This window comes from Kitasatospora sp. NPDC001261, from assembly GCF_042896795.1.
In the GTDB taxonomy this organism is placed as follows: Bacteria; Actinomycetota; Actinomycetes; order Streptomycetales; family Streptomycetaceae; genus Kitasatospora.
In genome coordinates this window covers 1-54,793 of the sequence record NZ_JBIAXP010000045.1, presented here as the reverse complement: position 1 = coordinate 54,793, position 54,793 = coordinate 1, and the positions used below count along the sequence as shown (strand labels likewise).

The 54,793-nt window shown below is 74.5% G+C and carries 55 protein-coding genes and 1 riboswitch (1 of these 56 cut by a window edge); of the genes, 24 read left to right on the top strand and 31 right to left on the bottom strand.

Annotated elements, in window-relative coordinates; all coding sequences use genetic code 11:
• Positions 1-558 carry the 3' portion of an NADP-dependent succinic semialdehyde dehydrogenase gene (locus tag ACFY4B_RS40290; protein ID WP_049658983.1) on the top strand. It extends 831 nt beyond the left edge of the window, so the window shows 558 of its 1,389 coding nt (coding positions 832-1,389); its start codon lies beyond the left edge, outside the window; it ends in the stop codon at positions 556-558.
• 48 nt (positions 559-606) lie between these two features.
• Here the strand turns inward: ACFY4B_RS40290 and ACFY4B_RS40285 are convergent, their stop codons facing one another.
• Together ACFY4B_RS40285 and ACFY4B_RS40280 are read right to left on the bottom strand one after the other, a co-directional pair.
• A complete protein-coding gene (locus tag ACFY4B_RS40285) occupies positions 607-912 on the bottom strand; it encodes a hypothetical protein (protein ID WP_387976382.1) in 306 nt (101 codons plus the stop codon).
• Between the two features lie 57 nt (positions 913-969).
• Positions 970-1,965, bottom strand: coding sequence for a Ku protein (locus tag ACFY4B_RS40280; protein ID WP_387976380.1), 996 nt, complete (start codon positions 1,963-1,965; stop codon positions 970-972).
• Between the two features lie 146 nt (positions 1,966-2,111).
• On the opposite strand from ACFY4B_RS40280, the gene ACFY4B_RS40275 reads away from it, so the two are divergent.
• The 3 genes from ACFY4B_RS40275 to ACFY4B_RS40265 all read left to right on the top strand — a co-directional run bounded on the left by ACFY4B_RS40275 (position 2,112) and on the right by ACFY4B_RS40265 (position 5,508).
• Complete coding sequence (locus ACFY4B_RS40275; RefSeq protein ID WP_049658988.1) at positions 2,112-2,366, top strand: hypothetical protein; 255 nt, start codon at positions 2,112-2,114, stop codon at positions 2,364-2,366.
• A gap of 264 nt (positions 2,367-2,630) precedes the next feature.
• A complete protein-coding gene (locus tag ACFY4B_RS40270) occupies positions 2,631-4,076 on the top strand; it encodes an amino acid permease (protein ID WP_049658990.1) in 1,446 nt (481 codons plus the stop codon).
• 208 nt (positions 4,077-4,284) lie between these two features.
• Positions 4,285-5,508 carry a helix-turn-helix domain-containing protein gene (locus ACFY4B_RS40265; protein ID WP_387976377.1) on the top strand — a complete coding sequence of 408 codons (1,224 nt, stop codon included), beginning with the start codon at positions 4,285-4,287 and terminating at the stop codon, positions 5,506-5,508.
• Between the two features lie 156 nt (positions 5,509-5,664).
• On the opposite strand, the gene ACFY4B_RS40260 is transcribed toward ACFY4B_RS40265, so the two are convergent.
• Positions 5,665-6,453, bottom strand: a complete 789-nt coding sequence (locus tag ACFY4B_RS40260) for a S1 family peptidase (protein ID WP_387976374.1) — start codon at positions 6,451-6,453, stop codon at positions 5,665-5,667.
• A gap of 730 nt (positions 6,454-7,183) precedes the next feature.
• On the opposite strand from ACFY4B_RS40260, the gene ACFY4B_RS40255 reads away from it, so the two are divergent.
• The 3 genes from ACFY4B_RS40255 to ACFY4B_RS40245 all read left to right on the top strand — a co-directional run bounded on the left by ACFY4B_RS40255 (position 7,184) and on the right by ACFY4B_RS40245 (position 12,042).
• Positions 7,184-7,825: a transglycosylase SLT domain-containing protein gene (locus ACFY4B_RS40255; RefSeq protein ID WP_387976371.1), complete on the top strand. Its 642-nt coding sequence runs from the start codon at positions 7,184-7,186 to the stop codon at positions 7,823-7,825.
• A 221-nt stretch (positions 7,826-8,046) separates the two neighbouring features.
• Positions 8,047-9,051: a glycosyltransferase family 2 protein gene (locus ACFY4B_RS40250; RefSeq protein ID WP_387976368.1), complete on the top strand. Its 1,005-nt coding sequence runs from the start codon at positions 8,047-8,049 to the stop codon at positions 9,049-9,051.
• 99 nt (positions 9,052-9,150) lie between these two features.
• Positions 9,151-12,042: an FAD-binding and (Fe-S)-binding domain-containing protein gene (locus tag ACFY4B_RS40245; RefSeq protein ID WP_387976365.1), complete on the top strand. Its 2,892-nt coding sequence runs from the start codon at positions 9,151-9,153 to the stop codon at positions 12,040-12,042.
• Here the strand turns inward: ACFY4B_RS40245 and ACFY4B_RS40240 are convergent.
• Both ACFY4B_RS40240 and ACFY4B_RS40235 read right to left on the bottom strand, forming a co-directional pair.
• On the bottom strand, positions 12,033-12,545 hold the full coding sequence (locus tag ACFY4B_RS40240) for a hypothetical protein (RefSeq protein WP_387976363.1): 513 nt from the start codon (positions 12,543-12,545) through the stop codon (positions 12,033-12,035). The two genes, ACFY4B_RS40245 and ACFY4B_RS40240, sit on opposite strands and share 10 nt — an antisense overlap.
• Before the next feature lie 42 nt (positions 12,546-12,587).
• Positions 12,588-13,091 (bottom strand): DUF1453 domain-containing protein, encoded by a 504-nt coding sequence (locus ACFY4B_RS40235; protein ID WP_074005182.1) that lies wholly within the window; start codon positions 13,089-13,091, stop codon positions 12,588-12,590.
• A gap of 74 nt (positions 13,092-13,165) precedes the next feature.
• Between ACFY4B_RS40235 and ACFY4B_RS40230 the strand changes: the two genes are divergently transcribed.
• Positions 13,166-13,789, top strand: a complete 624-nt coding sequence (locus ACFY4B_RS40230) for a TetR/AcrR family transcriptional regulator (RefSeq protein WP_387976360.1) — start codon at positions 13,166-13,168, stop codon at positions 13,787-13,789.
• Positions 13,790-13,959: 170 nt separating this feature from the next.
• On the opposite strand, the gene ACFY4B_RS40225 is transcribed toward ACFY4B_RS40230, so the two are convergent.
• Positions 13,960-14,409, bottom strand: a complete 450-nt coding sequence (locus ACFY4B_RS40225; RefSeq protein WP_049657806.1) for a CBS domain-containing protein — start codon at positions 14,407-14,409, stop codon at positions 13,960-13,962.
• 82 nt (positions 14,410-14,491) lie between these two features.
• Positions 14,492-15,484 (bottom strand): slipin family protein, encoded by a 993-nt coding sequence (locus ACFY4B_RS40220; RefSeq protein WP_387976357.1) that lies wholly within the window; start codon positions 15,482-15,484, stop codon positions 14,492-14,494.
• Between the two features lie 155 nt (positions 15,485-15,639).
• Here ACFY4B_RS40220 and ACFY4B_RS40215 point away from each other — a divergent pair, with 155 nt between their 5' ends.
• Complete coding sequence (locus tag ACFY4B_RS40215) at positions 15,640-16,452, top strand: uracil-DNA glycosylase (protein ID WP_387976354.1); 813 nt, start codon at positions 15,640-15,642, stop codon at positions 16,450-16,452.
• 115 nt (positions 16,453-16,567) lie between these two features.
• Here the strand turns inward: ACFY4B_RS40215 and ACFY4B_RS40210 are convergent, their stop codons facing one another.
• Positions 16,568-17,446: a CHAD domain-containing protein gene (locus tag ACFY4B_RS40210; protein ID WP_387976351.1), complete on the bottom strand. Its 879-nt coding sequence runs from the start codon at positions 17,444-17,446 to the stop codon at positions 16,568-16,570.
• 167 nt (positions 17,447-17,613) lie between these two features.
• Here ACFY4B_RS40210 and ACFY4B_RS40205 point away from each other — a divergent pair, with 167 nt between their 5' ends.
• The 3 genes from ACFY4B_RS40205 to ACFY4B_RS40195 all read left to right on the top strand — a co-directional run bounded on the left by ACFY4B_RS40205 (position 17,614) and on the right by ACFY4B_RS40195 (position 20,007).
• The gene (locus ACFY4B_RS40205; RefSeq protein WP_387976348.1) at positions 17,614-18,288 is read left to right on the top strand and encodes a hypothetical protein; all 675 of its coding nucleotides are present in this window, start codon (positions 17,614-17,616) and stop codon (positions 18,286-18,288) included.
• 153 nt (positions 18,289-18,441) lie between these two features.
• Positions 18,442-19,245: a thioredoxin domain-containing protein gene (locus tag ACFY4B_RS40200; protein ID WP_049659252.1), complete on the top strand. Its 804-nt coding sequence runs from the start codon at positions 18,442-18,444 to the stop codon at positions 19,243-19,245.
• Between the two features lie 105 nt (positions 19,246-19,350).
• Positions 19,351-20,007, top strand: a complete 657-nt coding sequence (locus ACFY4B_RS40195; RefSeq protein WP_387976345.1) for a vitamin K epoxide reductase family protein — start codon at positions 19,351-19,353, stop codon at positions 20,005-20,007.
• Between the two features lie 7 nt (positions 20,008-20,014).
• Here ACFY4B_RS40195 and ACFY4B_RS40190 read toward each other — a convergent pair whose 3' ends face one another.
• The 4 genes from ACFY4B_RS40190 to ACFY4B_RS40175 all read right to left on the bottom strand — a co-directional run bounded on the left by ACFY4B_RS40190 (position 20,015) and on the right by ACFY4B_RS40175 (position 22,715).
• On the bottom strand, positions 20,015-20,515 hold the full coding sequence (locus ACFY4B_RS40190) for an NUDIX domain-containing protein (RefSeq protein ID WP_387976342.1): 501 nt from the start codon (positions 20,513-20,515) through the stop codon (positions 20,015-20,017).
• A gap of 106 nt (positions 20,516-20,621) precedes the next feature.
• Positions 20,622-21,710, bottom strand: coding sequence for a serine hydrolase domain-containing protein (locus tag ACFY4B_RS40185; RefSeq protein WP_387976339.1), 1,089 nt, complete (start codon positions 21,708-21,710; stop codon positions 20,622-20,624).
• 48 nt (positions 21,711-21,758) lie between these two features.
• The gene (locus ACFY4B_RS40180; protein ID WP_049660050.1) at positions 21,759-22,274 is read right to left on the bottom strand and encodes a GNAT family N-acetyltransferase; all 516 of its coding nucleotides are present in this window, start codon (positions 22,272-22,274) and stop codon (positions 21,759-21,761) included.
• Between the two features lie 24 nt (positions 22,275-22,298).
• Positions 22,299-22,715 (bottom strand): ankyrin repeat domain-containing protein, encoded by a 417-nt coding sequence (locus ACFY4B_RS40175; RefSeq protein ID WP_049660049.1) that lies wholly within the window; start codon positions 22,713-22,715, stop codon positions 22,299-22,301.
• A gap of 398 nt (positions 22,716-23,113) precedes the next feature.
• Between ACFY4B_RS40175 and ACFY4B_RS40170 the strand changes: the two genes are divergently transcribed.
• The 3 genes from ACFY4B_RS40170 (at position 23,114) to ACFY4B_RS40160 (ending at position 25,725) form a co-directional block, all read left to right on the top strand.
• The gene (locus ACFY4B_RS40170; RefSeq protein ID WP_049660046.1) at positions 23,114-23,308 is read left to right on the top strand and encodes a hypothetical protein; all 195 of its coding nucleotides are present in this window, start codon (positions 23,114-23,116) and stop codon (positions 23,306-23,308) included.
• Positions 23,309-23,422: 114 nt separating this feature from the next.
• Positions 23,423-25,039, top strand: coding sequence for a hypothetical protein (locus tag ACFY4B_RS40165; RefSeq protein WP_387976337.1), 1,617 nt, complete (start codon positions 23,423-23,425; stop codon positions 25,037-25,039).
• Positions 25,040-25,350: 311 nt separating this feature from the next.
• Entirely contained in the window at positions 25,351-25,725 is a 375-nt protein-coding gene (locus tag ACFY4B_RS40160) for an RNA polymerase-binding protein RbpA (RefSeq protein WP_049655293.1), read from the top strand.
• Between the two features lie 182 nt (positions 25,726-25,907).
• On the opposite strand, the gene fxsA is transcribed toward ACFY4B_RS40160, so the two are convergent.
• The 5 genes from fxsA to ACFY4B_RS40135 form a co-directional block, all read right to left on the bottom strand.
• On the bottom strand, positions 25,908-26,486 hold the full coding sequence (fxsA, locus tag ACFY4B_RS40155) for an FxsA family membrane protein (RefSeq protein ID WP_074005174.1): 579 nt from the start codon (positions 26,484-26,486) through the stop codon (positions 25,908-25,910).
• Between the two features lie 82 nt (positions 26,487-26,568).
• Positions 26,569-28,188, bottom strand: coding sequence for an apolipoprotein N-acyltransferase (gene lnt, locus ACFY4B_RS40150; protein WP_387976334.1), 1,620 nt, complete (start codon positions 28,186-28,188; stop codon positions 26,569-26,571).
• 95 nt (positions 28,189-28,283) lie between these two features.
• Positions 28,284-28,733: an N-acetyltransferase gene (locus tag ACFY4B_RS40145; protein WP_387976331.1), complete on the bottom strand. Its 450-nt coding sequence runs from the start codon at positions 28,731-28,733 to the stop codon at positions 28,284-28,286.
• Positions 28,734-28,775: 42 nt separating this feature from the next.
• Positions 28,776-30,383 (bottom strand): amidohydrolase, encoded by a 1,608-nt coding sequence (locus tag ACFY4B_RS40140; protein WP_380782019.1) that lies wholly within the window; start codon positions 30,381-30,383, stop codon positions 28,776-28,778.
• Between the two features lie 31 nt (positions 30,384-30,414).
• On the bottom strand, positions 30,415-30,855 hold the full coding sequence (locus tag ACFY4B_RS40135; RefSeq protein ID WP_045694655.1) for an Lrp/AsnC family transcriptional regulator: 441 nt from the start codon (positions 30,853-30,855) through the stop codon (positions 30,415-30,417).
• A gap of 229 nt (positions 30,856-31,084) precedes the next feature.
• Between ACFY4B_RS40135 and ACFY4B_RS40130 the strand changes: the two genes are divergently transcribed.
• Positions 31,085-31,606 carry a hypothetical protein gene (locus tag ACFY4B_RS40130; RefSeq protein ID WP_181970507.1) on the top strand — a complete coding sequence of 174 codons (522 nt, stop codon included), beginning with the start codon at positions 31,085-31,087 and terminating at the stop codon, positions 31,604-31,606.
• Positions 31,607-31,736: 130 nt separating this feature from the next.
• Here ACFY4B_RS40130 and ACFY4B_RS40125 read toward each other — a convergent pair whose 3' ends face one another.
• Entirely contained in the window at positions 31,737-32,900 is a 1,164-nt protein-coding gene (locus ACFY4B_RS40125; protein WP_387976329.1) for an acyl-CoA dehydrogenase family protein, read from the bottom strand.
• A 212-nt stretch (positions 32,901-33,112) separates the two neighbouring features.
• On the opposite strand from ACFY4B_RS40125, the gene ACFY4B_RS40120 reads away from it, so the two are divergent.
• Together ACFY4B_RS40120 and ACFY4B_RS40115 are read left to right on the top strand one after the other, a co-directional pair.
• Complete coding sequence (locus ACFY4B_RS40120; protein ID WP_387976327.1) at positions 33,113-33,769, top strand: uridine kinase; 657 nt, start codon at positions 33,113-33,115, stop codon at positions 33,767-33,769.
• A 389-nt stretch (positions 33,770-34,158) separates the two neighbouring features.
• Entirely contained in the window at positions 34,159-36,270 is a 2,112-nt protein-coding gene (locus ACFY4B_RS40115; protein WP_387976390.1) for an AAA family ATPase, read from the top strand.
• A gap of 20 nt (positions 36,271-36,290) precedes the next feature.
• On the opposite strand, the gene ACFY4B_RS40110 is transcribed toward ACFY4B_RS40115, so the two are convergent.
• The 11 genes from ACFY4B_RS40110 to ACFY4B_RS40060 all read right to left on the bottom strand — a co-directional run bounded on the left by ACFY4B_RS40110 (position 36,291) and on the right by ACFY4B_RS40060 (position 46,013).
• Positions 36,291-37,277 (bottom strand): NAD-dependent epimerase/dehydratase family protein, encoded by a 987-nt coding sequence (locus tag ACFY4B_RS40110; RefSeq protein WP_387976324.1) that lies wholly within the window; start codon positions 37,275-37,277, stop codon positions 36,291-36,293.
• 125 nt (positions 37,278-37,402) lie between these two features.
• Positions 37,403-38,449, bottom strand: a complete 1,047-nt coding sequence (locus ACFY4B_RS40105; RefSeq protein ID WP_049651345.1) for a hemolysin family protein — start codon at positions 38,447-38,449, stop codon at positions 37,403-37,405.
• Complete coding sequence (locus ACFY4B_RS40100) at positions 38,446-39,789, bottom strand: hemolysin family protein (RefSeq protein ID WP_049651344.1); 1,344 nt, start codon at positions 39,787-39,789, stop codon at positions 38,446-38,448. The genes ACFY4B_RS40105 and ACFY4B_RS40100 overlap by 4 nt, the downstream gene beginning before the upstream one ends.
• Positions 39,790-40,073: 284 nt before the next feature.
• Positions 40,074-40,514: a PH domain-containing protein gene (locus ACFY4B_RS40095; protein ID WP_049651343.1), complete on the bottom strand. Its 441-nt coding sequence runs from the start codon at positions 40,512-40,514 to the stop codon at positions 40,074-40,076.
• 108 nt (positions 40,515-40,622) lie between these two features.
• Positions 40,623-41,471 carry an ATP phosphoribosyltransferase gene (gene hisG / locus ACFY4B_RS40090; protein ID WP_049651342.1) on the bottom strand — a complete coding sequence of 283 codons (849 nt, stop codon included), beginning with the start codon at positions 41,469-41,471 and terminating at the stop codon, positions 40,623-40,625.
• A gap of 57 nt (positions 41,472-41,528) precedes the next feature.
• Positions 41,529-41,801 carry a phosphoribosyl-ATP diphosphatase gene (locus ACFY4B_RS40085; protein ID WP_049651341.1) on the bottom strand — a complete coding sequence of 91 codons (273 nt, stop codon included), beginning with the start codon at positions 41,799-41,801 and terminating at the stop codon, positions 41,529-41,531.
• A 112-nt stretch (positions 41,802-41,913) separates the two neighbouring features.
• Positions 41,914-42,387, bottom strand: a complete 474-nt coding sequence (gene ribH, locus ACFY4B_RS40080; RefSeq protein WP_049651340.1) for a 6,7-dimethyl-8-ribityllumazine synthase — start codon at positions 42,385-42,387, stop codon at positions 41,914-41,916.
• A 48-nt stretch (positions 42,388-42,435) separates the two neighbouring features.
• Entirely contained in the window at positions 42,436-43,707 is a 1,272-nt protein-coding gene (locus tag ACFY4B_RS40075; RefSeq protein ID WP_387976387.1) for a bifunctional 3,4-dihydroxy-2-butanone-4-phosphate synthase/GTP cyclohydrolase II, read from the bottom strand.
• A gap of 5 nt (positions 43,708-43,712) precedes the next feature.
• Complete coding sequence (locus ACFY4B_RS40070; protein WP_049651339.1) at positions 43,713-44,360, bottom strand: nicotinamide mononucleotide transporter family protein; 648 nt, start codon at positions 44,358-44,360, stop codon at positions 43,713-43,715.
• Entirely contained in the window at positions 44,357-45,112 is a 756-nt protein-coding gene (locus ACFY4B_RS40065; RefSeq protein ID WP_387976321.1) for a riboflavin synthase, read from the bottom strand. Before ACFY4B_RS40065 ends, ACFY4B_RS40070 begins: the two co-directional genes overlap by 4 nt.
• A 223-nt stretch (positions 45,113-45,335) precedes the next feature.
• Positions 45,336-45,463, bottom strand: a riboswitch (FMN riboswitch).
• A gap of 202 nt (positions 45,464-45,665) precedes the next feature.
• The gene (locus ACFY4B_RS40060; RefSeq protein ID WP_049651338.1) at positions 45,666-46,013 is read right to left on the bottom strand and encodes an antibiotic biosynthesis monooxygenase; all 348 of its coding nucleotides are present in this window, start codon (positions 46,011-46,013) and stop codon (positions 45,666-45,668) included.
• A gap of 195 nt (positions 46,014-46,208) precedes the next feature.
• Between ACFY4B_RS40060 and ACFY4B_RS40055 the strand changes: the two genes are divergently transcribed.
• Entirely contained in the window at positions 46,209-46,913 is a 705-nt protein-coding gene (locus tag ACFY4B_RS40055) for an MSMEG_1061 family FMN-dependent PPOX-type flavoprotein (RefSeq protein ID WP_079272680.1), read from the top strand.
• 178 nt (positions 46,914-47,091) lie between these two features.
• Here the strand turns inward: ACFY4B_RS40055 and ACFY4B_RS40050 are convergent, their stop codons facing one another.
• Entirely contained in the window at positions 47,092-47,280 is a 189-nt protein-coding gene (locus tag ACFY4B_RS40050) for a DUF1508 domain-containing protein (RefSeq protein ID WP_049651337.1), read from the bottom strand.
• 183 nt (positions 47,281-47,463) lie between these two features.
• Here ACFY4B_RS40050 and ACFY4B_RS40045 point away from each other — a divergent pair, with 183 nt between their 5' ends.
• From ACFY4B_RS40045 to ACFY4B_RS40030, 4 genes are all read left to right on the top strand, one after another.
• Complete coding sequence (locus ACFY4B_RS40045) at positions 47,464-47,877, top strand: HIT family protein (RefSeq protein WP_074005165.1); 414 nt, start codon at positions 47,464-47,466, stop codon at positions 47,875-47,877.
• 179 nt (positions 47,878-48,056) lie between these two features.
• Complete coding sequence (locus ACFY4B_RS40040) at positions 48,057-49,121, top strand: serine hydrolase domain-containing protein (protein WP_387976316.1); 1,065 nt, start codon at positions 48,057-48,059, stop codon at positions 49,119-49,121.
• A gap of 625 nt (positions 49,122-49,746) precedes the next feature.
• The gene (locus ACFY4B_RS40035) at positions 49,747-50,379 is read left to right on the top strand and encodes a hypothetical protein (RefSeq protein WP_387976314.1); all 633 of its coding nucleotides are present in this window, start codon (positions 49,747-49,749) and stop codon (positions 50,377-50,379) included.
• Positions 50,380-50,528: 149 nt separating this feature from the next.
• On the top strand, positions 50,529-51,719 hold the full coding sequence (locus tag ACFY4B_RS40030) for an alpha/beta hydrolase family protein (RefSeq protein ID WP_387976311.1): 1,191 nt from the start codon (positions 50,529-50,531) through the stop codon (positions 51,717-51,719).
• A gap of 106 nt (positions 51,720-51,825) precedes the next feature.
• On the opposite strand, the gene ACFY4B_RS40025 is transcribed toward ACFY4B_RS40030, so the two are convergent.
• A complete protein-coding gene (locus tag ACFY4B_RS40025) occupies positions 51,826-52,371 on the bottom strand; it encodes a helix-turn-helix domain-containing protein (RefSeq protein WP_117486978.1) in 546 nt (181 codons plus the stop codon).
• A gap of 122 nt (positions 52,372-52,493) precedes the next feature.
• Between ACFY4B_RS40025 and ACFY4B_RS40020 the strand changes: the two genes are divergently transcribed.
• A complete protein-coding gene (locus tag ACFY4B_RS40020) occupies positions 52,494-53,957 on the top strand; it encodes an MFS transporter (RefSeq protein WP_387976307.1) in 1,464 nt (487 codons plus the stop codon).
• Positions 53,958-54,793: the final 836 nt, after the last annotated feature.

Below are 54,793 nucleotides of genomic sequence, written 5' to 3'. Positions count from 1 at the left end.
ACCGACGTGTACGACCGCTTCACCGCCGCCTTCACCGCGGCGATGGGCGCGCTGAAGGTCGGCGACCCGATGGACGAGTCCACCGACGTCGGCCCGCTGGCCAGCCGCCAGGGCCGGGACGACCTGGAGGAGCTGGTCGAGGACGCCCGGGTGCACGGCGCCCGGGTGGAGTGCGGCGGCGGGCGCCCGGAGGGCTGGGACACCGGCTGGTTCTACGAGCCGACGGTGCTGACGGGCATCACCCCGGCGATGCGGATCCACCTGGAGGAGACCTTCGGCCCGGTCGCCACCGTCTACCGGGTGGCCGACCTGGACGAGGCGGTGGCGGTCGCCAACGACACCCCGTTCGGGCTGAGCGCCAACGTCTGGACCACCGACGAGGCCGAGCGGGAGCGCTTCGTCCGGGACATCCAGGCCGGCGGGGTGTTCTTCAACGGGATGACGGCCTCCCACCCGGCGCTGCCGTTCGGCGGCGTCAAGCGCTCCGGGTTCGGGCGGGAGCTGTCCGGGCACGGGATCCGGGAGTTCTGCAACATCACCACGGTGTGGATCGGCTGAGCCCTCCCGGGCCCGCGCCCCTCCGGCCCCGCACCCGTCCCGGCCGGGTCAGGACGCCATCCGGTGCCGACCCGGCCCCGGGGTCATCCAGCGGGCGACCACGCCGCCCATCGCGATGAGCGTCAGGCCCCAGAAGACCGCCATCGGCACCAGCACGGGCAGCAGGCTCACCTGGACCGCGACCATGCAGAGGCCGATCGAGAGCGCGATCATGAACGTCACCACGGTGGGGCTGAGGCTGAGCAGCCAGTGCCAGACGCGGTGCCCGAAGCCCCGGGCCCTGCGGGCCGCGGGGTCGGCCTCGGCCCGGGCGTCGAGTTCGGCGTCGAGTTCCTTGTAGGTCAGCAGGTCCATCGGGATCGCCTCCAGTGCTGGACGGCTGGACGGGAGGGGTGCCTGGCCCCGGTGGGGTCAGGAGGCCTTGCGGGGAGCCGAGGGCTTCCGGGTGGTGGTCTTCTTCGCCGCCGGGCTCCTCGCGGAGGTCTTCCCGGCGGACTTCTCGGAGGCGGCCGTCTCGGAGGGGGCCTTCCCGGAGGCTGCTGCCTTCGAGGCGCTCCGCTTCACCGGGGCGCGCTTGCGCGGCGCGGGCTCCGCCTCCTCCGGGGCGGCCTCCCCGGCCCCGCCGCCCCGCCCGCCCTTGGCCTGCTTGAGGCTGCTGCGCAGCGCCTCCATCAGGTCGATCACGTTGTCCGGCGCCTCGCCCGGCTCCTCCTCGTGCGGGACCTCGACGCCCTCCAGCCGCGCGGTGATCACCTGCTGCAGCGCCTGCTGGTAGTCGTCGTGCAGCTGGGACAGGTCGAAGTCCTCGGAGAGGGTGTCCATCAGCGACCGCGCCATCTTGAGCTCCTGCGGCCGGATGGCGACGTCGCCCTCGGGCGCGATGCCGGCGGCCGGGCGGACCTCGTCGGGCCAGATGCAGGTCTGCAGCACCAGGGTGTTGTCGTGCACCCGCAGCACCGCGGGCGACTCCCGGGTGCGCAGCGCGATCTTGGTGACGGCGATCTGCCCGGAGTCGGTGAGCGCGTCGCGCAGCAGCGCGTACGGCTTGGCGGCGGCCTTGTCGGCGACGCCCACGTAGTAGGCCTTGGAGAACATCAGCGGGTCGATCTCGCCCTCGTCCACGAAGGCCAGCACGTCGATGATCTTCTTGCTGGGCAGCGGCAGATCGGCGAGGTCCTCGTCGGAGAGCGTGACGGTCCGCCCGTCGGGGGACTCGTACCCCTTGGCGATCTCCGCGTACGGGACCTCCTTCTCCTCCCGCTCGCAGTACCGCTTCATCCGCACCCGGCCGCCGTCCTTGGCGTGCACCTGGTGCAGCGGGACGTCGTGCTCCTGGGTCGCGGAGTACAGGTGGACGGGGATGCTGACCAGCCCGAAGCTGATCGTCCCCTTCCAGGTGGTCTGCATGGGGTCGCTCCTGACCGGCGCCGGGAGCCGGCCGGCACCGAGAACGCTCGGGATGCTCCTACGGCATGTCCCGAGAGTCCCACTGTGCTCTGGTTTGCCCCGATCGTCCACAGCGCGTCGACAATGGGCCAAGGAGGTCGACGCGGATGGGCATCCGGAGCCGAGGACACCAGCGGGGCCGGCGGGACCAGCGGGAACGGGACCAGGCGCCGCCGCCGGAGCGGTACGGCTACCTGGTGACGTACGCGGTGCGGGGCGAGCCCGGCGCACGGCGCGCGGAAGTCACGGTGCTGCCCGGATACTCGCAGGAGGACGACATCCCCCGGATCCTCGCCGCCCGGCTCACCGGGCGGCCGGCGGACGAGGCGTCGATCACCGTCCTCGACGTGCGGCCGATCTGACCGGCCACCCGCGGGCGATTTGAGCCCCAACAGAGCTTGGCGACCTTTCCGAATGCTGACGATGCGTCAGATTTGAGGTTTCCATGCCACCTTTCCACCCACCCCGACCAGGCCTTTTCCGTCCGTTGAGCGAACAGTTACCAAAGGATTGTTCCGATACTCGGGCGTAGAAGTTAGGTTGCGACGCAATGCGCGGGTCAGTCCCCCACCCTCGGCGCGACGAGCCGAGGGACACGCCGCGCGGGAAAGGCACAGGGCACCCAGATGAGTGCGGACACCACCAAGCCCCCGGCCACGGCCACCAAGCTCCCCCACCAGACCGGGCCGATCGGCCACGGCGGCGACGGCCACCTGAAGGCCGGACTCAAGAACCGCCACCTGTCGATGATCGCCATCGGCGGCGTGATCGGCGCCGGCCTGTTCGTCGGCTCCGGCGCGGGCATCGCGACCACCGGCCCGGGCATCCTGCTCTCCTACGCCATGGCCGGCGTGCTGGTCGTCCTGGTGATGCGGATGCTCGGCGAGATGGCCGCGGCCGACCCGCAGAGCGGCTCGTTCTCGGCGTACGCGGACCGGGCGCTCGGCCGCTGGGCCGGGTTCAGCATCGGCTGGCTGTACTGGTTCTTCTGGGTGGTGGTGCTCGCGGTCGAGGCGACGGCCGGCGCGAAGATCCTCAACAACTGGGTGCCGGGCGTCCCCCAGTGGGGCTGGGCCCTGATAGTCATGGCGGTGCTGACCGCCACCAACCTCTTCTCGGTGGCCTCCTACGGCGAGTTCGAGTTCTGGTTCGCCGGGATCAAGGTGGTCGCGATCGCCGCGTTCCTGGTGATCGGCACCCTCGCCGCCTTCGGCCTGCTGCCGGGAACCCACGCGGTCGGCGCCAGCAACCTCACCGGCCACGGCGGGTTCCTGCCGCACGGGGTGGGGGCGGTGTTCACCGGCATGCTCACGGTGGTCTTCGCCTTCATGGGCAGTGAGATCGTGACCCTGGCCGCCGGCGAGTCGGAGAACCCGGAGAAGGCGGTCTCCAAGGCCACCAACAGCGTGATCTGGCGGATCGGGATCTTCTACCTGGGCTCGATCCTGCTGGTGGTCACCCTGCTGCCCTGGGACTCCGCCGACGTCAAGGCGAGCCCGTACGTGGCGGTGCTGGACCACATCGGCATCCCGGGCGCCGGCCAGGTGATGGACGTGATCGTGCTGACGGCGGTGCTGTCCTGCCTCAACTCCGGGATGTACACGGCCTCCCGGATGGCGTTCTCGCTGGGCCAGCGCGGGGACGCGCCCAAGGCCTTCGCCACGGTGACCTCGCGCGGCGTGCCGCGGGTGGCGATCCTCTCCTCGGTGGTCTTCGGCTTCGTCGCGGTGTTCTTCAACTACACCTCGCCGGACACCGTGTTCGCCTTCCTGCTCAACTCCTCCGGCGCCGTCGCGCTCTTCGTCTGGCTGGTGATCTGCGCGACCCAGCTGCGGATGCGCAGGATCATCGAGCGCGAGATGCCCGAGCGGCACACCGTCCGGATGTGGCTGTACCCGTACCTGACCTGGACGGCCATGGGCATGATCGGGTTCGTCATGGCGTACATGTTCACCGACGCCGACGGACGCAAGCAGATGTACCTGTCGCTGGTCGCCGCAGCCATCGTGCTGGCGGCCTCGGCCGTGGTGGGCCGACGGCGGCGGGCCGCGGTGGCGGCGGCGGGCTCCTGACCCGTCCGCCCCGCGCGGGAACGCCGGGCCCGGGAGCCGATGCGGAGGCTCCCGGGCCCGGCGCCGTTCTGCTCGGCGCAGCGCACCGCCCGATGCCACGCCGCCCGGCACCGCACCGCCCGTCCAGTTTGACCAAGGCACGTCAACGGGGATACCAGGGCCGGGCGCTCCCCCACGAGCGCTCCCCCCGCCCCCTCCGGGAGACCCCGTGCCGTCCCTGCCCGCCCCCACGCCACCCCCGCCGCCGCCACCTCAGCCGCCTCCGCCGCCGCCCCGTACGGGGCCCGGGTCCGCGCGCCAGCGCTTCGGCCGCCGACTGCGCCACTGGCGCGAGGCCCGGGGCCTCAGCCAGGCCGAGTTCGGCCGGCTGCTCGGCTACCACGACTCGCTGATCAGCCGGGTGGAGAACGCCCACCGCTGGCCACCGCCCGGAATGCCCGCCCGGGCCGACGAACTCCTGCACGCCGACGGCGAGTTGGCGGACCTCTGGCAGGCCGTCCAGCAGGAGCGCGAACACCTCGGCGAACGCGCCGCCGCCACCCGGCCACCGCTCGACACCACCGCCACCGGCCCGCCGGACGCCGCCACCGTCGAAGTGCTCGCCCACCTGCTCGCCGTCTACCGCGCCGCCGCGGGCCGGATCGGCGGCGAGGAACTGGCCACCGTCCTGGAGCACCACGCCCACACCCTGCTCGGCCGGCCGCACCCCGACCCGCACCAGTACCCCGACCCCCGCGACCACCCCGCCGCCGACCGCTCGCTCGCCGCCCAGTACGCCGAACTCGCCGGCTGGGCCCACTTCGAGGGCGACCGCCACGCCCGCGCGCTCAGCTGGTACGCCACCGGGCTGGAGTGGGCACGCGCGACCGGCGACCGGATCACCGCGGCCGCGCTGCTCGCCCGGCAGAGCACCCTGTACTGGTGGCACGGCGACCCGGCCACCGCGCTCGCCCTGGCCGAGGCCGCCCGGACCACCGCGCCTCCCCTGCCGGGGCTCCGGGCCTGGACCGCCGTCGCCCAGGCCCACGCCCACGCGCTGGCCGGCCGGGCCCCGCTGGTGCGCCGGACGCTCGCGGAGGCCCGGCGGCTGACCGACACCGCGCTGCGCACCGGCGAACCGACACCCTGGGCGGACCGCGCCGACCTGGTCCTGGCCGTCGCGCACGGCACCTGCCACCGGGACCTCGCCGTCCGCACCGGCCGCGCCGGCCACGCCCGCACCGCGGCGGCCTGGCTGGAGGCCGCCCTGCGGCTCCTCGACCCGGCCGCCCGCCCGCGCGATCACGCCCTGGTCACCGCCCGCCTCGCCGGCGCCCACGCCCTCGCCGGCCGCACCGACGCCGCCGTCGCCCTGCTCACCCGGCTGCCCCCGCACACCGCCGGTCGCATCGCCCGGGAGCGACGGCGGGCCGAGGAGTGGCTGCTCGGGTGAGGCTCCCCGGGCACGGCCGCCCCCGGTCCGTCGCGGAACGGCAGGACCGGCCACCACCTGCGGGTGTGGTGACCGGCCCTGCCGTACCGCTTCGACCGGCCCTGCCGGGTCGGATCAGTGACCTTCCGGGTCAGTCCGGGGACCCGCCGGGTCGGATCAGAGGCCGGCCGCCGCCGCGGCGATGTCGGCCGCGTAGGTGCTCACCTGGCTGTAGACGCCCGGGTAGCCCGCGCGGGCGCAGCCGTTGCCCCAGCTGACGATGCCGACCTGGACCCAGCGGCCCGCCGCGTCCTGCCGGACCATCGGGCCGCCGGAGTCACCCTGGCAGGTGTCGACGCCGCCCTGGGAGACGTAGCCCGCGCAGAGCGAGCCGGCCGCGTTCAGGCCCGGGTAGGCGCGGGCGCAGGTGGCGTCGTCGACGAACGGCACGGTCGCCTTGAGCAGGTACCGCTGCTGGCCGCCGCCCTCGCGCGCGGCGCCCCACCCCATGATGGTGAAGGTGCCGCTGTCGTAGGCGGTGGTGGTGGCGATCGGCAGGGTGCTGACCTGGCCGCCGCTCACCGGCGAGGCCAGCTTGATCAGCGCCCAGTCGTCGCCGTTCTCGGCGCCGGTGAAGGCGGGCGACTGGTACACGTACGAGGAGCGGACCTTGACCGCGCTGCCGCTGTTCAGGTCGACCGCCCCCGCGGTGGCGGTGATGCTGCTGTCGGCGCCGGTGCCGTCGACGCAGTGGGCGGCGGTGAGCACGATCTGCGAGGTGTAGAGCGCGCCGCCGCAGCCCATCGAGAGCCGCACCACGAACGGGAACTCGCCCTGCGCCGCCCGCGTGCCGCCGACCACGCTCGGCGACGGCTCGGGTGAGGCGGCGGCGGGCAGCACGAGCGCTCCGGCGCCGAGCACCAGGCCGGCCAGCAGGCAGACGAACCTGCCGAGTTGACGCTTCATCAGATCCTCCTTGCAGGTGGGGGAAGACCGAGAGTGGCCCGACGGGCGGCGCGATAGGAGGGGTCCGCCCTTGCCGGTCGGATCTGGCAGGAACACGGCAATGAGGGGTTCCGGGTGCGGAGGGCCCGGGACGATCGCGCACCGAACCACGCGGCCCGCTCCGGGGAATCCCGTGCGCGACCCCCCGGAGCCGTCACCGGTCGCTCACTCCGCGTCGACGCCGCGCCCGTCGGCGTGTGAGCCCGCCCACAGCGGGATCGCCATCCACGATCCCCGATAGTGGACGCGCTCCCCGCGGCACCGCCCCCGGCGCCGTCGAGCCGCCCCGACCGGGCCGCCCCCGACCGCGATCCGCCTGAAGAACACAGGCCACCGCACCTGCCGGCGGTGCGATCCTTCACCACCCCCGGGCTGCCACCTCCGGATGGAGGATTCGGACAAATCTGCCCAAATAAGCCGCCGGGCCCCGCTCCGGCCACCCCTCAGCCACGACCCTGCGTAGTAGCGAACGCCTTTGCCACCCGTCCCCGGCCCTGCCAAGAATGGCCCGTCGCCAGACAGCGCAGCCGACCACCCCCCGCCGCCGCGCAGCCCGCCCGCCCCGCCGTTTCCGCCGGGGCGCCACGGCCGTCCAGGGCGGCCGCACGGGCCCCGCTCACCCGGAGCCCACGCGATGCCCCGCCCCCGGTGCCACCGGCACGGCCCCCGACGGAGAAGGATCGTCCGCCCCATGCAGCTCAGCCATGCCCGCCGCAACTCCCTGATCACCGGCGTCGCCACCCTCGTGGTCGCGAGCGCCGCCACCGCGGCCCTCGCCATCCCGCAGGCCGGGAACGGCACCGAGGCCGCCCCCGTGGCCGCCGTGTCGGTGGACGGCACGCTGGTCGCCGAGCAGGGCCAGGCCGACACCGCTGCCGCCGAGCAGGCCGCCCAGGAGGCCCAGGCCAAGGCCGAGGCGGACGCCGCCGCCCAGGCCCAGGCCGAGGCGCAGGCCCAGGCGGACGCCAAGGCCAAGGCCGACGCCGAGGCCGCCGCCTCCCGCTCCCAGGAGCGCCAGGACCTGAACAGCGCCCCGGCCGCCTACTCCGGCACCCCGCAGCAGATCGCCGCGCAGATCGTCCCGGCCGGCCAGCTCCAGTGCTTCAGCAACATCGTGTTCCGCGAGAGCAGCTGGAACCCCCTCGCGGTGAACGCCTCCTCCGGCGCCTACGGCCTGGTCCAGGCCCTGCCCGGCTCCAAGATGGCCTCCGCGGGCGCCGACTGGCGCACCAACCCGGCCACCCAGATCAAGTGGGGCCTGAACTACATGAACACCCGCTACGGCAGCCCCTGCGCCGCCTGGTCGTTCTGGCAGTCCCACCACTGGTACTAAGCCGATCGGCCACCCGGGGCCCGCGACGCACCGCGCGTCGCGGGCCCCGGCGCGCATCACCCCAGGTCGGAAGCCGGGCCGGGACCCGGGCCGGGCGTGGACACGTCCGGAAGGCGGCGTGAAGATCTGGCGCACACCCGTACGGTTTGCCACTGATTGATCGGAATTACGGACCGTCAGGGCTTTGCCACGGTTCGCGAGCCCTCTTACGCTCCGGCGTCATGCCCTCACCCCTGATCAGCGTCGTGCTCCCCGCCTACGACCAGCACGAACAGCTCGCCGACTGCCTGGACTCGCTGCTCGCCCAGTCCCTGGCCGACGTCGAGGTGATCGTGGTCGCCGACCGCTCCCCCGAGACCGCGGGCGGGCTCGCCGACGCGTACGCCGCCCGGCACCCGCAGGTGTCGGTGCTGCACCTGAACGCCGCGGTCGGGGTCGGGGCGAGCCGGAACGCGGGGGCGGCGCGGGCCACCGGCGAGTACCTGCTGTTCCTGGACGCCGACCACCTGCTGCCCCGGGACGCGCTGCGCACGCTCGCCGACCGGCTCCGGCAGACCGGCCCGGTGGACGTGCTGCTGTTCGGCCACTCCCGCCGGCACCAGGACCGGGACTGGCCGGGCGGCGCCGAGGCGCTGCTCGCCGAGGCCGGCCCCGAGCCGTTCGCGCCCTTCGACCGGCCCGCGCTGTTCGGCGCGCCGCCGCTGGCCTGGGACCGGCTGGTCCGCCGCGGCCACTGGGCCGAGCTGGGCCTGGCCTTCCCGCCCGGCCGCTACGAGGAGGTCCCGGTGGCGCACGCGGCGCTGCTCGGCGCCCGGACGGCCGCCGTGCTGGCCCGCGAGTGCGTCCGGCTCCGCCGCCGGGAGACCGTCCACCCGGCGGGCGGCCCGGGCAGCAGCGTCTTCGACCTGTTCGAGCAGTACGAGCGCAGCTTCGCCCTGCTGGAGGACCAGCCGCACCTGTACGCGGTGCGCGAGGCGCTGTTCGTCCGGATGATCCGGCACTACCTGTTCGTCTTCGACCTGGCCGGCTGCGTCACCCGCGCCGAGCGGCCGCAGTTCTTCCACCGCGCCGCCGAGCACCACCGCCGCTTCCAGCCGCCCGGCCACCGCCGGCCGGGCGGCCGCGAGGGGATCAAGTTCTCGCTGCTGGCGGGCGGCGCGTACCCGGCCTTCGAGGTGGCCAAGCTCTCCCACATCGCGCGCGGCACGCTCACCGGGCGGAAGTAGCCGGGGCACCCCCACCCGGGTGAGCCGGGCGCCGCGCCCGGTACCGGTGCGGCGGCGCGGCTGCGATCATCGGCGGAGCCGTACTCCTGGGAGGTCCTGGTGAGCCGTCCGTCCGCCGTCCCCGGGGCCGAGTTGGCCCGTGAGCTGGCCGCCGTGCTGCGCGGCGAGGTCCGCTTCGGCGCCGCCGAGCGCACCGTCTACAGCCAGGACGCCTCCAACTACCGGCAGTTGCCGCTCGGCGTGGTCAAGCCGGCCGACCTCGACGACGTGCGCACCGCGCTGGCGCTCTGCCGCGCCCACCGGGTGCCGGTGGTGGCGCGCGGGGCCGGGACGAGCATCGGCGGGCAGGCGATCGGCCCGGGCGCGGTGGTGCTGGACTTCCGCCGCCACCTCGGCGCGGTGCTGGAGGTCGATCCGGGGGCCCGCACCGCGCGCGTCCAGCCCGGCACCGTGCTGGACGACCTCCAGCGCGCCGCCAGGCCGTACGGGCTGCGCTTCGGGCCCGACCCGTCCACGCACAGCCGGTGCACCCTCGGCGGCATGATCGGCAACGACTCCTGCGGCTCCCACTCGCTCGCCTGGGGGCGCACCGCCGACAACGTCGAGCGGCTGGAGCTGCTGCTCGCGGACGGCACCGAGCTGACCGTCGGCGGGCGGCTCACCCCCGCGGAGCGCGCCGCGCTCGCCGCGCTGCCCGGCCGGGTCGGCCAACTCCACACCGGGCTGCAGGAGTTCACCGACCGCAACCTCGCCGCCATCCGGCAGGGCATGCCGCAGCTGCCCCGCCGCACCTCCGGCTACCCGCTGGACGCGCTGCTGCCCGAGCAGGGCCACGACCTGGCCCGGGCCCTGACCGGCACCGAGGGCACCTGCGCGCTGCTGCTCGGCGCCACCGTCCGCCTGGTCGAGGACCCGCCGGCCCGGGCCCTGGTGGTGGCCGGCTACCCCGACGAGGGCGCCGCCGCCGACGCCGTCCCGGCGCTGCTGCCGCACGGTCCGCTGACCGCCGAGGGCATGGCGGCCGACCTGATCGCCGCGCTGCTCGCCGCCGGGCCCCGCCCGCCCGCGCTGGACCGGCTGCCCGCCGGCGAGTGCTGGCTGTTCCTGGAGACCGGCGGCGACACCCCGCGGGCCGCCTACCAGGCCGCCCGCCGGCTCGCCGACGCGGTGAAGCGCGAGCGCTCGGCCACTGTCGCCCTGGTCACCGACCCGGTCGAGCAGCGCCAGCTGTGGGCCGTCCGGGAGGCGGGCGCGGGGATCGTCACCCGGCTGCCCGGCGGCGGCGAGGCCTGGCCCGGCTGGGAGGACTCCGCCGTCCCGCCCGAGCGGCTCGGCGACTACCTGCGGGCCCTGCGCGCCCTGCTGCGCCGGCACAGCCTGCACGGCGTCCCGTACGGGCACTTCGGCGACGGCTGCGTGCACCTGCGGATCGACTTCCCGCTGGACGAGCCCCAAGGGGTGCTGGTCTTCCGGGAGTTCCTGGAGCAGGCGGCCGATCTGGCGGTCTCGTACGGCGGTTCGCTCTCCGGCGAGCACGGCGACGGCCAGGCCCGCTCGGAGCTGCTGCCGCGCATGTACCCGCCCGAAATCATCGGCCTGTTCGGGGAGTTCAAGCGGATCTGGGACCCGGAGAACCTGCTCAACCCGGGCGCGCTGGTCGACCCGCGCCCGCTCGACGCCGACCTGCGCTTCGTCACGGCCCCGCGCCGCACGCTGCCGCTGGCCCTCCCGTACGAGCAGGACGGCGGCAGCCTGGTGAAGGCGGTGCACCGCTGCGTGGGCGTCGCCAAGTGCGTGGCCCCGGGCAGCGGGGTGATGTGCCCGAGCTACCTGGCCACCGGCGAGGAGCGGCACTCCACCCGGGGGCGGGCCCGGCTGCTCGCCGAGATGCTGCGGGGCGACGCGATCGCGGACGGCTGGCGCTCGGAGGAGGTGCGGGAGGCGCTGGACCTCTGCCTGAGCTGCAAGGGCTGCGCGAGCGACTGCCCCGTCCGCGTCGACATGGCGACCTACAAGTCCGAATTCCTGTACCAGCACTACCGGCACCGGCCGCGCCCGCTCGCGCACTACTCGATGGGCTGGCTGCCGCTCTGGCTGCGGGCCGCCTCGCTCGCGCCCGGGGCCGCCAACACCCTTGCCCGTTCCCGGGCAGGGGGGCTGCTCAAGCGGCTCGGCGGGATCGACCGGCGCCGGGTGCTGCCGGTCCTCCCGCCGGAGACCTTCACCGCGTGGTACCGGCGGCACCGCGCCACCCACCCGGCCCCGGCGGGCGCCCGGCCGGTGCTGCTGTGGCCGGACACCTTCTCCGACCGCCTCCAGCCGAGCGTGCTGCGCTCGGCCGTCGAGGTGCTGGAGCACCTGGGCTTCGACGTCCGGCTGCCCCCGGGCCCGGCCTGCTGCGGCCTCACCTGGTACTCCACCGGCCAACTCGGCACCGCACGAAGGGTGCTGCGGCGCAGCCTGCGGGCGCTGGACGGAGCTGGGGTCCAGGCCGACACCCCCGTGATCGGCCTGGACCCCAGCTGCACCGCGACCCTGCGCGAGGAGCTGCCCCGGCTGCTCGGCGCGGAGGGCCGCCCGCTCGCCGACCGCACCCGCACCTTCGCCGAGTTCCTCGACGAGTTCGCCCCGGACGCCCCGCTCCCCCGAATCCCGCTGGACGCCGTCACCCAGACCCACTGCCACCAGCACGCGGTGCTCGGCAGCGCCGCCGACCGCCGGCTGGAGGCCCGCCTCGGCCTGAACAACCGGGTACTGGAGGCCGGTTGCTGCGGCCTGGCGGGCAACTTCGGCTTCGAGCGGGGCCACTTCGAGGTGTCCGAGGCCATCGCGGAGCGGGTGCTGCTGCCCGGGCTCCGGGCCGCCGGGCCGCGGACGGTGGTCCTGGCGGACGGCTTCAGCTGCCGCACCCAGATCGCCCAACTCGCGGACGGGCGGCGGGCCCTGCACCTCGCGGAGCTGATCGCCCGGGTGCTGCGGGATCAGTCCTGACGGTGCGCCGCGAGGAAGGCCCCGGCGTGGGCCGCGGCCTCCTCCCTGGTCCGGTGGCCTGCCGCCGCCCCACCGGTGGCGCCGTCCGCGCCGGTGGCCGTCCAGCGCCAGCCTCCGAAGGTCTCGTCCTCCGCCAACTCGGCTGTTCCACCGAACAGTTCGAGCAGCCCGGGCCGCGCCGCCGGACGACTGACGGCCTCCGGCCACTTCTTCCGGGCGCCCTGCCGGGTGATGCCCCAGGCGGCACCGAGCCGCTCGTAACTGGCGCCGTAGGAACCCGCGGTGGCGGCCGCGCCCGCGGTGAGCAGCTTGACCTCGGCGTCCACCAGCTTCCAGGCGGACAGGACGGAGAGCGCGACCTCGACCGGCTCGGCGTTCCACATCCGTTCCGCGGGCAGGCCCGTCGCGCGGGCGCGCACGGCGGCGGCGAGGGGGTCGAGCGCGTCGAGGAGGGCCTTCGCCAGCGCGGCCCGCTCCTCCGGAGTGATCTCCACGGTCGTCATGGTGACAACTGTAGTTAACGACCTCGTCCACGACAACCATAGTTACCGGCCGAACCGGTCCAGCGGGCTCGCACCCCGCTTCTCCGGCGCGAACGGCGTGCCCGAGGAGAGCGCCCGGAAGCCCACCACCAGCGCCTCCCCCAGGAAGCCCACCCCGATCGACAGCTGGATCGGACGGGCGTCCGCGGCCAGGCCGAAGTGCGCGGCGAGCGCGGCGAAACCGGCCATCAGGGCCAGCGACACCGCCGCGACCAGGAAGGTCCGCCCGGTGTAGCGCTGCCACAGCACGCCCTCCCGCTCGTAGACCCGGATGGTGGCGCCGCGCACCGCCCCCAGCGCGACGCCGAGCCCGGCGCCCGCCGCGATCCAGCCGTAGTCGGCCGCGCCGAGCCCGTGCTTCTGGGCGAGCGCCCACACGCCGAGGGCGGTGAGCACCACCGGCGGCGCGAAGAGGTCCCGGGCGTTGAGCGGTTCGCCGCGCAGCCGCCGGATCACCACCACGACGACCACGACGGCGATCAGCCCCGCGTGCACCCAGCCGTTCATTCCTGCCTCCCCGAATTTTTGTAGCTCGACCGTGCTAAATCAGCAATTTAGCTCGCTCGTGCTATAACGGCAACATGCCGAAGATCGTCGACCCCGCCGAACGCCGCCAGGCCGTCGCCGACGCCGTCCTGCGCGTCGCGGCCCGGGAGGGACTGGAGCACGCCTCCCTGCGCAACGTCGCCGAGGAGGCCGGACTGGCCGTCGGCTCGGTGCGGCACTACTTCGCCGGCAGCTCCGAGCTGATGATCTTCGCGATGCGCGAGCTGGCCCGGCGGATCGAGGCCCGCATCCGCGCCCACGCCGCCGCCCTGCTCGACCCGGCCGCCGCCGGCACCGACCGGCGCGAACGGACCGTCCGGCTGCTCGCCGAGATCCTCCCGCTGGACGCCGGGCGCCGGGAGGAGTCCGCGCTCTGGCTCTCCTTCGTCACCGCCGCCCGCACCCGGCCCGACCTGCGGCCCCGCGCCGTCGAGATGCAGACCGGCCTCGACGACCTGGTCCGACGCGTCCTCGCCGAGTCCCGACGCGCCGGCGGCCTGGCCCCCGGCCTCGACCTCGACCTCGAGACCCGCCGGCTCTCCGCCCTGCTGGACGGCCTCACCCTCCAGGCCGTCCAGCACCCCGACCTGGTCGGCCCGGACGAGCTGCGCGCGGTGCTGCGCCGCCACCTCGACACCCTGGCCGCCCCCGCCTCCTGAGACCGCGCCAACACCCCCGAGAACGCCGAGGTCGCCGAGGGCACGGAGAGCATCGACGGCACCGGGGCCCCCGCCATCGCCGTCTACGCCCTGGGATGACCGGACCGGCACGACCGCGGCCCCCGCCCGTCCGTCGGCGGGGGCCGCGGCCCGCGAACGCGCGGCAGGCGTCAGCCCTGGGCCGCCCCCGCGGGCGCCTCCTCCGCGCAAACCGCCGAGACGAACTCGGCGACCCGTGCCTGCGGCAGGCCGCGCGCGATGTCCGCCTCGCTGATCATGCCGACCAGCTTGTGCTCCGGGTGGTTGATCACCGGCAGCCGGCGCACCTGGTACTGCTCCATCACCCGCAGCACCTGCTCGCAGTCCTCGTCCGCCTCCACCGTCATCGGCCGCCCCTGCGCCAGCTCGCCCGCCGTCACCGACGCCGGGTCGCGGTCCTCGGCGACGCAGCGCAGCACGATGTCGCGGTCGGTCACGATCCCCAGCAGCTTGTCGCCCGGCCCGCAGATCGGCAGGGCGCCCACATGGCGTTCCCGCATGATCCGGGCGGCGGCCGCGAGCGTCTCGTGCTCACGGATGCACTCCGCGCCCGGGTGCATGATGTCGCTGGCTCTGGTCATGGTCCGCCTCCTGACCTGGCTTCCCGTTCCCCTCGTCCATCGTGGTCCGGGCCGATGGCCGACGCCACCGGGGCCGACCCGCTCACTCCGCCCCGTCCGGCCCGGCGGGGCCGCCGCGCCCGGCCCGGCCGTCCGGCGACTCCGGACGGTCCAGCGGCGACTGCTCCAACACCTCTTCCAGGGGCGGGAGTTCATGCCTGGGCGGCTCCGGCTCCAACCCCTCCTCCGGGATCTCGCCGCTCTCCACCGCCTCCTCCACGGCCTTCGCCCCGGCCGCGACCGCCGCCGCCGTCAGCAGGTTCCGCTGCTGGACCTCCGTGGCACTGTCCAGGAAGCGCAGCAGCTCCACCGGGAAGGGCAGCACCAGCGTCGAGTTCTTCTCCGCCGCCACCTCCACCACGGTCTGCAACAGCCGCAGTTGCAGCGCGGCCGGAGTCGCGCTCATCACGGCCGCGGCGTCCGACAGCCGCTGCGAGGCCTGGTACTCGCCGTCCGCCGTGATGATCCGGGCCCGCCGCTCCCGCTCGGCCTCCGCCTGCCGCGCGATCGAGCGCTTCATCGACTCCGGCAGCGCGACGTCCTTGATCTCCACCCGGTCGATCTCGATGCCCCAGCCCAGCGCCGGGCTGTCGATCATCAACTCCAGCCCCTGGTTGATCGGTTCCCGGTTGGCCAGCAGGTCGTCCAGCTCGCTCTTGCCGATGATCGAGCGCAGCGAGGTCTGCGCGACCTGGGAGATCGCGAAGTTGTAGTCCTGCACGTTGACGGTGGCCTTCACCGGGTCCACCACCCGGTAGTAGACCACCGCGTCCACCCGTACGGTCACGTTGTCCCGGGTGATGCCCTCCTGCGCCGGGATCGGCATCGTCACGATCTGCACGTTCACCCTGCGCAGCCGGTCCGCGACCGGCATCAGCGCCACCAGCCCGGGCTCGCGCACCTCGTCGCGCACCTTCCCGAAGCGGAACACCACGCCCTTCTGGAACTGCTGGACGACCCTGATGCTCAGGCCCGCACAGATCACCCCGAGCCCGGCCAGCCCCCCGAGCGCACCCAGCACCGCATCGACGATCATCGCGGCCTCCTCGCGACCGGCGCACTGCGCGCACACCGGCGTCTCCGGCCGCCGCCGACCCGGACCGGCCGGGGACCGCCGGAGCAACTGATTCCACGCTACGCCTGCCCGGACGACGCCGGTACGAACGTCCGATTGCCCCTAGGATCTCGACCATGCCGACCGAGGCCGCGCCCTCCTCCACCACCGACGAGCCCTCCCACCTGGCCTCCGACGACCCCGAGCACCCCCGGCACCCCGCCGAGGCGGCCGCCCGGGCCGCCGGACTCGCCGCGCTGGACCGCGTCGTCACCGGCTGCCGGGCCTGCCCGCGCCTGGTCGCGTGGCGCGAGGAGACCGCCCGCACCAAGCGCCGCGCCTACCAGGACCAGGACTACTGGGCCCGTCCCATCCCCGGCTTCGGCCCGCCGGACGCCCCGCTCGTCCTGGTCGGCCTCGCCCCCGCCGCCCACGGCGCCAACCGCACCGGCCGGATCTTCACCGGCGACCCCTCCGGCGACCTGCTCTACGCCGCCCTGTACGAGCTCGGGCTCGCCAACCGCCCCGAGTCCGTCCGCTACGGCGACGGCCTGGAACTGTCCGGCGTCCGGATCACCGACCCGGTCCGCTGCGCCCCGCCGGACAACAAGCCCAGCACCGCGGAACGCGACACCTGCCGGCCCTGGATCACCCGGGAGCTGGAGCTGATGCGCCCCACCGTGCGCACCGTCGTCGCCCTCGGCGGCTTCGCCTGGCAGGCGATGCTGCCGGTGATCGCGGACGCCGGCTGGCGGCTCCCCCGCCCCCGCCCCGCCTTCGGCCACGCCGCCGTGGCCGCCTTCCCGGCCCGCGACGGCGGCCCGGACCTGCGGATGTACGGCTGCTACCACGTGAGCCCGCGCAACACGAACACCGGCCGGCTGACCACCGCGATGCTCCGGGACCTGCTGCGCGAAGCCGCCCGCTCGGCGGGGCTCGACCCCCGGTAGGGCGCGGCGGAGCGGGCCGGTCGGGAGAACTGGCGGGTGGCCGTGATCCCGCCGTCCACCGGCAGCGTGACGCCCGCGACGGACGAGGCCCGGTCGCCCAGCGGCCAGGCCGCCGCTACCCGAAGCGGGCCAGCTTCCGCCTGCCCGCCGCCCGCCAGACCTCCGGCAGCCGGCGCCGGGCGGCCTCCTCCGCGGCCAGCTGGCGGCCGTAGAGGACGCCGTAGCCGAAGGGCTCGCCGCCGCTCGCCGCGTGGGCGGCGAGGGTGCTCGCGGCGACCACCGCGTCCTGGTGCTCGCCCAGCACCTCCTGGACGGCCTTCATCCGCTGGGCGTAGCGCTCGGCCCGGGCGCCGACGGCCGGGGCGGCGGTCTCGCCTGCGTACCGGGCGCGCTTGGCCGCCTTGCGGGCCGCGTGGAGGGCGAGGTCCCGTTCCCCGGGGGCGGCGCCGAGGGCCGCGCGGACGCGTTCGGCGGTGCGGTCCTGTTCGCGGGCGGCGATCCGGGAGAGCTCCGGGACGGCGCCGCGGGCGGCGCGCGGGAGCAGCGGCGGGTCGGCGAGGAGGGTGGCGAGGGCCTCGCCGAGGGCCCGGCGGCGGGGGCTGTCGAGGGCGGCGACGACCTCCGGCCAGATCTGCCGGTACTCGGCCTCGCCCCACCGCTCCAGCGCGGCGGCGACCCGCTGCGGCCCGCATTCGGCGGGCAGCTCGCGGGCCTCGGCGGCGAGCCGTTCGGCCAGCACCTCGCGGTCCCGCGCCCCGCCGAGCGCGGCGGCGAGCCAGCGCAGCTCGGCGACCAGCTCGTCGGTGGCGCCGGGGGCGAACAGCCGCCGGAAGGTCCGCAGGGCGCTGCGCAGCCGCCGGCAGGCGACCCGCATCCGGTGCACGGCGTCCGGTTCGTCGGCCCGGACGGCCTCGTCCAGGCCGGCCAGCACCACGGCCTGCGCCTCGATGCGGGCCAGCAGCACCTGCCCCACCGTGGTCTCGGGTTTCGCCATGCGCGCTCGCCCCCTCGTCGGGTCAGCGGGAACGCCTTCCAGGCTAATGCGGCCGCGGCTGCTGTCGACCCGACGGGCGACCTCGCAGGCTACTGAGCGCGCGTCAGCCGGACCAGGGACCTACGGGCCCTCGTGCCGGACGCGGAGGCCATGGCATACTCCGGAGCGTGACGACCTCCTCCCATGCGACCAGGGCCCTGCGGGCCGCGGTGTTCACCGCGCTCGCCGTGCCGATGGCCGCGTTGGGCCAGGTGGTCATCACGGGCCGTCCGCTGCCGCTGTCGCTGGTGGCCACGGCCGGTGCCGTCGTCTTCCTGGTCGCGGCCGTGCTGGCCGGCGGGGAGCGGCGGTTGCTGCACATCTCCGGCGTGATGGTGCCGGTCGAGCTGCTGCTCAACACCACGTTCAACCTGGGCCAGGCCGGCTGTTCGCCGGTGCTGGCCGGTCAGGTGCCCGCACGCGGGGTGAACCTGCTGGTCTGTGGCGGCGGTTCGGTGGACGGCTCGCTGCTGGGCGGCCCGCTGGGGCACACCGCCCAGTTGGCGCCCGCCGCGACCCAGCTGCTGCTCCTGCTGGTGCACCTGGTGATCGCGCTGGCGGCCTCCGCCTGGCTGCGGATGGGCGACGCCGCCCTGTCCGGCCTGGCCCGGGCGCTGCGCGCGCTGAGCGAGTCGCTGGCCGGCCCGCTGCGCGCCCTGGTCGTCCTGCTGCTCCCGGCCCCGGTCCGTCCGGTGCTGCGGGTGCCGCTGCCGGTGTCGGACCGCCCGCGGCCGCGCCGCGAGGACGTGGTGCTGAGCCCGGCGCCCCGGCGCGGCCCGCCCGCCTTCGCGCCTGCCTGCTGATCTCCGGCCTCATCTGATCATCCCCGTACCCGCCCGAAACGGGCCCGGTACGCCCGCAGGCAGTGCGCACGACTCCCGCGTTCACCGACCCCGCCGCAGCAGCTGCGGCTTCCCGCGCGCACCCGCGCGCCGCGTACAGGAGTTGACTCCCCCGTGTCCCAGGACAAGAACAAGAAGCGCATCAGTGCCCGCGAGCGGATCCAGGAGGCGCAGCGCCGCGAGCAGCAGGCCGCCAAGCGCCGTCAGCGGATCGTCGTGACGGTCTCCGCCGTCGTCGTGCTGGCCCTCGCGGGCGGTGTCGCCGTCGCGGTCAACTCGGCCTCGGACAAGAACGACAAGTCCTCCGCCGCCGCGTCCGCGCCGCTGGTCACCCCGGCCAACGCCTCCGGCCCGAACGGCACGGTGATCACCTACGGCAAGGCCGACGCCCCGCACACCATGGCGGTCTACGAGGACTTCCGCTGCCCGGTCTGCAAGCACTTCGAGGCGGCGAACGGCGAGACCGTCAAGAAGCTCACCGAGGACGGCCAGATCAAGGTGGAGTTCCACCTGGCGGCCTTCCTGGACAAGAGCCTCGGCGGCAAGGGCTCGCGCACCGCGCTGGCCGCCGTCGGCGCCGCGCTGAACGAGGGCGTGGACCAGTTCAAGGCGTTCCACGACGTGCTGTACGCCAACCAGCCGGACGAGCGCGAGGACGGCTTCGGCGACGTCAACCACATCCTGGACCTGGCCGGCCAGGTGCCCGGGCTGAAGACGGACGCCTTCGTGAAGGCGGTGACCGACAAGACCTACGCCCCGTGGGCGGCCAAGGTCGCCGACGCGTTCAACGACAGCGGCGTGACCGGCACTCCGACCGTCAAGGTGGACGGCAAGCAGATCACCCTGTTCGCCGGGAACGCCGTGGTCCCGCCGGAGCAGTTCACCGCGCAGGTGAAGCAGGCCGCCGGCCTCCAGTAGGCCGCGCCCCACCCCCGCGCACCACCGCACCGTACGGCACCACCCGGCCCGGCCGAACTCCCGGCCGGGCCGGCTCCTCCCAGCCAGCCACCGGAGTGTGCTGCCATGTCCGCTGCTACCACCGTGCCCCCGTCCCGCTCCGCTCCCGACGACGCCGCCCGGGCCGGGGCCCCGATCGGCGCGAGCCGGGCCTACGCCTTCCTGCTGTTCCTCGGCGGTCTGGTCGGGCTGGCCGCCTCGGCGGTCCTGACCTTCGACAAGCTCCGCATCCTGGAGAACCCCTCCTACGTCCCCAACTGCAACATCAACCCGGTGATCAGCTGCGGTTCGGTGATGCGCACCGAGCAGGCGGAGGTCTTCGGCTTCCCGAACCCGCTGCTCGGGCTGGCGGCCTTCGGCGCGCTGGCGGCGATCGGTGCGGGGCTGCTCGCCGGTGCGGCGTACCGGCGCTGGTTCTGGCTGGGGCTGAACGCGGGCACCGCGGTGGGCGTGGGGTTCGCGCACTGGCTGATCTACCAGGCGCTGTACGACATCGGCGCGCTCTGCCCGTACTGCATGGTGGTGTGGGCGACGGTGGTGGCGCTGTTCTGGTACACCACGCTGCACAACCTGCGCTCGGGCGTGATCCCGGTGGGCCCGCGGCTGGGCGTGGTCGTCCGGGAGGCGGCGCGCTACCACTGGGCGCTGCCGGTGCTGTGGGCGGCGGTGATCGCGCTGCTGGTCCTCAACCGGTTCTGGTACTACTGGAGCACGCTCCTCTGACCGTCCGTCAGCCCACGTACCCGTCCGAGTGCAGCAGCGTGGCGGCGCCCGTCCGCCGGGCCTCCAGGGCCCCGGTGAGCCGGCGCGCCGCACCGGGCTGCAGCAGGACGGCCGCCTGGGCCGGGGTGAAGTACCCGTGGTCGGCGATCTCCTCGACCTGCGCCCGGACCACCGACCCGGCCGCGATCGTCCCGCCGTCGAACATGAACTGCACGGCGGGGTGGGCGTGTTCGCCCTGGTCGGGGATGGCGTCGCGCCACTCCACGACGAGCAGCCGCAGCGGCCCCGCCAACAGCCCCGTCTCCTCGTACAGTTCGCGGGCGGCGCACTCGGCGGGCCCCTCCCCCGGGTCCATCCCGCCGCCGGGGAACTGCCACTGGTCGCGGTAACTGGCCTTCAGCAGCAGGACCTTGCCCGCCTCGTCGGTGAGCAGCACGCTGCACCCGACGTAGGCGCGCACCATCCCGGCGAGCCACTCCTCCTCCGAGAGTGCCCAGGTGTCCGTCATCGCGCCTCCTCCGCCGACCGCCGCCGTCGGGGACAATCTGCCGCGATCCCCGCCCGCCAAACGGCTGTTCGCGCCGAATCCACCCGAATGAGTGCCGGGGGCGGCCTCAGCCGAAGACGGCCCGCCGGAAGGCGTTGCGCAGCTCGGTGAGCCGCTGGATGTCCCGGTCGTAGTGCACCTTGTTGGTGAGCAGCAGGGCCCAGCGGCCGAGCCGCCGGGAGACCCAGAAGCCGGTGCCGGTGAAGCCGTAGTGGACGAAGGTGCCCTCGGCCGGTCCGGTGCCGGGGGCGTACAGCCAGGACAGGCCGCGGGCGGGGGCGAGGCCGCCGGTCTGCTCGCGCAGCGACTCCTCGATCCACGCCCCGCCCCAGCGCAGCCCGGGCGGCGGGGCGAGCAGCGCGGTGAGGAAGCGGGCGAGGTCGCGGGCGGTGGAGAAGGCCCCGGCGTTGCCGGAGACCCCGCCGAGCAGCCGGGCCGAGGGGTCGTGGACGACGCCGCACAGGTGGGCGCCGGCGCCCTGCTCGTACTCGGTGGGCGCGGTGCGGGCGGCGAGCGCGGCGCCGAGCGGACCGTAGCGGGTGTCGGCCATGCCGAGCGGCCGCCAGGCCCACTGCTCGGCGAGCCGGTCCAGCGGCGCGCCGCCGAGGTCCTCGACCAGGTAGGTGAGCAGCACGGCGGCCCGGTCGGTGTACTCGACGGCCGCGCCCGGCGGCCGGTGCGACGGGGCGGCGAGGACCCCGGCCCGGATCGCCGCCGGGTCGCGCCCGTAGAGCCGCTCGAAGCGGGTGTACGGGAGCATCCCGGCGGTGTGGGCCAGGAGTTGACGGACCGTCACCGCTCCGGCGGGGTGCCCGGCGGCGGGCGGCCACCAGGCGCCGAGCGGCTCGTCCAGCGGCAGCCGTCCGGACTGCCGCAGCACCCCGGCGCAGGGCCAGAGCGCGACCACCTTGGTGAGGCTGGCGAGGTCGTACAGGGTGTCCGGCCCGGGCCTCAGCCGCGCGTACGGCCCCTGCCCGAGCGCGCCGTGACCGCCGCCGCCGAGCGCGCCGCCGGCGTCGCCGACGGCCCAGACGGCGCCCGCCCCGACGGTGCGCGCGCCGTCCTCGACCAGCCGATCCAGCTCCCCGCCGGGCGCGGCCAGGCCGGGGAGCCGGTCGGCTCCGGGTGCGTCGGGTCCAGTCGCTCGGCGGCTCATCCGTCCCCCTCCTCGGGCCGACGGGAGCCTTCCCCGCGCGGCCGCGGCTCAGACCGCCGGAGCGAGCTCCTTGCCGAGGCAGACGCTCTGCGGGTGGTCCTTGTAGATGCCGAACTTCCGGATCGCGGCGTAGCCCTCGGACTGGTACAGCGCGATCGCCTCGGGCTGCTCGGTGCCGGTCTCCAGGATGAAGCGGGTGCGCCCGGCCTCGACCGCGGTCCGCTCCAGGCGGCGCAGCACCGCGCGGGCCAGGCCGCGGCCGCGGGCGTCGGGGACCACGAACATCCGCTTCAGCTCGGCGTCACCGTCGCGCAGGCCGTCCGGGCCGGCCTGCTTGGCCCGCCAGCCGCCGCAGCCGACCGGCCGGCCGTCCAGGTAGGCGATCATGAACAGGCCGGCCGGCGCCTCGAAGTCCTCGGGGTGCAGGACGGTCTCGTCCGGGTCGCCGTAGCGGCGCACGTACTCCTGCTGCACCTCCGCCGACAGGGCCTGGGCGTCGGGGTGGGCGTAGCCGGTGACACGGAACTCGACGGTGCCGGTGTCCTGGGCGGTGCTGGTGCTCATGGTGAAAAAGCCTACGATCCCCGCTCAGCGGACCTCGAACCGGGCGACCAGCTCGTCCTTGCCGAACATCCGGGCGGTGTCCACGGCGCTCGGGACGCCGGCCCGGGGGTCGGCGCCGCCGGCCAGCAGCACGTCGAGCACGTCCGTGGCGCCCTTGAAGACGGCACCGGCCAGCGGGGTCTGGCCGCGGTCGTTGGCGCGGTTCGGGTCGGCGCCGTACCGGAGCAGCTCCGCGACGGTGGCGGCGTGGCCGTGGTACGCGGCGAGCATCACCAGGGTGTCGCCGCGGTCGTTGGTGAGGTCGGCCGGGGCACCGGCCCCCAGGTAGGCGGACAGGGTGTCCGTCTCCCCGGCCCGGGCGGCGTCGAAGAGCTTCCCGGCGAGCGCGATCACCTCGGCGTCGGGGGCGTCGGCGGGCTGCTGGCTGGCGGCGTCGGTCATGGCGGGCGGCCTTTCCGGTCGGGTCGTCGGGCGGTCTCGGGGCTGCGCCCAGGGCACGGTAGCGGCCGGTGCCGCGACGGGCCAGCGGACGTCCGGGATCCGGATGACGGCCCGCACCCGCCACGACACGCGACCGCACGCGTTGCGCAGCCATTCGAGCGAACTTCCGGGACCCCCCGGAAACTTCCCACCCGCCGCCCGGGAATGCCTGGGCGCACCGAATCCCCGCGCGGCCCGGCCCCCACCCCGGCCGGTGCGCATACCGCCACCCGGCCGCCGGAACGGTATTGAACGGCAGAACCACCCATTTGCACCGTTCCATCATCTATTACTTTTTGTCACGATTAGTGCACTTTCCGTAACACCCCTGCTTGTCCCCACTTCCTGAGGAGCGGAACGTGATCCTCTCGATTTCCGGCATCGTCCTGTTCGGCACCATCGCCTTTCTCTTCTTCCGCCGGGACGGACTAAAGGTCTCCCACGCCATCGTCTGCGCCCTCTTCGGCTTCTACATCGCCGGCTCCTCGATCGCGCCGAGCATCACCGCGGGCGGCGCGAGCCTCGCCAGCCTGCTCAGCGGCATCAGGTTCTAGCCGCCACCTCCTCCCCCGCCGTACCGGCCCGGGCGCGGATCCCACACCGCCCCCGGGCCCCGTCGTTCCCCACCGCGCCCACCCCACCCGTCCCACCGCCCGGGGAGTCAAGGAATGCCGCTCCACCGCCACCTCAGCAAGGGCCGCACGATCGCCCGGACCGCCGGGGACCACGCCTCCGACATGTTCGCCCCGCTCTCCGTCATCGGCCGCGGCCTGCGCCACCACGTCGACTGGGCCAGGTCCCGCTGGCAGGAGACCCCCAAGGAGCGCCGCGGCCCGACGCTGTTCCTGACCGCCGCCCTGCTGATCGGCGTCTACCTGCTGCCGCACGGCCTGCTGTTCGCCCTGATCGCCCTGATGGCCAGCGCCGCCTGGGCCGGCCGGGCCCCCAAGGCGGCGCCCGCACCGCCCGCGCCGGACGCCGCCGACGTCAAGCTCGCCGCCCTCTACGCGGCGCTCACCCCGTACCTGTGCGGCCCCGAGGACGCCAACCCGCTGTACCACTTCGAGGGCGCCTACAAGAGCGCCTTCAGCGCGTGGGAGTTCGACCGCGAGGGCCGGCTCTCCCGACTGGAGATGAGCTACCCGGCCTACTTCACCGACACCGAGCCGTCCTCCCGGGCCCGGATCGAGCAGGTGGTCCAGGGCAAGGCCGGCCGGGCCCGCGAGTACCGCTTCGACTGGGACGAGGAGTCCAACCGGCTGCGGATCACCGCGCTCGCCCCGCTGCCCACCGACATCGCCGCCCAGCGCTTCGTGGCCGCCCCCGGCGAGATCGTGCTGGGCTTCACCGACGAGGACGGCACCGCCCGCACCATCCCGGTCACCCGGGGCGGCACCACCGTCCAGCAGCCGCCGGTGGTCTGGCGCACCGGCCCGCGCTCCTCCGAGCCGCACCTGCTGGTGCTCGGCGTCACCGGCTACGGCACCTCCAGCCTGCTGCGCTCGGTCGCCCTCCAGGCGCTCCCGTACGCGGACCTGGTGGTGGTCGACGGCGCGGGCACCGGCGAGCACGCCTGCCTGGTGAACCGGCCCGGCGTGCACACCGTGGAGACCAGCCTGCACGGCGCGCTGGCCGCCCTGGACTGGGCCGTCGGCGAGACCGAGCGCCGGCTCGCCGCGCTCAACGCCGCCCGGCACGCCGGCACCGCCCCGCCCGAGGACGCCACCCGGCCGCTGTGGCTGCTGCTGGACCACCCGACCGAGCTGAGCGAGCTCGCCCAGGCCGAGGGCCGCCCCGACCCGCAGGACCTGCTGGAGCTCCCGCTGCGGCACGGCCGGGCCGCCCGGGTCACCGTGGTGGTCGCCGACGACCTCGCCGCCCGGGACCGGCTCACCGCCACCGTCCGCACCACCACCCGGGCCCGGGTGGTGCTCGGCCCGGCCGGCCCCGACGAGGGCCGCGACGCGCTCGGCGCGCCGCTGGACATCGTGCCCGCCTCCCACGCCCCGGTCGGCCGCGGCTACGCCCGGATCGGCAACGGCGCCCCGCTCCGCCTCCAGGTGCCCGCCACCGTCGACCCGCTGGACGACGAGGCCCCGGCCCCGCTGCGGGACGCGGTGATCGCCCTGCTGCCGCACCGGGACAGCCGCACCGAGGCGGCCGCCGCCGCACCGCCCCGCCCGGACCGCCCGCCGGTCGTCCCCGCCGCCGATCCGGCCGCGCCGGCCCGTCCGGTCGACCTGGCCAAGGGCGAGCCGATGATCCGTTCACGGCCGATCTCCTGACGGCCGGGCCGGGCCCGTCTCCCGGGCCGGTTCCCCGGCCCTCGACCGGGGGCGGCGACCACCGCCGAATCCCGTCCCGGTACGCTCGTCACGGAAAGTCCGCACGATCACCAGATGTGAAATACGTGACACCTGGGGTGATATCACCGGCCAGATGTGACAAATCGGGCGCAGGTGGGTACAAACAGGGGCGGCACTACAGACGACGCATGTCCCGGGACGGGAATCTTCGTCGGAAGCCGAGCGTTGACCGAACGACGAAGAACAGCGACCACTAGTCCTGTGGGCCATAAGCCCGGGAGGCACGATTCATGAGCGAGCGAGCTCTCCGCGGCACGCGACTCGGGGCCACTAGCTACGAGACCGACCGTGGTATCGATCTGGCTCCCCGCCAGACCGTCGAGTACGCATGTCAGAACGGACACCGTTTCGAGGTTCCTTTCTCGGTCGAGGCCGAGATCCCCGCGACCTGGGAATGCCGCTTCTGTGGACAGGAGGCGGCGCTTCTCGACGGCGACGAGCCGGAAGAGAAGAAGATCAAGCCGACGCGCACCCATTGGGACATGCTGATGGAGCGCCGGACGCGCGAGGAGCTGGAGGAGGTGCTGGCCGAACGGCTGGCCGTGCTCCGCTCCGGCGGGATGAACCTCGCGGTACACCCGCGAGACACCCGTAAGAGCGCCTGACACCTCGCTCCCGCCCCGTGCGGGAGGACGCGAAAAGGGACCCTGGTCACCAGGGTCCCTTTCGCGTTGTCCGGGCATGGTCCGCGTGGTCCGCGCGAGGCCGTTCAGGTGTCGTCCGCGCGACGAGCCCCCGAGGGGCGGGGTGTCCGCCTCTCGGGGGCTCGTACGTCATGACGGTCCGGTCAGCCGGCGATCGGCGGGCGGTAGGTGGTGTCCGGGCCCTGCGGGCCGCGCGGGCCGTCCTCCGGGTCCACGACCTCGCCCTGGACCACCTTGCCGTCCGGGCGGTGGATGCGCAGCTGCTCCTGGAGCCGCATCGCGTCCGCGAACGGGTCGGCCCCGGCGGCGGAGGTGCTGCGCAGCGCCTTGTCCGCGGCCCGGCGCCCGACCGCCCGCCACAGCGCCCGGGTGGGCGGGAAGAGCAGGGTCAGGGCCACCAGGTCCGTCAGGAAGCCGGGGACGATCAGCAGCAGGCCGGCCAGCACGGTCATGCTGGTGCCGGTCTGCGGCTGCTGGGACTGCGGGTTCTTGCTCTGCTCGATCGCCGCCGACAGCGCCTTCAGCCCGGCCCGCTTGATCAGCGAGCCGCCGATCAGGACGCCCGCGACGAGCAGCAGCACGACGGTGAGGCCGCCCAGCCACGAGCCGACCTGGACCAGCAGCCAGATCTCCAGCACCAGCCAGGCGGTGATCAGCAGCGGCAGCACCCGGCGGAGCCTGCTACGCGGGGCCGGACGGGTGGGGGTAGCTTGCTGGGTCACGATACGAATCCACTCCAAGCGGTGCTCTGCGCGCCGCACGGGAGGTCCGGGCCGGCTACGGCACCACCTGGTCCAACGATTCCTACCCGGCCGGTGTTCCGGACGGGGCCTTCCGGCGGCGGCCGACCAGCACCGCCGCGCCGCAGGCCAGCAGGCCGCCGACGGCCAGCGTCCACTCGGGGGCGGCGCCGACCCGGTCGGCCACCGTGGTGCCGTCGCGCAGCGGGACGGTGGCCGACAGCTCGGCCGCGGTCAGCTCCTCGGTGCGCTGCCGGACGCTGCCGTCCGGGCCGATCACCGCGCTGATGCCGCTGGTGGCGGCGATCAGCACCGCCCGGCCGTGCTCGACGGCCCGCAGCCGGCTCATCGCCAGCTGCTGCTCGGGCTGGCCGGTCTTGGCGTAGGTCGCGTTGTTGGTCTGGACGACCAGGACCCGGGCGCCGCTGTCCACGGTGTCGCGGACGATCTCGTCGTACGCGACCTCGAAGCAGATCACGTCGCCGATCCGGGCCGGGCCGAGCTGCATCACGCCGTTGTGGTCGCCGGGGTAGAAGTCCCGGGCGACCCGCTGGAGGCGGGTGATCACCTTCATCAGCTGGTCGCGGAAGGGCACGTACTCGCCGAACGGGACGGGGTGCTGCTTGGTGTAGGAGGCGCCGGGGCCGGTGACCGGGTCCCAGACGATGCCCTCGTTCTGGACGTGCTGCGCGTCCGGGCCGTCCACCAGGGTGCCGACCAGGGTGGGCACGCCGATCGCCTTCACGGCCTCGTCGATCCGCTGGCGGGCCAGCGGGTCGCTGAACGGGTCGAGGTCGGAGGAGTTCTCCGGCCAGATCACGATGTCGGGGCGCTCGACCCTGCCGGCCCTGATGTCGGCGGCGAGCCGCTCGGTGGCCGCGGCGTGGTTGTTGAGGACCATCATCGGGCGGCCCAGGAAGTCCATGCCCGGGTTGGGCACGTTGCCTTGGACGATGGCGACCTTGACGGTGTCGTCGGCGGCCGTGGGCACCGGGACGAGGTAGCCGGCCAGCAGCGCGGCCACCGCCCCGAGCGCCGCCAGCGCGGCCGCCTTCGGGGCCCTGCCGGGCCCGCGCAGCCGCAGGGCGGCCCAGGCCAGCAGGGCGCCCGACAGGGCGACCGCGAAGGTCACCAGCGGCGCGCCGCCGAGCGCGGCCAGCGGGGTGTACGGGGTGGCGGTGTTGGCGAAGGCGAGCCGGCCCCAGGGGAAGCCGCCGAGCGGCAGCCGGTCGCGGGCCCACTCCTGGGTGATCCACAGGCAGGCCGTCCAGAGCGGCCAGCCGGGCAGCCGGGAGGTGACGGCCAGGGCGCCGCCGAGCAGGGCCAGGAACAGCGCCTCCACGACCGACAGGCCGATCGTGGCGTCCCAGCCGACCACCCGCAGCCAGCTGAGCAGCATCAGGAAGAACGGCAGGCCGAACGCGAAGCCCGTCCACAGGCCCTGGCGGAAGGTGCGGCCCCGGGTGAGCAGCGACAGCGCGGCGACGCCGAGCAGCGACAGCGGCCACAGGTCGTACGGCGGGAAGGCGAGGGCCAGCAGCAGGCCGGCCAGGGCGGCGAGGCCGGTGCGCGGGAGGCCGGCGCGGACCTTGGCGAGCGCACGGGCTCCGCGGCTCGCCCGGGGCGCCGGCTCCTGCGGCTCGGGGACGGCCTCGGGCCGTTCCTGGGTGACGGGAGTGGCCACCGGCGCACCATCTTCCTGGGGCTTGCTGTTCGGACGCTGTGCGAAGAAGGTACCCCGGAAGGTCGGAGACCCGTGAGGTCAGGGTGGTAGCGGGGTCAGCGCGGGGTGTAGCGGACCTCCCGCAGCGGCCAGTGCCCGGCGAGCCAGTCGGAGACGGCGCGGTACAGCGGGGCGTCCAGGTGGGCGCGGTCGGCCCGGACCCAGGAGCTGACCGAGACCGCGGACGGGTCCTCGCGGTCCGGGTAGATGTAGACGCAGCCGATCACCTCGTCGCGGTCCGGCTCCAGGACGGTGTAGGTGAAGCCGGTGCGGGCCTCGAAGTCGGCGGCGTGCCGGCGCAGGTCGTCGAGGTTCCGCTCCGGCGGCATCCCGTCGGCGGGCGGCCAGCCGCGGCCGGCCCAGCCGGGGGTGGCGCGGATGTGGGCGATGGAGCCCGTCCAGGCGGCGTGGTCGGAGGCGTTGTGCCGCTCGCCCAGGGGTTCCAGGCGGAACTCCGGGGCGAGCAGCTCGCGCGGGACGGTGAAGTCGGCGGGTACCAGGGTCATGGTGGTCAACCTAGGCCGCGGCGGCCCGCCGATCCACGGGGTTTACCGCTGGTACACCGTGCGGCCGCGGACGACGGTGCGCAGGCAGGTCGGCAGCGGGTGGCCCGGGGTGAGGTCGGGCAGGCCGGGGGTGCCGGAGCGCGGGTCGGTGGACCAGCCGGCCACCCGGGAGTCGGGGGCCTGGACGACTAGTTCGCCGGCCGCCCAGATCGCGTAGCTGGCGACCGCGCCGGGGACCAGCACGCCGTCCTGGTCCCGGCCGACGGCGCGCCAGCCGCCCCGGGTGTGGGCGGTGAAGGCGGCCCGCACCGAGATCCGGTGGTCCAGGGTCCGGTGGAAGGCCGCCGCGCGGACGGTGCCCCAGGGGTCGAGCGGGGTGACCGGGGCGTCCGAGCCGAAGGCCAGCGGGACGCCGGCCCGCAGCAGCGCGGCGAAGGGGTTGAGGGCGGCCGCGCGCTCGGCGCCCAGGCGCTGGACGTACATGCCCTCGGGCCCGCCCCAGGCGGCGTCGAAGGCGGGCTGGACGGAGGCGGTCAGGCCGAGTTCGGCGAAGGCGGCGACGGCCTCGTCGTCCAGGGCCTCGGCGTGCTCGACGCGGTGGCGCAGGGCCTTGACCCGGTCGGCGCCGACCCGGGCGCCGGCCTCCCGGACGCCCTCGATCACGGCGGCCACGGCCGCGTCGCCGATCGCGTGGAACCCGGCCTGGAGCCCGGCCCCGGTGCAGGCGGCGACGTGGTCGGCGACCTGCCCGGCGGTCAGGTAGGCGGTGCCGGTGTGCCCGGCGTCCGCGTACGGGGCGTGCAGGCAGGCGGTGTGGGAGCCGAGCGCGCCGTCCACGAAGAGGTCGCCGCCGGCGCCCACCGCACCGAGCCGGCGGGCGGTCTCGACACCGCCCAACTCGCCCCAGTAGCCGAAGACTTCGGGCCCCTCGCCGTCGGCGGCGAGAGCCAGCAGGGCGGCCAGGTCGGCCTCCGAGGAGATCTCCGGGCCGGCGCACTCGTGCAGGGCGCCGATGCCGAGCTCGGCGGCGCGGGCCAGGGTGGCCCGCTGGGCGCGGCGGCGCTGCTCGGGGGTCAGCCGGGCCAGCGCGGTCCGCCGCACGACGTGGTGGGCGTCCCTGGTGAGCGGGCCCTCGGGGTCGAAGCCGGGCGCCTCGGCCAGGCCCTCGGTGAGGTCGCGCAGCGCCGTGGTGGCGAGGGCGGAGTGCACGTCGGTGCGGGAGAGGTAGAGGGCGGCGCCGCGGGCGGCGGCGTCGAGCTCGGCGAGCGTGGGCGGGCGGCCCTCGGGCCAGCCGCTCTCGTCCCAGCCGTGGCCGATCAGCACCCCGCCGGGCTCGGGCCGGGCGTCGACGAAGGCGGTGACGGCGGCCAGGGCGGCGGCCAGCGAGGGGCTGCCGGTGAGGTCGAGGCCGGTGAGCGCCAGGCCGGTGGCGGTGGCGTGCACGTGGGCGTCCACGAAGGCGGGGGTGACCAGGGCGCCGTCCAGCTCGACGATCTCGTCGGCGGTCGCGGCGTACGCCTCGGCGGCGCCGTCGCTGCCGACCCAGGCGACGTGCCCGCCCTCCACGAGCATCGCGGTGGCGAAGGGGTCGGCGGGGCTGTAGACGGCGCCGCCGCGCAGCAGGACGGTCCGGGGAGTGCGTTCGGTCATGCGGCCTAGTCTGCACCCCGCCCGTTCGCGGTCAGAGCTTCGGGGGTCGTGCCTCGTACGGGGTGGACAGGACGACGGTGGTGCGGGTGGAGACGCCGGCGGCGCTGCGGATGCGGGCCAGCAGGTCCTCCAGGTCGCCGGGGGCGCCGACGCGGACCTTGAGTATGTAGTTCTCGTCCCCGGCGACGCTGTGGCAGGCCTCGATCTCGGGCAGGCCGGCCAGCCGTTCGGGGGTGTCGTCCGGGGCGCTCGGGTCGAAGGGTTTGACCGAGATGAACGCGGTCAGCGCCAGGTCGACGGCGTCGGGGTCGATGATCGCGGTGTAGCCGCGGATCACCCCGCGCTGTTCGAGGCGGCGCACCCGCTGGTGCACCGCCGAGGTGGACAGGCCGGTGGCCTTGCCCAGGTCCGTGTAGCTCATCCGGCCGTCTTCGAGGAGCAGCTGGACAATGCGTTGGTCGAGATCCTCCACAGTGCGCAAACCTACCCGGTCGGGAGCACGGGGGGCGCACGCGGTGGCACGGGGAGGGATCGCAGGTACCGGGCGGGCACATGCCGGGCGAATGTGGCGTCCGGTGTGGCCAAGGACACACCCGGTGCATCACGGTGCACGGGACCGCAGGGTTATGAGTCCTGATCACAGGGAAGTGCTGGTTGTGGCCCTGGACGACCACGCCGGGCCCGATCCTAGGGGGATCCTCATGCCTGCTACTGACCAGCGTGTGCTGGGCGCCGACGAGACCGACGATATGACCGACCGCGAGGACCTCGCGGTCGATTACATGCCGGGCACCGACCCCGGCGAGGCGGAGAACTGGGACATCTTCCGGGTCGACTGCCCCGAGTGCCGCCGCCCGATCGCCCTGGTGGCGGACGAGGACCGGCTGCCGCAGCACGCGCTGCTGCCGACCGCCTGGAACCCCTTCGCCCCCGCGATCTGCCCGGGCTCGGGCACCCCGACGGACGACCTGGCCGAGGTCGAGGCCCCGGAGGACGCCGAACCGGCCCGGATCGACGCGCTGTTCAAGCTCCCGACCGGGCTGGACTGGCGCACCCAGCCGTTCTCGCACGCCGTCGCGCACCGCCCGGTGCGGCTCGCCGCGGTCGGCCAGGCCGCTCCGACCGCGCCCGCCGCCCCGACGGTCGCGACGATGCGGGCCGCCATCCCCGAGCAGCGCCGCCGTCGTCCGGCGCTGACCGCCCGTACCGCCAAGGCGAGCTGACGCTCCGCCGGGAACGCCTCCGGCCGTCACTCCGCACCCTGGAGTGACGGCCGGAGGCCGTGAGGGAGCCGGGCCTGTCCGGTGGGTTTTGTCGGACCCGGCAAGGACCCGCCGGACAGGCCCTGGGCCGTCAGGCCTTCGTGAGGTGGCGTCCGATCACCAGGCGCTGGATCTGGTTGGTGCCCTCGACGATCTGCAGCACCTTGGCCTCCCGCATGTAGCGCTCGGCCGGGAAGTCCTGGGTGTAGCCGTAGCCGCCGAGCACCTGGACGGCGTCGGTGGTCACCCGCATCACCGCGTCGGTGCAGAACAGCTTGGCCATCGCCGCCTCCTTGGAGAACGGGCGGCCGGCGTCCCGCAGCCGGGCGGCGGAGAGGTAGAGCGAGCGGCCGGCCTCGATCTGGGTGGCCATGTCGGCGAGCATGAAGGACAGGCCCTGGAACTCGGCGATCGGGCGGCCGAACTGGTGCCGGGTGCGGGCGTAGTCGACGGCGAGGTCGAGCGCGGCCTGGGCCACCCCTATCGCGCAGGCGGCGATGCCGAGGCGGCCGGAGTCCAGCGCGGCGAGCGCGATCTGGAAGCCCTGCCCCTCCTCGCCGACCAGCCGCTCGCGGGGCACCCGGGCGCCGTCGAAGTGCAGCTGCGCGGTCGGCGAGGACCACATGCCCATCTTGTGCTCCGGCGGGGCCGCGGACAGGCCCTGCTGGGTGCCGGGGACCAGCAGGCAGCTGATGCCCTTGGGGCCGTCGACGCCGGTGCGCACCAGGGCGCTGTAGAAGTCGGCCTGGCCGCCGTGGGTGATCCAGGCCTTGGTGCCGTTCACCACGTACGTGTCGCCGTCGAGGTCGGCGCGGGTGCGCAGCGCGGCCGCGTCGGATCCGGACTGCGGCTCGGAGAGGCAGTAGGCGCCGAGCTGCTCGCCGGAGAGCATGGCGGGCAGCCACGTCTCGCGCTGCTCGTCGGTGCCGAAGGTGGCCAGCGCGTGGCAGGACAGGGTGTGCACGCTGACGCCGAGGCCGACGGCCAGCCAGCCGGCCGCGAGCTCCTCCAGCACCTGCAGGTACACCTCGTAGGGCTGGTCGCCGCCGCCGTACTTCTCGTCGTACGGGAGGGAGAGCAGGCCGGCTTCGCCGAGGGTGCGGAAGACCTCCCGCGGGAAGCGGCCGGCGGCCTCGTCCTCCGCCGCGCGCGGCTGGAGCTCGCGCTGGACCAGGTCCCGGGTGAGGCCCAGCAGCTCGCGGGCCTCCTCGGTGGGCAGCTGGCGCTCCACGGCTTTCACAGGGGAGGGGGTCATGGCGGTGGTCGCCTCCTCGATCGGGGCGCGGGACCGAGGTGTCGGCCGGTCCGGCGTGGGTGTGGCTGGTCGGACCGACCGGCACCGGGTTGCGGTGAACGGCCGTTCACAGTCGTGGCGAAGGCGAGTATGCCCGAAACCCGCGCTGCCGTCACGACCTGCACATATGAACTGGACGCAGTGGCGGGCTACGGCACCGTAGGGTTGACGTTGTGGCTGTATCCGAACCCCTCCCGACCCGATTCCGGCCCGCTCCGGGCGACCGGCTGACCGCGCTCGCGGCCGAGTTGCGAGCGCTGCCGCCCTCCTGCGGGCCGGTGCGGCTGGTCGCGGTGGACGGCCACGCGGGCTCCGGCAAGACCACCTTCGCCGGACGGCTGGCGGCGGCGCTCGGCGGGGCCCCGGTGGTCCACCTCGACGACCTGGCCACCCACCGCGAGCCCTTCGGATGGACCGGACGGCTGCGCGAGCAGGTGCTGGAGCCGCTGGCGGCCGGGCGGGACGCCGAGTACCGGGTGTACGACTGGACGCTGCGCCGCTTCGCGGGCACGGCCGCGGTGCCGGCCGCCCCGGTGGTGCTGGTGGAGGGGGTCGGCGCCGGGCGGCGGGCGGTGCGGCCGTGGCTGGCCCGGGTGATCTGGATGGAGCTGGACGCCGTCTCGGCCCGGCGGCGCGGGGAGGAGCGGGACGGGCCGGAACTGGCCGAGTTCTGGGCGGGCTGGGCCCGGGCCGAATCGGCGCATTTCGCCGCCGATCCGAGCCGTCCGCACGCCGTGACGCGGGTCGACGGGGTGACCGGCCGGATCGCCCCGGACACCGTCGGTGAATCTTCAACCAACGCCTTGACCTGCGACATCGCCAGGATCTAGGTTCTCCTCAGCCACCGGAACACCAGATTCCGGTTGCCTCGGACCCGGCGCCCCCGGCTTGTTCCCCCGTGAGCCGGGGACGCCGTCCGGTCCCCTTCCGAAACCCGCTCCCCCGCCGCCCGTTTCGTCGCCCGGCCGCTCAACGGCCGCTCGTGCGATCGCATTTGCCCCTGTGCGGCACCCTTCCGGATCAGCGCCGCGCCGGTACGATTCCTGGCAGGCGCAGTTGCGCCACAGGGGGTCGACGACCACCGGCCAGGCTAGGCGCAGGCAACCCGCCGGCCGAGCCCCGGGCCGCACCGCGGGGGGCGTGAGTGACGACGGTGGACAGTTCCGACAGCACGGCGGGCGGGCCCGACCGGCTCGCCGACCGCGCCTGGCTGCGCGCCATGGACGCGTACACGGCCGGTGCGTACACCCGGGCCGAGGAGGAGTTCCGGGCCGCCGTCCGGCTGGACCCGGGCATGGCCGACGCCTGGCTCGGACTGCACGCGCTGCGCAGCGACACCTCGGCCGCACTGCTGGCCATGTACCGCAACCAGAAGCGGTTCGGCGAGCAGCGGCGACTGCACCGACGGCCGCTCAGTTCCTGGTACTGGCTGGGCTGGTGGGTGCAGCCGGTGCTGGAGGACGCCCGCGACCTCGCGCTGGCGCACGCCTCGCACTGGCTGGACGGGCGCCACCTGGCCGAGCTGGACCGGGCGTTGGAGCAGTGTCCGGCGCCCAGCGAGGACCCGTCCGCCCGCTTCCTGTACGCCTGCCGGTCCTACCTGCTCAAGGACTGGGAGCAGCTGATCCGGGACACCGACCGCCTGCTGGACGACCCGCTGCTCGGCATCGAGGCCGGGCTGTTCGCCGGCATGGCGCGGGTGCGCCTCGACATGTGCGCCCAGGCGCAGGCCCCGCTGGCCGCCTCGCTGGCCCGCTGCCGCTCCGAGCAGCCGCAGCGCAAGGAGCTGCGGTACTGGCTGGCCCGGGCGTACGAGGGGGCCGGGCGCAGCGCCGCGGCGCTGCCGCTCTACCGGGCGGTGCACCGGGCGGACCCGGCGTTCATGGACACCGCGACCCGGCTGACGGCCATCTCGGCCGAGGACGCGCTCGCCGACGGCCTCGTGGACGCCATCGCGGACGGGCTCGCCAACGGGCTCGCGGACGGGCTGACGGCGGGCGGCACCCCGGGTGCGGCCGACGCCGCCGCACCGGGCGGGCCGGGTGCCGATCCCGGCTACCCGGACGACGCCGGATACCCCGAACTGCCCGGGTACGGGGAGGAGTTCGGGAACGCGGGCGGGCCGGGCGGCGCGACCGTCCCCGGCGACGGGCTGTCGAGCGACGGAGTGCCCGGCGGGCTGTCGAACGGCCTGCTGTCGAACGGCCTGGCGTCGAACGGCGGCGGACCCTCGGTGGACGCCGGACTGGTGGACGGCCCCCCGGCGGACGGGGCCCTGGCCGGCGGCGCCCTGCTGGACGGGCCCGTGACCGGCGGCGCCCGGCTGGACGGCGCCCCGGCCGACGGCGCTCCGCAGGCCGCCGCGGAGCGCTCCGGCTCGGGCGCCCCGACCGGCCCCGCCGTACCGCCGCTGCCCGCCCTCGGCCGGGTGCAGCCCCGGACCGCCGCCGTGCCGGAGCTCCGGTCCGCCGGCGACGAACGGGAGTTGGACGCGGCCCTGGCCGAACTCTCCCTGATGGTCGGCCTGGAGCCGGTCAAGCGCCAGGTGCGGGCGCTGTCCGCCCAGTTGAGAATGTCGCGGCTGCGGGCCGAGCAGGGCCTGCCCGTCCAGCCGCCGAAGCGCCACTTCGTCTTCTCCGGCCCCTCGGGCACCGGCAAGACCACCGTGGCCCGGATCCTCGGCCGGGTCTTCCACGCCCTCGGCCTGCTCTCCGGCGACCACCTCGTGGAGGCCCAACGCGCCGACCTGGTGGGCGAGTTCCTCGGCCAGACGGCCGTGAAGGCGAACGAGCTGATCGACTCCGCGCTGGACGGCGTGCTGTTCATCGACGAGGCGTACAGCCTCTCCAACTCCGGCTACACCAAGGGCGACGCGTACGGCGACGAGGCGCTCCAGGTGCTGCTCAAGCGCGCCGAGGACAACCGGGACCGGCTGGTGGTGATCCTGGCCGGCTACCCCGAGGGCATGAACCGGCTGCTCGCCACCAACCCCGGCCTCAACTCCCGCTTCACCACCCGGGTCGACTTCCCCAGCTACCGCCCCGGCGAGCTGACCGCGATCGGCGCCGCGCTGGCCGGCCGGGACGGCGACGGCTGGGACGAGGACGCCGCCGAGGAGCTGGCCAGCATCTGCACCCACGTGGTCCGCGAGGGCTGGATCGACGAGCTGGGCAACGGCCGGTTCATCCGCACCCTGTACGAGAAGTCCTGCGCCTACCGGGACCTGCGGCTGACGCTGCTGCGCGAGCCGCCGGGCCGGGAGGACCTGGCCACCCTGCGGCTGCCGGACCTCGTCCAGGCGTACGGGGAGCTGATCGACGGCCGGAGCTGATCCCCGCACCGGCCCCCTGCTCAGCCCCTGAGGAGCGCGGCCTCCCGCTCCCGGTCCAGCCCGACCCTGACCCGGTCGCTCCGCTGCGGCGCGCTGCCGCCGATGGACCGCAGCCAGGCCCAGGTGGACTCGACGGTCTCGGCGACCGGGCGGCAGCGCAGCCCGGCACCGAGCGCGCGCTCGACCGAGCCGGTGTGCAGGAAGTCGTACAGCTCGCCGGGCCCCAGCCAGATCGGCAGCTCGGTCCACGGCTCGACGCCCGCCGCGAGGATCCGCTCCGGGTCCGTCCAGCGCAGTTCGGCGTCCGAGCCGGTGGCCCGTACGCAGGCCTCCAGCAGCTCGCCCATGGTGGCGTGGCCGGACGGGCCGACCAGGTTGTACGGGCCGCCGAGCCGGGCCGCCGAGGCGTCCAGGAGCCAGGCCGCGAGGTCGCGCACGTCGATGTACTGGAGGGCCAGGTCGCGCGGCCCGGGGGCGAGCACCGGGCCGCCCTCGGCGATCCGGTTGAGCCACCAGGGCAGCCGGCCGATGTCCTCGTGCGGGCCGATGATCAGCCCGGCCCGGGCGAGCAGCGCCCGCCCACCGAACTCCGCCTCCAGCGCCAGCTCCGCGCCGCGCTTGGCCTCGGCGTAGGGCACCTCGCCGGTGAGGTCCGGGGAGGAGACGACCACCGGCGCGGCCTCGCCGGCCCCGGCCGCCAGCGGGTGGTCGTACACCGACCGGCTGGAGACGTAGGCGAAGTGGCCGACCCGGCCGTTCAGGAGGCGGGCGCTGTCGCGCACCGCCGCGGGGGCCCAGGACCAGGTGTCCACCACCGCGTCCCACTCCCCCGTGCCGAGCGCCGCGAGGCCGTCCGGCGCGGTGCGGTCGCCCGTCAGCACCCGGACGCCCCCGGGCGCGGGCCGCGTGCCGCGGTTGAGGGCCGTCACCTCCCAGCCCCTGGCCAGCGCCTCCTCGGCGACGACCCGTCCGACGAACCCGGTTCCACCCAGCAGGAGAAGTCTCATGCCGGCCACCCTGCTACCAGGGTGGCCGGCATGGGAACGGGTGCATGCTCAGGGCAGAATCGCCAGGAGCGGACACGCCGTCGGCGAAAGCCGGAACTCTCCGGGGAGGCGCCGGCCGACGGACGTCAGGCCGTGGCGCGGTGGTCCGGGTCGTGCATCTCGCCGACCAGCTCCTCCAGCACGTCCTCCAGCATGACCACGCCGAGCGTGCGCCCGTCCTGGTCCAGCACGGCGGCCAGGTGGCAGGTGGCCCGGCGCATCGCGCCGAGGGCGTCGTCCAGCGGGAGGCTGCCGCGCAGCACCGTGATCGGCCGCCACAGGCGGGCCGGGACGGGTGCCGAGGGGTCGTCCACGTCGAGGATGTCCTTGAGGTGGACGTAGCCGAGGTAGCCGTGGCCGGCCGGGTCGCCGTCGGTGACCGGGAAGCGCGAGAAGCCGGTGCGCAGCGCCAGCTCCTCGACCTCGGCGGCGGTCGCCTTGGTGTCCACGGTGACCAGCTGCTCGGGCTTGAGCAGCACCTCGGTGACCGGGCGGCGGCCCAGCTCCAGGGCGTCCTCCAGGCGCTCCTGGCGGCTCTCGTCGAGCAGCCCGGCGTCCCGGGAGTCCGCCAGCAGGTACATCAGCTGCTCGGTGGTGAAGACCGACTCGACCTCGTCCTTGGCGTCCACCCGGAACAGCTTCAGGATGCCGTTGGCGGACGCGTTCAGCGCCCGGATCACCGGGGCGAGCCAGCGGGCCAGCCGGTCCAGCGGCGGGCCGAGCCAGAGCGCGGCCTTCTCCGGGCCGGCCATGGCCATGTTCTTCGGCACCATCTCGCCGAACACCATGTGCAGGAAGACCACGAGGGCGAGCGAGATGCCGAACGAGAGCGGGTGCATCAGGCCGGACGGGACGCCGATCGCGTGGAACGGGCCCTCCAGCAGGGAGGCGATGGTCGGCTCGGCGAGGGCGCCGAGGCCCAGCGAGCAGACCGTGATGCCGAGCTGGGCGGCGGCCAGCATCGCCGAGACGTTGGACAGCGCGTGCAGCACGGTGCGGGCGCGCTTGTGCCCGGCCTCGGCGAGCGGCTCGATCTGGCTGCGGCGCACCGACACCACGGCGAACTCGGCGCCGACGAAGAAGGCGTTGCCGAGCAGGAGCAGCAGCGCGACGGCCAGTTGCAGGGCGGTCATCGGCCCTCCTCCCGGTCCTCGTCGAAGCGCGCGGGCGCGGTGGTGCGCTCCACCCGGACCTCGGTGGTGCGGTGGCGGTCGACACCGGTCACGGTGAACCGCCAGCCGGGCAGCTCGGCCTGCTCGCCCACCTCGGGGAGCTTGCCGAGCAGGTCGGCGACCAGGCCGGCCAGGGTCTCGTACGGACCGTCCGGGGCGTTCAGGCCGATCCGCTCCAGCTGGTCGATCCGGGCGCGGCCGTCGGCCTCCCAGACCGGCAGGCCGTTGACCGGCGGCAGCGGGAACAGCTCGGGGTGGTCGTCGGGGTCGTGCTCGTCCTGCACCTCGCCGACGATCTCCTCGACGATGTCCTCGACGGTGACGACGCCGGCGGTGCCGCCGTACTCGTCGACCACGATGGCCATCGGCTGGAGGCGGCGCAGCTGGTCGAGCAGCCGCTCGGCGGGCAGCGTCTCGGGCACCAGCAGCGGCGGCGAGGCCAGCTCGGCGACCCGCACCAGGCCGCGCCGGGCGGCCGGGACGGCCAGGGCGTCCTTGAGCGTGACGATGCCGGTGACCTCGTCCAGGCTGTCGGTGTGCACTGGGAAGCGGGACAGGCCGGTGGCCCGGGTCAGGTTGATGACGTCGGAGGCGGTGGCGTCGCGCTGGAGCGCGGCCACGTCGACGCGCGGGGTCATCACGGACTCGGCGGTCAGCTCGCTCAGCGCGAGGGTGCGGACGAACAGGGTCGCCGACTCCTCGTCTATCGCGCCGGCCTTGGCCGAGTGACGGGCCAGCGAGACCAGCTCGTCGGGGGTGCGGGCGTGCCCCAGCTCCTCCTGCGGCTCGACGCCGAAGGCCCGTACGGTCCGGTCGGCGGTGCCGTTGAGGAAGCTGATCAGCGGGCGGCAGACCCGGGAGAAGGCCATGTGCGGGGCGGCGACCGCGCGGGCCACCTGGAGCGGGCGGGAGATCGCCCAGTTCTTCGGCACCAGCTCGCCGATCACCATCTGGACGACGGTGGCCAGCACCATGCCGACGATCACGGAGACGCCGCGGGCGGCCGAGTCGGGCACGCCGATGCCGGTCATGACGGGTGCGAGCAGGGTCGACAGGGCCGGCTCGGCGAGCATGCCGACCACCAGCGAGGTGACGGTGATGCCGAGCTGGGCGCCGGAGAGCTCGAAGGAGAGGTGCCGCAGGGCCCCGGCGACGCGGCGGGACTTGGCGTCGCCCGTCTCCGCGGAGCGTTCCACCTCACCGCGCTCGACGGTCACGAAGGCGAACTCGGCAGCCACGAAGAGGCCGTTGGCGAGGATCAGGAGAACGGCTGCGAGCAACAGCAGCCAGGCGGTGATCACAGTGCCGCCTGCCTTCCGGGGAGCGGAAGCGAGGCGGCGCAGGTACTACCGGACGGATCGTCCATCGAGGGGGAGTGTCACTCCTCTGGTCGGGTTCGGGCACTCGATTTTCGGGCAGGGCGAACTTTGCCCTGCTTTTACCAGCGTAGACCATACCCGGATGGGCGTAGGAAGCCCGTTCGGCCCGCCGGGGGCGGGGAACCCCAGGTGGGGGGACGTCCGCCCGGGTGCGGGCCGGGGCGCGGGCTCAGGCCCGGTGCAGGCCTTCGGGCCCGGGAGCGGGCTCAGGCCTGGGCGTGGTGCTCGACCAGGTCGCGCAGCGCCCGGGCGTCCGCGATCGCCTGGTCCTTGCCGACGCCGGACTGGATGCCGACCGCGGCGAGCGAGGTGCCGTCGGCGAGGTCGAGGGTGGCCCACGGGTCGCCCTGGCGGAAGTTGACCCGGACGATCTCGGCCCAGGCCAGCCGGCGGCGGCGGACGAAGTTGACCACCGTCACGCCCTCCGCGTCGGCGCTCACCTTGGGGCGGGCCAGCATCAGGCCGACGCCGGCGAACAGCAGGCCGCTGGCCGTCATCATGATCCGGTCGTTGAGCTGCCAGTTCTCCGGGAGCAGCACGGCCATCGCGGAGAACAGCACCACCATCAGCACGCAGACCGGCAGCAGTACGGCGCGGGTGCGGCGCGGAGCCCAGGTGACGGGGAACTGGACGGACGGCGTGGACACGTGGGTTCTCCGGGGGTGGTTCTGGGGGCGGCAGCACGGCGGGGCGGGGACGCCGACCGGCGTCCCCGCCCCATTGAACCGTTCTTTACCCGCGCTCGGGCGGGCGGGTCAGAGGCGGCAGGCGTGGATGTTGGTGACCAGGATGGCCCGGGCGCCGATGCCCCAGAGGTCGTCCATGATCTGCTGGGCCTCCTTGCGGAGCACCATCGACCGCACCGCGACCCAGCCCTCGGTGTGCAGCGGCGAGACGGTCGGCGACTCCAGGCCCGGGGTGAGCGCGACGGCCGCGCCGACCTTCTCGGCGCGGATGTCGTAGTCCATCAGCACGTAGCGGCGGGCCACCAGCACGCCCTGGAGGCGGCGCAGGAACTGCTCCACCCGGGTGTCCTCTCCCGCGCCCTTGGGCCGGATCACCACGGAGTCGGAGACCAGGATCGGCTCGCCGAACACCTCCAGGCCGGCGTTGCGCAGGCTGGTGCCGGTCTCCACCACGTCGGCGATCACGTCGGCGACGCCCAGCTGCACCGCGGTCTCGACCGCGCCGTCCAGCTTGGTGACCGTCGCCTTCACGCCGTGGTCGGCCAGGTGCTGCTCGACCAGGCCGGTGTACGAGGTGGCGATCCGCAGGCCCTCCAGGCCCTTGACGTCCTCGACGTCCACGCCCTCGGGGCGCGCGAAGCGGAAGGTCGACCCGGCGAAGCCGAGGGCGAGCACCTCCTCGGCGTTGGAGTGCGAGTCCAGCAGCAGGTCGCGGCCGGTGATCCCGACGTCGAGGCGGCCGGAGCCCACGTACACCGCGATGTCGCGCGGGCGGAGGAAGAAGAACTCCACCTCGTTGTTCGGGTCGACGAGGACGAGCTCCTTGGGGTCCTTCCGCTGGCGGTAGCCGGCCTCATGGAGCATCTCCGCCGCGGGACCCGAGAGCGAACCCTTGTTGGGGACGGCGATGCGCAGCATGGGAGGTTGCTTCCTTACCTGTTCGGAGGATGGGGGTGCTCGGGAGAGCGGGGGTGTCTAGAGGTACTTGTAGACGTCGTCGAGCGTCAGTCCGCGGGCGATCATCATCACCTGGAGGTGGTAGAGGAGCTGCGAGATCTCCTCCGCCGTCTGCTCGTCCGTCTGGAACTCGGCGGCCATCCAGACCTCGGCGGCCTCCTCGACGACCTTCTTGCCGATCGCATGGACGCCCTGCTGGACGAGCTGCGCGGTACGGGAGGACGAGGGGTCGCCGGTGGCGGCCTTCTGCTGGAGCTCGGCGTAGAGCTCCTCGAATGTCTTCGAAGCCATGATGGGGCCACCTTACGGCGTGCGGGCGGACGGACGGTAAACGGTCCCGGAGCGTGGACAGTCGGGTGGACGTCCGCGCTCCGGGACCGGACGGACCGGGTGCGGCCCCGTGTCAGAGCGCGGCGCGCAGCGCCACGACGGTGGCGACGGCGGCGGTGACGGCCTCGTGGCCCTTGTCCTCGGCGGAGCCGGGCAGGCCGGCGCGGTCGATCGCCTGCTCCTCGTTGTCGCAGGTCAGCACGCCGAAGCCGACCGGGACGCCGGTGTCCACGCTGACCTGGGTGAGGCCGCTGGTGGCCGCCTGGCAGACGTAGTCGAAGTGCGGGGTCCCGCCGCGGATCACCACGCCGAGGGCCACCACGGCGTCGTAGCCGCGCTCGGCGAGGCGCTTGGCGGCGACCGGCAGCTCGAAGGTGCCGGGCACCCGCAGCACGGTCGGCTCGGCGACGCCCAGCTCCTTGAGCGCGCGGTGCGCGCCGTCCAGCAGGCCGTTCATCACCGTGTCGTGCCACTGGGCGGCGACGACGGCGACCTTGAGGCCGGCGGCGCCGTCGATGGTCAGCTCGGGGGCTCCGTGACCGCTCATGTTCTCTTCCGTTCTCTGGTGTCGTCGCTGGTTCTGAGGTGTGCGGCTTCAGGAGCCGAGGCCGGGCAGGTCGTGGCCCATCCGGTCGCGCTTGGTGCGCAGGTAGCGCAGGTTGTGCTCGCCGGGCGCGATCTCGACCGCTTCGCGCCCCTTGACCTTGAGCCCGTGCTCGGTGAGCGCGGTCAGCTTCTGCGGGTTGTTGGTGAGCAGGGTGAGCGAGCGGACGCCGAGGTCCACCAGCATCTGGGCCGCGATGCTGTAGTCGCGGGCGTCGGCGGGCAGGCCGAGGTCCAGGTTGGCGTCGACGGTGTCCCGCCCCCGCTCCTGCAGCTCGTACGCGCGCAGCTTGTGGGCCAGGCCGATCCCCCGCCCCTCGTGGCCGCGCAGGTACAGCACCACGCCGCGCCCGGCCTCGGCGACCCGCCGCAGCGAGGCCTCCAGCTGCGGGCCGCAGTCGCAGCGCAGCGAGCCGAAGACGTCACCGGTCAGGCACTCGGAGTGGACCCGCACCAGGACGTCCTCGCCGTCCGGCAGCCGCCCCTCCGCGTCCAGGCCGCCGGCCACCAGCGCGAGGTGCTCGACGCCGTCGATGGTCCCCCGGTAACCGACGGCGGTGAACTCCCCGTGCACGGTGGGCAGGCCGGTCGCGGCGGCCCGGTCGACGTGCAGCTCGGTACGGCGGCGGTAGGCGATCAGGTCCTCGATGGAGATGATCGCCAGGCCGTGCTCGCGGGCGAAGGCGACCAGCTCGGGCAGCCGGGCCATGGTGCCGTCGTCGTTGACCACCTCGGCGATCGCGCCGGCCGGCGGCAGCCCGGCGAGCCGGGCCAGGTCGACGGCGGCCTCGGTGTGGCCGGGGCGGACCAGCACGCCGCCCTCGACGGCGCGCAGCGGGAAGACGTGCCCGGGGCGGGTGAGGTCGCCGGGCTCGGTGCCGGGCGAGGAGAGCAGCCGTACGGTGCGGGCGCGGTCGGCGGCGGAGATGCCGGTGTCGACCCCCTCCCGGGCGTCCACCGAGACGGTGTACGCGGTGCCCTTGCGGTCCTCGTTCACCTGGGTCATCGGCGGGAGCTTGAGGCGGTCCAGCTCCTCGCCGGTCATCGGGGCGCAGATCACGCCGGAGCTGTAGCGGACGGTGAAGGCCATCAGCTCGGCGGTCGCGGCGGACGCGGCGAAGACGATGTCGCCCTCGTTCTCACGGTCCTCGTCGTCGACCACGACCACGGCGCGGCCGAGCGCGATGTCGGCGATCGCCCGCTCGACCGGGTCGAGGACGAGCTCGGGGTCGGCGGCACCGCTGGTGGACTGGTTCTCGGTCATCTCGGTCATACCGTGGCTCCCTGCGGGACGGTGGCGGACTTGGCGCGCGGCTCACGGGTGCTCAGCCACCAGGACCGCAGGCCGAGCAGCACCAGGACGAAGTAGACGGAGTAGGTGAGGCCGGAGAAGGTGTAGCCGCTGTTGAAGGCGAACGGCACGCCGACCGCGTCGACCGCGATCCAGGCGAACCAGAACTCCACCCAGCCGCGGGCCTGGGCGACCATCGCGGCCAGCGTGCCGACGAAGACGTAGGCGTCCGACCAGGGGCTCCAGGACAGGCTGGGGTAGGACGTGAACAGCAGGGCGAGCGCGACCGTGCCGGCCGCCGTACCCGCCGCCAGCGCGATCCGCTCGCGCCAACTCGCGAACCGTACGGCGATCGTGCCGCCCTCGCGGCGGCCCCGCTGCCACTGCGCCCAGCCCCAGGCGGCGGTGACGATCACGATCAGCTGCTTGCCGATCAGGCCGGGGACGTGGCCGCCGAGGTAGGCCGCGATCAGCACCGCGCCGGACAGCAGCTGGACCGGCCAGCTCCAGACCGAGCGGCGCCAGCCGAGCGCGAGCCCGCCGAGGCCGAGGATGTTGCCGAACATGTCGGCCCACTTGACGTGTTCGCCGAGGACGGTGAACGCCTCGCCGCTGAGCCAGCTCACTCGGACTCCCCCGGGGTTCCGTCGACCGGCAGGCCGGACGGGGTGGACGGGCTGGAAAGGTCGGACGGGTGGGGCGGGTTGGAAAGGTTCGGCAGGTTCGGCAGGTTCGGGAAGTCGGGCAGGGTGCGGGACTCCAGGAGGCGCTCGACGTACTTCGCGAGCACGTCCACCTCCAGGTTGACGCCCTCCCCGACGGCCTTGGCGCCGAGCGTGGTCAGCGCGAGGGTGGTGGGGATGAGACTGACGGTGAAGCTGTCCGCAGCCGCCTCCACCACGGTCAGGCTGACGCCGTCGACCGTGATCGAGCCCTTCTCCACCAGGTAGCGGGAGATCGTGTCGGGCAGCGAGAACCGCAGCACCTCCCAGCGCAGCTCGCCCGCCGCGTCGCGCTCGCCCGGCTCGCGGCTCAACAGCCGCCCGGTGGCGTCGACATGGCCCTGGACGAGGTGGCCGCCCAGCCGGGCGCCGAGCGCCATGGCGCGCTCCAGATTGACCCGCGAGCCGGGCGCCAGCTCGCCGAGGCTGGAGCGGTGCAGCGTCTCGGCCATCACGTCGGCGCTGAACTCACCGGTGCCGGCGGCCAGTTCCGCCGGGCTGTCGACAACGGTCAGGCACACGCCGTTGACCGCGATGGAGTCGCCGTGCCGGGCACCCGTACAGACCACCGGGCCGCGCAGGCGGATCCGCGAGGAGTCGCCGATCTCCTCGATCGACACGACCTCGCCGAGCTCTTCGATGATGCCGGTGAACACCCGGGTTCTCCTCGCGCTTGGGGCGCGGACTCCGGGGCGGCATGGGAGATGACACGGACGGGCACCGGCGCACGGACCCGGGACACACCCGTCGCCGGGGATGCCGAGGCCACCGGGAGATCGCTCGCCCGGCACGGGAGACACCGCTCCCGTCGTTCACCTGACCGGGGCCCGGGAGGCAGTCTCCTGCCACTGGACCCACGGGTACTGCTCTTCGTCCGCCCGCGCACGCCTCCCATCCGGACTTTAACCGTCGGTCCAGGAATTTCACCTGGTCAACCGGCCGCTGGCTGCGGACGGGTCGCGGACTGTAACCGCCGGTTCGGATTTTCACCGACCCCGGAGTGCGCTGAACGTCACTGCTTGATGCCGTCATTGTGCCACGGTCGGCGCAAGGGCAGGGAGGGCCTCCGGCTGTGGTCTGTTTCACGGGCTTGCGGGGAATGCGCGGCGGGGTGCTACCGCGGCTCCGCCGGGGGGCGAGCGTACGTTGGAGGGCCATGTGCGCGGGGGTGCGCGTGTTCGGCGGGCCATGCGCTCGGAGGACCGCGGCTCAGAGGGCCGCGGGGGCGGTGATCGACGTGAAGTGGGTGACCTCCGGCGGGTGGGCGAGGTAGCTCAGCTCGCCCTCCGACCAGACCGGCCGGATCCGCCACATCGGCCCCGCGTACCCGCGCAGCGCCTCCTCGTCGCGCCAGCGGCTCAGCACCAGCACCCGGTGCCCGTCCTCGGACACCGAGCGCAGCAGCTCGCCGCCGAGGCAGCCGTCGGTCCGCCCGAGCTGCGGGATCACCTGGGCGGCCAGGTGCGCGCAGAACTCCTCGATGCGACCGGCCGAGACCTGCCCGGCCCAGATCCTGACGATCACGACCACCACCTCCGGCTGCGGCTGGCGTCCCACGCCCGGGCATCCCTCGCCCGGGCGCGCTGACCACTGACCCGGCGGTCCCCGCCCGGCGAGCCCCGAGCCAGTGGTCCCTGGCCCCCATTATGAGCGGAAAGCCGCTGGTGGGGAGGGGTGGAGCCGGAATTTCACGGAGGGTTGCCAGGGCCCGGGGAACGGGGTGCGCCGAGCAGCCTCGGCTACATTCCCGGTATGACGACCACACCGGAATCTGTCGTTTCGTCAACCACCGCAACCACCGCGCCGAACCGGCCGGGCAGCCTGTTCGACGCCCTCCACGCGGGCGCGCTCAGCGATCCCGCCCAGCTGCGCGAGATCTACGAGCAGCCCGGCGACCAGGCGCGCCGCAAGCAGGTCGACCACCTGCACGAGGTCGCCCAGCGCCTGATCGCCTGCTCCCCGCTGGTCTTCGTGGCCAGCGCGGACGCCGCCGGGCGCTGCGACGTCTCCCCGCGCGGCGGGCCGGCCGGGCTGGTCTCGGTGCTCGACGAGTACACCCTGGCCATTCCGGACGCCACCGGCAACAAGCGCTTGGACACCCTGCACAACATCCTGGAGACCGGCCGGGTCGGGCTGCTCTTCGTCGTCCCCGGCCGGGACGCCACCCTGCGGGTCAACGGGCGGGCCTGCGTCTCGACCGACCCGGAGCTGCTGCGGCAGCTAACCGCCGTCGGCAAGCCGCCGCGCAGCGCCATCGTGGTCGCCGTCGAGGAGGTGTACGGGCACTGCCCGAAGGCCTTCCTGCGCTCCTCGGCGTGGAAGCCGGAGAACTGGCTCGCCAAGGACGAGCAGCCGAGCTCGGCGGAGGTCACGCTCTCGCACCTGCGGGACGAGTCGCTGACCGTGGAGATGATCGAGCAAATCGAGCGGGAGGCGCTGCTGTACCGGTACGAGTGAGGCAGCGGGGACTTCTCCGCTCGGGGTCCCCGTCTCGCTGTGAGTGTCCGGCGGTCGGTTTGGCGGGTGCCCGGCGAGGTGCCCGGCGAGGTGCCCGGCGAGGTGCCCGGCGGCCGGCCCGGTGGGTCGGGCGCCGGGCCGCGTGCCCGGTCGGTCTCGGGGCTCCGCTGCCCCGGGCTCAGGCCGCCTTGGGAAGGTCCACCACGGGCGCGCCGTCGGCGGCCCGCTGGACCGCCTCGACGCCCTTGTGGGCCGCGTCCTTGCTGGCGTAGCCCTGGCCGGTGGCGACGATCTCGCCGTTGCCCGCCTTGAGCCGGAATCGGTACTTACCGCCGGCGTCCTGATAGACCTCGAACTTGCCCGACATCGGGGCCACCTCCTCGCGGGGCCTCCTCGTGGAGCGCTCGATGCGCCCGCTGTCCGGCCCCCGGCGCCACCGTGCACCCGGCACCGCCCAGGCCGCACCCGGGCGGCGGCCGGACGGGTGATGCCGGGCCCACCGGGGTTTGCGGAGGTGCAGGGGCGGCCGGCCGGTGGTTTGAATGGACGGATGGACTGCGTCTTCTGTGCGGTGGTGGCGGGCGAGGAGCCGGCGCACCGGGTGCTGGACGACGAGGTGGCGGTGGCCTTCCTGGACCGCCGGCCGCTGTTCCCCGGGCACGTCCTGGTCGTGCCGCGCGCCCACCACCCGACGCTGGCCGACCTGCCCGCCGCCGAGGTCGGGCCGTTCTTCCTGCGGGTGCAGCGGGTGGCGGGGGCCGTCGAGCGCGGGCTGGGCGCGGCGGGCAGTTTCGTGGCGGCGAACAACCGGATCAGCCAGTCGGTGCCGCACCTGCACGTCCACGTGGTGCCGCGCAATCCGAAGGACGGGCTGCGCGGGTTCTTCTGGCCTCGGCGGCGGTATCCGGACGAGGCGGGGGCGGCGGAGGTCGCGGCCCGGCTGCGGGAGGCACTGGAGGAGTGACGGGGGCGGGGCTCCGGCTCCGCGCCCTGCCGTGGGGATCGCGCGGGGGGGGTCGGCTGGGGGTCGGCGGAGGTCGACTGGGGGCCGATTGGGGTCGTACCTCCGCAGGAGCATCGGCGGGGTCGATATCGTTTTCCGGGCGGACGATCCGGCCGAACGGGGCGCCTAGGCTCGCGAGCATGAACGAACTCGCCTGCCTCGTGCAGCAGACGGCCGACCGGCTCGCGGGCCGACACGTCGGCGCGGTGGTCGCCGGGCTGGCCGGCGACGACGTGGAGATCCGGGGCGCCGGGCGGACCGGTCCGGGCGGTGGGGTACCAGGACCGCAGACACTGTTCGACATAGGCTCCGTCACCAAGGTGTTCACCTCGCTCGTGCTCGCACGGCTCGCGCTCGACGGCGCGGTCCGGCTGGACGAGCCGCTCGCCGAGGTGCTCACGGGAGCCTCGGGCGGTCGGGCCGTCGTCCCGGCCAGGGGCGCGCAGCCGATCACCCTGCGGCACCTCGCCACTCACACCTCGGGGCTCCCCCGGCTGCCCCGGGGCATGCTGGCGCAGTCGCTGCTGTCCCCCAACAAGCCCGATCCGTACGCCGGTTGCACCGCCGAGCGGGTGCTCGACGGGCTCGCGCGGACGCGGTTGCGGACCGCGCCCGGGCGCGGCTTCCGCTACTCCAACCTCGGCGCGGGGCTGCTCGGCCTGGCCCTCGCGCAGCGGTCCGGCGTCGGGTACGAGGAGTTGGTGGCGCGCGAGGTCTGCGCACCGCTGGGCCTGGTGGACACCTGCGTGCGATCGGACGAGGAGCAGTCCGCGCGGCTGGCGCACGGGCACACGCCGGGCGGCCGGCCGGTGCCGCACTGGAGCTTCGGGGCCGTGCCCGGCATGGGCGGGCTCCGGTCGACCGCCGCCGACCTGGTGGTGTTCCTGCGGGCCCAACTCGCCGCCGGGCGCGAGCCGGAGGCGCCGCTGTCAGCCGCGATCGCCCTCACCCGGGAGACCCGCCACCGGGTCAACCCCTTCGCCTGGACGCACCTGGGCTGGCTCGGGCACCGGCTGCACACCCAGCAGGGCGGGCACCTCCAGATCTGGCACAACGGGGGCACCGGCGGGTTCCGTTCGTTCGTGGCCTTCGACCCGGAGAAGCGGGTCGGCGCCGTGGTGCTGGCCAACACCCGCCGGTCGGTCGATCCGGCGGGCACGGCGCTGCTGCGCGGGCTGCAGAACGGGTTCGCGGCGACGGGGTGAGGGTGGTGGCGGGGGTTCCGGCGGCGACGGGGGTTCCGGCGGCGACGGCGGGGGATTTCCGTCGGAATGTGCCGATCGGCACTGTCGGCGGGCGCGGTGAGGAGTCGATCCTGGGCATCCGATGGTTGCGGCCCTCCTGAGGGGTTGCCGCGGAGCGGAGGGAGCTCGGTATGACGGTGGTGCGGGCCGCCCGGGCGGGCGTTGCGGCCCCGCCCAGGGGCACCTGGGCCGTTCGTCCCCACCCCCGTGGCGGGCGGCTGCGGCCGGGGCGCGATGATGGCGGGGTCTAACCAGGCCAAAAGGTGCTGATTGGCACTGTCGCCGGGGGCGGCGCGCGGTCGATGCTGGGGTTCTGGAAGTCGCGGTTCCGTTTGGGGAGCCCTCCGACTGAGCCGAGTGAAAGGGGGCCGACGTGGCGGTGACGTGGTCGCCGACGCGGGTGCGGTCGGCGGGTGCGACCGGTTCTGCCGACCTGGCCGCTTCTGCCGGTGCGGCCGGCGTGGCTGGTGCGGCCGGCGTGGCCGATGTGGCCGGCGCTGCCGGTCGACTGGGCCCGGTGCTGCGGGTGCACAGACGGTTCCGGCCTCTGTCCTGGCCGGCGCGGGTGTGGTTGCACGCCTGCGGGGTGGCCGTCTCCGTGGTGGTCTGTCTGGCGCTCGGCGAGTGGTGGCCCGCGCCCGTACTGGCCGCCGCCGCGGTGGTGGCGGTGAGCGGGTACGAGCGGCTGCGGCCCACACCCGGGCTGCGCTCCGTACGGGTCCACGAGGGCGGGCTGGTGCTGGTCTCGGCCGGCGGCGGCGAGGAGCCGCTGCCCTGGCGCGCGATGGAGGCCACCGAGTACTCCCCGGGAGGGCCGCACGGGGAGTACGAGCACGGGCGAATATGGCCGGCGGGCGCGGACGAGCCGCTGGTGCTGGCGCACCTGGGCGGGCTGGGCAGGCTGTTCCGGGAGCTGGAGGAGCGCCTCTCCCCCGGGCTCCGGGCCGCCCTGCACGAGACGCTGCGCGCGGAAGGAAGCGTCCGCTTCGTCCGGGGGCGACTGACGGTGACGGCCGGCGGGCTGGTGCACCGGCCACCGCACCCGCTCGCCGCGACGGAGGCCTACCGGTGGCCGGAGGTGCACTCGGCCCGGGCCTCCGCCCTCGGCGAGCTGGAGGTCCGGACGCACTCGGCCGGTCTCCCGCTCACCTTCCCGGTGCCCAACGCCCGTGCGGCCGCAGGCTTCCTGGAGGACCTCCGGGCGGCCTCCACCGGCTGACGGCCCGCCCTGGCCGAGCAGCCCCGGTGCAGGTCCGCACAGGTCCGCCCAGGCCCGTCCCCTAGGGGGCCCCACAGCTCCTTCCGGAAGGGATCAGTACGCCGCTGAGTGGACGTCAGTTCCGTGGCGGGCGGCCTACGGTCGCTGACATGAGCCGACTCCGTACGACCGCCGCCGCTGCGGCCCTGCTGCTCGCGCTGCCGCTGTCCGTCGCCGCCGCCGCGCCGGCCCTGGCGGCCGCGCCCGCCAGCTCCGCCACCGCTCCCGCGAACCCGACCACCCGGACCGCCGCCCAGGTCGAACTCCCCCGCCCGACCGGGCCGTACGCGGTCGGGCAGGAGGTCCTGCACCTCGTGGACCAGAACCGTCCGGACCCGTGGGTGCCCGCCGCCGGTCCGCGCCAGCTGATGGTCTCGATGTACTACCCCGCGCACGCCGGGACGGGCACCCCCGCCCCGTACATGACGCCCGCCGCCGCCCGCGCGCTGCTGGACGGGAAGCTGCCGGGCAACACCATCCCGACCGAGGCGGTGTCCGGCACCCGGACGTGGGCGGAGTCCGGGGCCCGCCCCCAGGGCGGCCACTACCCGCTGGTGGTCCTGTCGCCCGGCTTCACCATGCCGCGCGCCACGCTCAGCAGCCTCGCCGAGGACCTGACCAGCCGCGGCTACGTCGTCGCGCTGGTCGACCACACCTACGAGAACACCGGGACCACCTTCCCCGACGGCCGGACGCTCCCCTGCGAGGTGTGCGGGACGCTGAGGACCCAGGAGGCCTGGGAGGCCCTGGACGCGAGCCGGGCGAAGGACGTCTCCTTCGTCATCGACCAGTTGACCGACCGCCCGCACCCGGCCTGGCGCTACGCCCGGCTGATCGACCGCGACCGGATCGCCATGGCCGGACACTCCGCCGGTGGCGCCGCCACCGTCCCGGCCCTGCTCACCGACGACCGGATCCGGGCCGGGGTCGACCTGGACGGCACCATGGACTACCTGGTGCCCGAGTCCGGCATCAAGGGCAAGCCGTACCTGATGATCGGCCACCCACTGCCCGGCGGCGGCGAGGACGAGAGCTGGATCAGGAGCTGGCCCCGGCTGGACGGCTGGAAGCGCTGGCTGACCGTCGACGGCACCGACCACGGCAGCTTCACCGACTTCCCGCTCTTCTTCGACGGGCTCGGCCTCCCCAAGGGCCCGGACACCACCATCGGCAGCCAGCGGGCCGTCGCCCTCACCCGGCAGTACGTCGGGGCGTTCTTCGACCTCCAGCTGAAGGGCGTCCCCCAGCCGCTGCTCGACGGGCCGAGCGCCGCCAACCCGGAGGTGCGGTTCACCCCCTGATGGCCGTCCCCGAATGACAGCGATTTCCGAGTGACAGCGGTTCCCGGGGCGGGGCCGTCGGCAGCGCGCCGGCGGCCCCGTCGGCGTACGGGCGCTCCGCCTACGGTCAGCCGGGCAGCACCGCCGCCGAGGCGATCGGTTCGAGCAGCGGGTGGGGGCGGACCAGGGCGCGGGAGACCGGGTCCTCGCGGTGGCCGCCGGCCCGGGCGGGGTTGGGGCGCATGACGACCGCGGTCGGCGGGACGGGCCCGCCGCCGCAGGCCGGGCAGACGCCGACGAGGTCGAGGTCGGTGCCGCAGACGGCGTGCGCGAAGAGGTGGTACGGACCCCCCTCGGTGGCGTGCCGGCCGCCCCAGCGACTCAACTGGTAGAGCGGGCCCCAGAGTTCGAGCCCGGTACTGGTCAGCAGGTAGCCGTGGCGCAGCGGCGCCCGCTGGTACGGCTCCTTGCGCAGCACCCCGGCCGCGACCAGGGCGTTGAGGCGCGAGGTGAGGACGGCGCGCGGGATGCCGAGGTGGGCGAGGAAGTCGTTGAAGCGCTGCACGCCATAGAACGCGTCGCGCACGATCAGCAGGCTCCAGCGCTCGCCGACAACCTCCAGGGCGCGGGCCAGCGCGCACTCCTGCAGTTCGTAGTCGGTTCCCAGGGCCATGAGCGTCAGCCTAGTCCACCCCTCTAGTGGGTTCAATGAACAGACCAGCAGTGGTAGCGTGCCATTCGAGACGAAGGTTCATTCACCAGACTATGAAGGTCCGGCCCTCGGAGGGAACACCCATGCCCCCCGCACCACCTGGCTCCTCACCCGCCTCCTCCCCCGCCACCCCCACCGCCCCGGGCCCGCGCGTCCGGCCCGGGGCCACGCTGGCGACCACCGCGGCGGCGACCGCCCTGACCACCGTCGCGTACACCGCCCCCACCGCCTCGCTCGCCGCCACCGCCCAGGCCGCCCACCTGGGCGCCTCCGGCCGCACCTGGATCCTCACCAGCACCCTGGTCGGCATCTCGGCGCTGCTGCTCACCGCCGGGAGCGCCGCCGACGACCACGGCCGCAAGCGGGTCTTCACCTTCGGCGTGCTGCTGTTCGCCGCCGCCGAGGCGCTGGCCGCCCTCGCCCCCGGCGGCGCCGTCTACCTGGCCTCTCGGGTACTCCTCGGCGCCGCCTCGGCCGCCGTCCTGGCCCCCGCGCTCGGCCTGATCAGCCACGCCCACCCGCCCGGGCCCGGCCGGATCCGGGCGCTCGGCGTCTGGGGCGCGGCGGTCGGGCTGGGCATCGCGATCGGGCCGGTGTACGGCGCCCTGGTCCAGCAGTGGGCCGGATGGCGCGCGGTCAGCGGCGGGATCGCGGCGGCCGCGGCCGTGGTGGCCGGCTGCGCCGCCGGGGTCCTCACCGAGTCACGGGCCGAACGCCCGCGTGCCCTCGACCCGTACGGGGTGCTCACCCTCGCCGCCGGCACCTCCTGCCTGATCGCCGGACTGGCCGAAGGCCGCGGCGGCTGGGGACAGCCCGCCGTGGTGGCGCTGCTGGCGGGCGGGGCGCTGCTGCTGGCAGCGTTCGCCGTGGTCGAGGCGAAGGTCCGGGAGCCGATGCTGGACCTCGCCCTGTTCCGCAGCCCCGGCTTCATCGCGGCCACCGGCGGGGCGCTGTTCACCGGGCTGGCCCTGGTCGGCTTCATGAGCTACCTGCCCACCCTGCTCCAGGGCGTGCTCGGCCTGTCCGGCCCGGCCGCGGCCGGCGTGCTGGCCCTGTGGTCGGGCCTCTCGGTGGTCTCCGCGCTCCAGGCCCGCCACCTGGCCACCCGCCTGCCCGCCACCGCCCAGGTCGCCCTCGGCCTGCTCGTCTGCGGCACCGGTGAGGCCGCGCTGTACGGGCTCACCCCCGGCTCGTCCTGGCTGCGACTGGCCCCGGGACTCGCCGTCGCGGGCATCGGCAGCGGCATCCTCAACGCGGCGCTCGCCCGGCTCGCGGTCAGCAGCGTCCCCGCGCACCGGGCCGCCATGGGCTCCGGCGCCAACAACACCTCCCGCTACCTGGGTTCGGCCCTCGGCGTGGCCCTCACCGTCACCGTCGCCGGCTCCCCCCACCCCACCGCCCACACCCTCGCCGCAGGCACCGACCGGGCCACCCTCACCGCCGCCGCCCTCTGCCTCCTCGGCGCCCTCCTCGCCCTCGCCGCCCACACCACCGAATCCCGCACCACCCACCCCACACCAGCCTCGGACCCCACCCCCGTCCCGTGATCCGCAGGGACCCCCTCCCACCCCCGCAAGACACCAGAAGTCGGCCAAGCCGACTTCCGCCGCGGCAGCTGAGACGCCTCCCCACCTGTGGCAACACAGGCACCGGTTTTGTCGGCCAACGGTTGAGGTTCTGGACGACTTTCCGTGACCCAGAACCCAAATTGAGCCGCTGCCGATGCCATTTGCCGCAACATGTGGCCTGAAGCAGCGAACCCCGGAGCCGCCAGGGCCGATCCAGGCGCCAGCACCGCGCAACCGGTCCGCCCGAACCACCACCCCAAGGCATACGCGGAAGGCCGCCGGACGACCGCGCCGAGGCCGACGGACAATTCGCGAGCAGACCGGGAGCCCACACACGAAAATCCCACCCTCCAAGCGCACGAGAAGTCGGCTCAATCGACTTCCCACGCACAACCAGTCGGAAGGGCCCGCCCCGGCTCCGCCGACATCAACCGGGGCTCGCCCGCCTGAAGTGCGAGCCGGACACCGGCGAAGCGGGCCCCCCGACCAAACGCCCCGTACTGAATAGCGTCACTGGGCGAGGCGCGAGAAGTCGACCGGGCCGACTTCTCGCGCACACACCGGCTCGGTGCCTGGCGGAGGCCGGAACGACAGGAACCGCGCTCGGGCAGGAAGCACGGAAAGTCGGCTGGATGACTCTGCTGGCGAAGTATTCGATCTAGGTCAGGCTCAGGCCGTCGTTGCGATGCCGTGTTGGGTGCAGAGGGCGGTTTCTAGGGGTCGTCGCAGGCCGGGGCCTCGGACCGCTTGTGAGACGGTGCCCTCGATGCCGGCGCGGGCCCGGTAGGCCTCGCGCCATCGGGGGGTGTCCTGTT

Coding starts and splice junctions, on each gene's coding strand:
- ACFY4B_RS40285 (WP_387976382.1), bottom strand. CDS start 912: ATGGACCTGCTGACCTACAAGGAACTCGACGCCGAACTCGACGCCCGG.
- ACFY4B_RS40280 (WP_387976380.1), bottom strand. CDS start 1,965: ATGCAGACCACCTGGAAGGGGACGATCAGCTTCGGGCTGGTCAGCATC.
- ACFY4B_RS40275 (WP_049658988.1), top strand. CDS start 2,112: ATGGGCATCCGGAGCCGAGGACACCAGCGGGGCCGGCGGGACCAGCGG.
- ACFY4B_RS40270 (WP_049658990.1), top strand. CDS start 2,631: ATGAGTGCGGACACCACCAAGCCCCCGGCCACGGCCACCAAGCTCCCC.
- ACFY4B_RS40260 (WP_387976374.1), bottom strand. CDS start 6,453: ATGAAGCGTCAACTCGGCAGGTTCGTCTGCCTGCTGGCCGGCCTGGTG.
- ACFY4B_RS40255 (WP_387976371.1), top strand. CDS start 7,184: ATGCAGCTCAGCCATGCCCGCCGCAACTCCCTGATCACCGGCGTCGCC.
- ACFY4B_RS40250 (WP_387976368.1), top strand. CDS start 8,047: ATGCCCTCACCCCTGATCAGCGTCGTGCTCCCCGCCTACGACCAGCAC.
- ACFY4B_RS40240 (WP_387976363.1), bottom strand. CDS start 12,545: ATGACGACCGTGGAGATCACTCCGGAGGAGCGGGCCGCGCTGGCGAAG.
- ACFY4B_RS40235 (WP_074005182.1), bottom strand. CDS start 13,091: ATGAACGGCTGGGTGCACGCGGGGCTGATCGCCGTCGTGGTCGTCGTG.
- ACFY4B_RS40230 (WP_387976360.1), top strand. CDS start 13,166: ATGCCGAAGATCGTCGACCCCGCCGAACGCCGCCAGGCCGTCGCCGAC.
- ACFY4B_RS40225 (WP_049657806.1), bottom strand. CDS start 14,409: ATGACCAGAGCCAGCGACATCATGCACCCGGGCGCGGAGTGCATCCGT.
- ACFY4B_RS40220 (WP_387976357.1), bottom strand. CDS start 15,484: ATGATCGTCGATGCGGTGCTGGGTGCGCTCGGGGGGCTGGCCGGGCTC.
- ACFY4B_RS40215 (WP_387976354.1), top strand. CDS start 15,640: ATGCCGACCGAGGCCGCGCCCTCCTCCACCACCGACGAGCCCTCCCAC.
- ACFY4B_RS40210 (WP_387976351.1), bottom strand. CDS start 17,446: ATGGCGAAACCCGAGACCACGGTGGGGCAGGTGCTGCTGGCCCGCATC.
- ACFY4B_RS40195 (WP_387976345.1), top strand. CDS start 19,351: ATGTCCGCTGCTACCACCGTGCCCCCGTCCCGCTCCGCTCCCGACGAC.
- ACFY4B_RS40190 (WP_387976342.1), bottom strand. CDS start 20,515: ATGACGGACACCTGGGCACTCTCGGAGGAGGAGTGGCTCGCCGGGATG.
- ACFY4B_RS40185 (WP_387976339.1), bottom strand. CDS start 21,710: ATGAGCCGCCGAGCGACTGGACCCGACGCACCCGGAGCCGACCGGCTC.
- ACFY4B_RS40180 (WP_049660050.1), bottom strand. CDS start 22,274: ATGAGCACCAGCACCGCCCAGGACACCGGCACCGTCGAGTTCCGTGTC.
- ACFY4B_RS40175 (WP_049660049.1), bottom strand. CDS start 22,715: ATGACCGACGCCGCCAGCCAGCAGCCCGCCGACGCCCCCGACGCCGAG.
- ACFY4B_RS40165 (WP_387976337.1), top strand. CDS start 23,423: ATGCCGCTCCACCGCCACCTCAGCAAGGGCCGCACGATCGCCCGGACC.
- ACFY4B_RS40160 (WP_049655293.1), top strand. CDS start 25,351: ATGAGCGAGCGAGCTCTCCGCGGCACGCGACTCGGGGCCACTAGCTAC.
- ACFY4B_RS40145 (WP_387976331.1), bottom strand. CDS start 28,733: ATGACCCTGGTACCCGCCGACTTCACCGTCCCGCGCGAGCTGCTCGCC.
- ACFY4B_RS40140 (WP_380782019.1), bottom strand. CDS start 30,383: ATGACCGAACGCACTCCCCGGACCGTCCTGCTGCGCGGCGGCGCCGTC.
- ACFY4B_RS40130 (WP_181970507.1), top strand. CDS start 31,085: ATGCCTGCTACTGACCAGCGTGTGCTGGGCGCCGACGAGACCGACGAT.
- ACFY4B_RS40125 (WP_387976329.1), bottom strand. CDS start 32,900: ATGACCCCCTCCCCTGTGAAAGCCGTGGAGCGCCAGCTGCCCACCGAG.
- ACFY4B_RS40115 (WP_387976390.1), top strand. CDS start 34,159: ATGGACGCGTACACGGCCGGTGCGTACACCCGGGCCGAGGAGGAGTTC.
- ACFY4B_RS40110 (WP_387976324.1), bottom strand. CDS start 37,277: ATGAGACTTCTCCTGCTGGGTGGAACCGGGTTCGTCGGACGGGTCGTC.
- ACFY4B_RS40105 (WP_049651345.1), bottom strand. CDS start 38,449: ATGACCGCCCTGCAACTGGCCGTCGCGCTGCTGCTCCTGCTCGGCAAC.
- hisG (WP_049651342.1), bottom strand. CDS start 41,471: ATGCTGCGCATCGCCGTCCCCAACAAGGGTTCGCTCTCGGGTCCCGCG.
- ACFY4B_RS40085 (WP_049651341.1), bottom strand. CDS start 41,801: ATGGCTTCGAAGACATTCGAGGAGCTCTACGCCGAGCTCCAGCAGAAG.
- ribH (WP_049651340.1), bottom strand. CDS start 42,387: ATGAGCGGTCACGGAGCCCCCGAGCTGACCATCGACGGCGCCGCCGGC.
- ACFY4B_RS40075 (WP_387976387.1), bottom strand. CDS start 43,707: ATGACCGAGAACCAGTCCACCAGCGGTGCCGCCGACCCCGAGCTCGTC.
- ACFY4B_RS40055 (WP_079272680.1), top strand. CDS start 46,209: ATGACGACCACACCGGAATCTGTCGTTTCGTCAACCACCGCAACCACC.
- ACFY4B_RS40050 (WP_049651337.1), bottom strand. CDS start 47,280: ATGTCGGGCAAGTTCGAGGTCTATCAGGACGCCGGCGGTAAGTACCGA.
- ACFY4B_RS40045 (WP_074005165.1), top strand. CDS start 47,464: ATGGACTGCGTCTTCTGTGCGGTGGTGGCGGGCGAGGAGCCGGCGCAC.
- ACFY4B_RS40040 (WP_387976316.1), top strand. CDS start 48,057: ATGAACGAACTCGCCTGCCTCGTGCAGCAGACGGCCGACCGGCTCGCG.
- ACFY4B_RS40030 (WP_387976311.1), top strand. CDS start 50,529: ATGAGCCGACTCCGTACGACCGCCGCCGCTGCGGCCCTGCTGCTCGCG.
- ACFY4B_RS40025 (WP_117486978.1), bottom strand. CDS start 52,371: ATGGCCCTGGGAACCGACTACGAACTGCAGGAGTGCGCGCTGGCCCGC.
- ACFY4B_RS40020 (WP_387976307.1), top strand. CDS start 52,494: ATGCCCCCCGCACCACCTGGCTCCTCACCCGCCTCCTCCCCCGCCACC.